Below are 57,671 nucleotides of genomic sequence, written 5' to 3'. Positions count from 1 at the left end.
ATCTATAAGAAGCAAATACGAAAAGCTTAATGAATGGAGTGATGAAGATGGAAGAATTTAAAAAAATAATATTTACCATTGAGCAAATTAAAGAAAATCGAATTGACTTGGTGAAACAAGATGTTACAAAATTTGAAAGCCAATTAAAAAAGATGGATGGATTATCAATTAAAGAACTACTTTATCTTCATTACGCCGTTGCATTATTTTATACAAAACAAAACAACTATTCATTAGCTTCACACCATTTTCAACAAGCGGTCAAATATCGTGGACAAGATCGTCAAACAAAACAACTATGGCTACAAGCTCATTTAGATTTTGTCCAGTTAGATGAACAATTCAAACAATATGCACAAGCACGAATGACACTTGCAAAGGTATTGCAATATATGGAAAAAAACCACCAACACGTGGTAGATATTGCTCGAATTTATCAAAAAATCGGCTGGTTGTTTTTTCAAGAAGAAGAATTACATCAAGCACATATGCAATTAGAAGAAGCGAAGAAATTATTTTTGCAATTCTATCGATTACCCGATCCAAATGTAATGAAAGTCAACGATCAATTAGCAGAGGTGTATCTTGCGCTCGAGCAACCAGAGTTAGCGGAGCAACTATTTGAAAATGTTATCCGTAAACATAAAGAAGATTTAACGAAGGTCGGGGAAGCCACCTTGTTATTGAAACTAGGAGAGCTTAATTTTCATACAGATTTGAAAACAGCGCGAAAAAATATTAGTGCTGCAAAAAATTTAGTTTCTGAGGATCACCCGCTTTATTTACGAGCATATATGTTACTTGCTGAAATTGAAGAAAATATCAAAGCTTTCCCACGAGCAATCAAATACTATCGAAAAGCTTTGAATATTGTTTTAAAAGCCTATCCGAAAGATCACTTTCTAATTGTGTTCATTTATTCGAAACTAGGAACGATAAGCTTAAAAATTGGTGAGAAGGAGCAAGCACAGACCTTTTTAGAATCTGGCTTACCATTAGCAAGTCAACATCCGAAGATTCGCATGCAATTTCTCTATGCACTAGGTAAATTGTATTCAGGGCAAAAGGAATATACAAAAGCTTTTGATATGTATACCGACTTTCTGCAAGGACTAGAAACAGAAGATAAGACCCGTACCTTAGCATATGCTAATACCTTACAAGCAATCGCTTATAATTACCTTGCACAAGATCAATTTGGTGACGCACTAGTAAGATATGCGGAAGCCTTACGAATTTATGATAAGCTGGGATCAAATTGTCGTGAAGAACGGGGATTATCAGCTATACGCCTAGCCTACTGTTATCAGACAACGGGAGATAATAAAGAGGCAGAGAAATATTACTTACAAGGTATACAACTTTTAGAAAAGGTAAACAACATTGGTTTAAAAGAAGAGGCTTATTTAGCAATCATTGCGTTTTATCAAGAGACGAAGCAACCTAAACAGCGACGTTTATATGAAAATAGATTAGTGAATTTGCAGAAAATCATGAACAAGTAACAGATACTTTAAAAGCTGTCTGATGAATAGGCAGTTTTTTTGCTGTAGCTTGTCATAAAAATACTTTACAATTCTTCACTTTCTATGTTAACCTATTTTTTGTATAAGTTAACAAAGGAGAGAGTGAAGTGCAATCAACGAAGTTAAGAGCTATTATTTTATCAAGTATTTTTGCAGCAATAACAGCTATTTTAGCACAAATCGAAATCCCGTTACCGCTTGTTCCGATTAGTGGTCAAACATTAGCAGTCGGTCTTACTGCTACAATTATTGGCAGTAGATTGGGAGCTGTAGCAATGGTTTGCTATATGATGCTAGGGGCAATCGGCTTACCAGTATTTGCAGGATTCGGTGGTGGCCCTCAAGTAATTGTTGGACCAACTGGTGGCTACATTATCGGATTTATTTTTGCCGCATTTGTAACAGGTAAGATACTAGAAAAAACAACATTTAATATTGCAATGGCTATGGTGGCTAATACGGTAGGTATGATTATTACATTAGCATTTGGTATGGTGCAATTGAAATTTGTTGCTGATTTATCTTGGTCTGCTGCCCTTGTAGGAGGGGTTTATCCATTTTTAGTAGTTGGCTTAATAAAAGCTTTTCTGGCCAGTTGGATTGGAATCATTGTGCGCAGACGCTTGCAACAAGCAAATTTGTTAAAAATAAGCACCAATGAACAAGAACAAGCAGCTTAAAACGATCACAAAAATAACCGAAGCAAAATAAATCCAAAAGATAACGAATTCTTCAGCTAGGACTCGATATCTTTTGGATTATTTTTTTAACTTTTTTATGATATGATTAGGAGTGTTAAAAAAATCTGACTAAACGAAAAGATTGCGTCATATATTAGAAGTGATGTACGAATGTTTTAAGTTGAGATTGAAAAGGGAGCGTTCATTCGTGTATACCGAAATAGATAAATTAAATATAAATTATAAACAAACTGGTGAAGGTCGACCTGTTGTGATGCTTCATGGTTGGGGTACAAATCTCGATTTATTTGAAGACTTACAGAATAGCTTAAGTACAAATTTCCAAGTAACTTCGATTGACTTTCCGGGGTTTGGTGGCAGTGATGAACCCCCAGAATCTTGGGATGTCGGACAATATACTGATTTTCTGGAAAAGTTATTAACGAAATTAGAAATCAAAAATCCAATTTTAATCGGACATTCTTTTGGTGGAAGAGTGTCTATTAAGTATGCGGATCGACACCAAAGTGGTGTACATAAAATCATTTTAATTGGTAGTGCTGGTGTAAAGCCAAAACGTAAATTGGATTATTATCTGAAAGTTTACAGTTACAAGACACTAAAAAATGTGCTAAGTTTACCCGTTTTAAAGCGATACAAAGAGGGTATTATTCAAAAATATCGTGGAAAAGCAGGTTCATCAGATTATCAAAATGCCTCGAGAGTGATGCAACAAACTCTAAGTAAAGTAGTTAATGAAGACCTGCAGCATCATATGCCAAACATTAAAGCACCTACCTTATTAATTTGGGGTGCTAATGATACGTCAACACCGGTAGAAGATGCAAAAATCATGGAAAAACTGATACCAAATGCCGGCTTAGCATTGATTGAAAATGCGGGGCATTATGTATTTTTGGAACAAAAACGCAGAGTGGCCGTGATTGTGGACACTTTTTTAGATGATGACAAAGGAGCAGTTGAATGATGCAAATCGTTTTTTCGATTATTAGTATATTATGGATAGCCTATCTTTTCTTCCGAGTGAAACAGGGACTCCATATGTTGCAATTAAATAGTTATTTTAATAACAGACTTATACGTTGGATGAAAGACCACTGGTTAAAAGTATTTCCATTCAATGAGTTGATAGCACTTGTAATAGCCATTTTTTATTATTTTAATCAAAACTGGACCGTTTTCCTTATCGTTTTATTAGGTTTGATTGTACCTAAAAACAAACAAGAGAAAAAGAAATTGGTCGTAACTGCACGTGTGAAACGATTGATCACGACGATCGCTATTATTTACCTTTTCTTAATCGCGACTAGTTTGCATTTTATTTGGAATGATTATCCGATCAGTTATGCTGTATTGGTTATAGTTCTTGGGTCGTTGCTGACTTATGGCATTATACTTCTTGCTAATCTTATTAATAAACCGATTGAAAATGGTATTAAAGAACACTATTATAAAGATGCAAAAAACATTATTTCAAGCGCCCAGAATACCACTACGATCGGTATTACCGGTAGCTTTGGAAAAACGAGTACTAAGTTTGTGCTTGATACCATTTTATCATCGCATTTTAATACATTGAAAACACCAAATAGCTTTAATACGAAAATCGGTGTAACGATAACAATTCGTAATTCACTCAAACCCTATCATGATGTGTTCATCGCAGAAATGGGTGCAAAAGAGCCAGGGAATATTCAAGAAATCTGTGAACTGGTTGGCCATAAATATGCGATTCTAACGGCGATTGGTGAGCAGCATTTAGAAACATTTAAAACGCTAGAGAACATCCAAAAAACGAAATATGAAATAGTGGAAACATTGCCTGAAGACGGTGTTGCCTTTTTAAACCGGGATGATGCGAACATTATGGCATATACGCCAAAAAATCAATGTAGAAAAGTCTATTTTGCTATTGATGATCAAGAGGCAGATTATGTCGCTTCTAATATTCGTTTCCATAATAAAGGAACAACATTTAGAGTCACCAATAAAGCTGAGACATTGGATGCTGATTTTGAAACTAAAATTTTAGGAAAACATAATGTTTATAATATTTTAGCGGCCATCAGTGTGGCCTGGGAAATGAATGTACCATTAAATAAACTTCAACAAGGTGTAAAGAAAATCCAGGCTGTCAAGCATCGAATGGAGATTAAAAAAGGTTTTGGCAATTTAACAGTGATTGATGATAGCTTTAACTCCAATCCAACCGGTTCCCGTATGGCATTGGAAGTACTTTCATCAATGGAAGGTTATAAAGTGCTGGTGACACCAGGTATGGTAGAATTAGGTGATAAGGAATACCAATATAACAAAGCATTTGGTGAATATGCAGCAGATGCATGTGACTACGTGATTTTAGTTGGAGAGAAGCAAACAAAACCGCTTCAAGATGGACTACGTGAAAAAGATTATCCAGAGGAACAATTATTTATTGCTAAAGATTTAAATCATGCGATTTCACAAATTCAGGCGTTAAACCGTCAAGATGCGATTATTTTGTTAGAGAATGATTTACCAGACACATATAATGAGTAAGACTAATAAAGCTTTTCCCAGTGTAAAACTGGTGTAGAGTATGGTTTTTTACGAGGAGGAATAGGCTGTGAAAACGAAAGTAGCCGTTATTTTTGGTGGCGTATCTGTTGAACATGAAGTATCTGTCATTTCTGCACTGCAAGCAATCAGTGCAATGGATGACTCGAAATATCAAGCAATACCTATTTATATAAGTAAATCGAAAGAATGGTATACCGGTGATGTTTTAACCGATATTGATAACTATAAAGACCTTGATCAATTATTTAAACAAGCAGAAAAAGTCGTGTTAGAACAGGAAAATGAAGATACCATCGTTTTAAAAAAGAAGGAACGAACACTTTTTTCAAAAGGTGTGCTAACTACAATAGATGTGGTTTTCCCAGTTATTCATGGTACAAATGGAGAAGATGGTTCTTTACAAGGTTATCTAGAATTATTAGGTCTGCCATACGTAGGATGCGATGTCGCCTCTTCGGCAGCTGGTATGGATAAAGTAATGATGAAACAAATCTTACGTGATGCCAATGTTCCAATTGTTGATTACGAGTGGTTTTATGCTAGTCAGTGGCACCAAGATCAGACAGCAATTAAACAATTAGCAGAATCAGTTGGCTATCCAGTAATCGTGAAACCTGCTAATTTAGGGTCAAGTGTCGGTATTTCGAAAGCGAAGAACGAAGAAGAGCTTGAAGAAGCAATTGAATTGGCTGTTTCCTATAGTTTTAAAGTCATTATTGAAAAAATGGTGACTGATTTAACAGAAGTAAATTGTTCCGTGATCGGCGACTATGAAGAAGTCGAGAGTTCGCTCTGTGAGCAGGTGTTAAGTTCTGACGAAATCTTATCCTATGCCGATAAGTATCAAAGTGGAGGTAAATCAGGAGATACGAAAGGAATGGAAAGCGTAAATCGCATTATTCCAGCAGAGATTTCTGATGAGGCTACTACCAAAGTAAAGGAATTAGCAGAGAAAACATTTCGACTGTTAAATGCAAGTGGTGTCTCACGTATTGACTTTTTATTAAATCCGGAAGGTGACGTTTTCGTAAACGAAATTAATACGATTCCAGGCTCACTATCCTTTTATTTATGGGAACCTACAGGTAAAGATTTTCAACAGCTAACCGACCAATTAATTCAATTAGCACTAAAACGAGAAAGAGAACGCCAATCGATTCAATTCTCGATCGATACGAATCTCTTTGCACTCCATAGTAAGGGTGGAGGAGCGAAAGGGAAATAGACGAGGCATTTATCTCAACTTTAAACACAAATTATACCTGATGTATTGTTGTGCAATTTCAAGGAACTTCGATAATTCGCTTCACGGGAATTGAGTTGCTGTTGGCGGGAATTATGGTTCGCTTCACGGGAATTATGCTGTTTTCCCGTGAAGACGAAGATAATTCCCGTCAAGAAGACGAGGATTCCTGTGAAGAAAGACTGAATTCCCGTTAAGCGCGCGTTAATTCCCGTGAAGAAAAAATACCATCGTCTCTGACAGAATATACGCATAAGTTATGTCCCTTATTATTCCTATTACGCATAAAATCCAAACGATTGTTCGAATATTACTCTCGAAATCGTTTGGATTTTTTAATGTTAAAATTTTTTGGTCCCAGCTTCGTAGTTTAAATATTAAATATTAGTATCGATAGATTTGCTGTAAATATGCGGAAGGAGATAGACCTGTGACTTTTTTAAAGACACGACTAAAGTAAAATGGATTGGAAAAGCCTAGCTGTTCACTTACCTCTGAAACATTCATGTTCTCTTTTCTAAAAAGTTGAATGGCTTTTTCTATCATTATTTCATTTTGATATTGTGTGACACTTTTTCCAGTATATTCTTTGAATAGAGTTGATAAATAAGCGTAGTTCATTCCTAAGCTATCCGCAATTTCTTGACTTGATACTTTTTTATTAGCTTCATCAATATAGCTAATCATCTTGACAACCATTCTATTCGGTTTTTTATCCGCATAAGATTCTAGATACTCTAAGTATAATTCTAAAAAGAATTGATGTAATTGCATACTTGTTAACATAGGACGAAGTGGATGAGAGGAATCGAATAATTCTAAAAGTTTATCGAGTTGAGATATAATATATTCTTTTTGGCTAACTGTTCCAAATTTCGGTAACGTAACTTTTGATTGGTATTCATCTTGATGAATCAATGAAGTTTTACCATATGGACTGTACTCTGCAGTATTGCTAGAAAGAGAATGATTAAAAAAATGAATATAGTACCACTCAGAACCAGGCTGGTAATAATCCTCTCCCCAATGATGGACATTTTTTCTGAGAAAAAGATAGGAGCCCTTTTCTAAAATATGCGATTTTCCATCTTCATTTATTTGAAGCCTTCCATTTATGACATATACAAAAACATTCAAATCCGGCATAATTCGATCTGGATGTTTTAAAATACCTTCACTGTCATCCATTTTTCCAATTTCATGGATTAATGCTATATTGCTGTTTATAATCTCAATATTATTATTCAATATTAATCCACCTTTGATGTAATAGTAATATAATTATAACATAACACAAAAAAAAGATATGTAATTTTACTTTTTTTGAATGTACAATTCATTGGAATTCTTTCATACTTGTATATGAATGGGACACGGAGGTGGAAAGTATGGGAAATATTCAACTGTTAGAAGGACTATTTCATGATTCACAGCAAAAAGGAAAAGATTATTTACTTTATTTAGATGTGGATCGCCTTGTTGCGCCATGCTATGAAGCAGTGGGTGTAGAAGCAAAAAAAGAGAGATATGGTGGTTGGGAATCAACGCCCATTGCAGGACACTCGATAGGTCATTGGTTATCGGCATCAGCCACTATGTATTCAGTAACAGGCGATACTACATTAAAGGAAAAACTGGAATATGCATTATCAGAATTAGAAAGTATTCAATCGATCGATCATGATGGTTATCTTAGTGGTTTTCCAAGGGATTGTTTTGATCAAGTCTTTACTGGCAATTTCGAAGTCAGCAATTTTAGTTTAGGCGGTTCTTGGGTACCATGGTATTCGATCCACAAAATTTACGCTGGTTTAATCGATGTATACCAAATTATCGGATCTGAAAAAGCGCTTGAAATAGTAATCCGGTTATCAGATTGGGCATATAAAGGTTTAAAGGACTTAACGGAAGAACAATTCCAAGAGATGTTAAGATGTGAACATGGTGGTATGAATGAGGTGTTTGCGGATTTATATCTCATTACAGAAGATAAGCGTTATCTAGAGTTGGCAGAGAAGTTTTATCATAATGCAGTATTAGACCCTTTAGCAAACAAACATGACGATTTAGAAGGAAAACATGCCAATACTCAAATTCCAAAAGTGATTGGGGTTGCCAAACTATATAACATTACAGGAAAAGAAAAGTATAAGCAAATCGCCACTTATTTCTGGGACCAAGTTGTACACTATCGAACATATGCGATCGGTGGAAATAGTATTAGGGAACACTTTGGTCCAGAAAATGCAGAAGAATTAGGTATTTTAACAACGGAAACTTGTAATACATATAACATGTTGAAGTTGACGGAACTTTTATTTGATTGGCAACCACACTCCTATTATTTTGATTACTATGAACGTGCTTTATATAATCATATTTTAGCCTCACAGGATCCTGATTCAGGAATGAAAACGTATTTTGTTTCAACGGAACCCGGACATTTTAAAGTCTATCATTCCCATGATCATTCATTTTGGTGCTGTACAGGGACTGGTATGGAAAATCCTGCACGCTATAATCGTCGAATAGTTGAAATGAAAGAAGATACATTATATGTTCATTTATTTATTTCAGCAAAAGCTTCCTTTTTTGATAATCGTATTAAAATAAAACAACTAACAGATTTTCCCTATCAGCATAGCAGTGCATTAATATTAGAAAAAGTATCAGATGATCTAAGGGAGATACGAATTCGAAAACCTAATTGGTTAAAGAATAATAGTCAGGTTTCAGTAAATGGTAAACCGCAAAACGTAGAAATCGAAAATGGCTATCTGGTATTAAAGCATGATTGGCAAAAAGGGGACGAAATCTCATTTGATTTATCGATGGAGTTATTTCGATATTATGCAAAAGATGATGACAAGAAACAGGTTATCATGTATGGACCTTTAGTGTTAGCAGGTGCACTGGGCCGAGAGAATTTTCCGAATACAGATATATTAGCTGATCACCAATCATTAAATAACCATCCATTAATTGAAGTGCCAACACTGGTAACAGAAGAAGATTTATCGAATTGGATTATGTTAAAAGATAAAGAACAGCTAATCTTTGAGACGAACGCTATCGGTCAACCTGGTAATCAGCAAGTAACCTTAAAGCCATTTTTCAATATCCATCATGAGCGCTACACGATTTATTGGAATATTATGAGTGAAACAAGATATCAACAAGTTGGTGATGAAGAGAAAAAGAGGCGAGCGAGAGAACAGAACGTTATAATAGATGAAGTAACACCACATGAACAACAGCCAGAAGTTGATCATCAATTGAAAGAAGTGAATTCGTTTTCTGGTTATAGCAATGATGTGCATAGTGGATGGCGGGATGCTCGTAATGGCGGTTATTTCAGTTACGTGATGAAAGTGAAATCAAACCATCCGATGTATTTATATGTTACCTATAATAAAAGTGATGCAACGATAGATGTAGATGGCATCAAGTTAGAAAGAGAATTTACGATTAGTGTGGATGATCACATTTTAGCGAAGGAACATTTTAATCAACCTAATATTGGTGAGCTCTACTCAAAAAGCTATCGTATTCCTACTCAACTTATAGAAGGTAAAGAAAAAGTAACTGTAAAATTCTCAGCAGATGAAAGAAAAATCGCTGGAGGAGTTTATCATCTAAGAGTCTTAAACGAGCCGAACTTATAATCTGTCGAAATTGAAAAATCCGAACGATTACAAATTCTATATGAGAATTTGTAGATCGTCCGGATTTCGTTTTAAAAAGCACTTCCCGAGCGTTTTATTGGGGGTGGGTTAGTGTAGTTTATTCTTTTGATTAACTATAGAAAGAAGCACCAACAATTATTAACAAGATGAAAAGTACAACGATTAAGGCAAACCCGCTGCCATAACCACCGCCACCATATCCGCTACCATATCCACCACATGGATTACAGCCACCGTAATAGCTCATTTAATCAACCTCCTTGTGTATTATCACTATATAATGTATGTAGGAGTTACGAATAAGTTAGGGTAAATGTCTAGTTTATATAAAAATGGGCGTGATTGATTTTTTGAAATTTCATTGTTAGATTTTTTAACAAGTTTAGTGTGGGGATGTTTTCCCTTTGTTATATTATATGTAACCTATTAATTAGTGAATGTGGAAAGTTCATTAATTGATAAAATGCATGTAAGCTAAATAATTAGTCCACTTTAGCCTGCTTATATGTATGATAGCTTGTTGCTCCCCTATCCATTTAAGGTGTCTGTTTTCACAAAACACAAAAAAGCCAACTTATCTAAAAGTTGGCTTTTTTGTGCGCGTGAGACATAACCAATTTTCTCACACTCAAACATGATCGATGCAATACGTAATGTTTCGTATTATAGGATTACTATGCAGTGTCTGATGTAGTAATTTTGACACAATATTTGTGCTTAGAAAACCGCTCCGGCTTGCCCACTTCGCTTTCCAGGGGGCGCATCTTCAGCTAACTTTGTAAAGAAGATCACTTTACAAAGTGGATCTTCAGATCGCGCTGATCCCCTAGGAGTCGAAGGAGGCCTGCGCTAATTTGATATTCTACAATGTTAGCAAGAGGTAGCATTTTGCCATTTTTCTCATGTGAAAAATTCGTTGTTAGGATTTACAGCTCAAAATGCTATTTGTCATAGTAGTTGTAGAACAAATATATAGCGCAGGCCGTCCACTTTCACTCCTGTGGGAATGTTTTACCTGAAGATCCACTTTTTCGAGCGTTCTTTGCTTGAAAAAGTTAGCTGAAGGGAAAACCCCACGGAAAGGAAAGTGGGCAGCCGGAGCGGGTATCTAGTAATTAAATATTTCAAAATTACCATTCAGCTTATTTCACAGTACCCTCCGATTATTCGACTATGCCTAGTTGTTTTAATCCGTTATATATTCCTGAGTCTTCTACTGAGGTTGTGCGGTGTTTTGCGTATTGAAACAATTCTGGGGTGGCATTTCCCATTGCGAAACTTTCACCTACATATTGAAGCATTTGCTTATCATTCATCCCATCACCAAAAGCAATGGCATTCTCAGAAGAAATGTTCAACTTATCAAGAATCGCCTTTATCGCAAATCCTTTATTGACATTCTCTCTGATTACATCATAGCAGTGCTCTAGTCCTGAGACATTCACTTGGGAAAAATATATATCCTCATTTTTAAGTTCATATAATATTGGTTCATTAGGCTTCACATTCATTAATGTAATACCCAAGATATCTTTACGGAACTTATTTTCGTAAGGTTGAAAGCTTTTTAGATTAAAGAAGTCAACAAAATTCTGAACGAAAGGATTCGAGACAGACGTAAGCAAATTTAATTTGTCTGTATATAAAATCATTTCGTGGTTGTTGGCTTTCGCTATCTCTAAATAGTGATCAATAACAGATGCTGATATAGGTTCGTCCACCAACGTTTTCTCTTCATATCTAGCATACGCACCATTGTAACCGATCAAAGAATTAATATTTAATTCCTCTGCAATATCATCAATCTCATGAAGCGGGCGACCAGTTGCTAAAAAAACTTCAATTCCTTTAGCTTGTGCCTGTTTTACCGCGCTTTTGGTTGAGTCTTCAATAGAATGATCACGTCTTAAAATCGTACCATCAATATCTAAAAATAATGCTTGATAATGAGTTTTCATTTATTTTAATTATCTCCTTATGAACAAGTGCATTTTTAAAAAGTAATATTCTTTAATTCCTCACCACTTGTTTCTTCATAACCTTTCATATATTTTATGCGACGTTGTGCTGCGGATTGATTTACTTGTTCATCTGCATGGTATGATGATCGAACAAGCGGTCCGGCTTCACAGTGTTTAAAACCTTTTGATAAAGCAATTTGTTTTAACTCATTAAATTCGTCTGGGTGATAATAACGTTCCACATTTAAATGTTGTTTGGTTGGTTGTAAATATTGACCGATTGTGACTATGTCTACATTGTTTGCGCGAAGGTCATCCATTGCTTCAACTAACTCTTCTTTCGTTTCACCTAGTCCGACCATAATACTCGACTTTGTGGGCGTATTAGGAGCGATTTCTTTTACTCTGCGCAATAATTCAAGGGAACGATCGTACATCGCAATGGCGCGAACTTTTTTCGTAAGTCTTCTCACAGTTTCGATATTATGATTAAAAATATCAGGGCCACTGTCCATCAAAGTATGTAAGCTTTCATAATCACCTTTCATATCAGAAGGCAAAATCTCGATTGTACACCCTGGAACTCTTTGGCGAATTTGTCGAACTGTTTCAGCAAAAACCGCTGCTCCACCATCATTTAAATCGTCTCGCGCAACTGCCGTCACAACCACGTGCTTTAAGCCCATGATCTCAACAGATTCTGCAACTCGTTGTGGTTCATCCCAGTCAAGTTCATTCGGAAGTCCCGTTTTCACAGCACAGAAACGACAACCTCTTGTACAAGTGTCACCTAAGATCATAAATGTAGCTGTTTTTCTTTCACTCCAACATTCGTGGATATTAGGACATTTTGCTTCTTCACAAACTGTGTTTAAACGTTTATCTCGCATCAAATGTTTTAGACGATTGTACGATTTGTTCGTGTTAATTTTAATTTTTAGCCATTCTGGTTTACGTAAATGTTCCTCTTTTTTTGCCATTGGTATCGTCTCCTATCTCGAAAAATTCCATTCCTTATTTAAATACTTATTGTGCATGACTTCATTAATTTCTAAATTTTGTTCTTCACTTAATTCAAGTGGTTGTAAATCAATGTCTAATCCTTTTTCAAACCCTTTTTTGAATGCGTTTTTTACTTCACTAATTGTAATATCACGGTCGGCTGCCTGTGCGATAGAAATGGCCTTGTCGCTAAATGCAGTCCTTGCTCTTTCTTTCACCTTTTCGTTCTTATAAATAAATAGGTCATATAGTTTGTGATCGTCAACAGCTAATGGAATAGATCCATGCTGGAGGATCACACCTTTTTTTCTTGTTTGGGCACTGCCTGCTGCTTTTTTATCATCGACAACAAGCTCATACCATGAAGGCTCTTCAAAACAAACGGCTGATTGACTTGTATTTAACTTCCCCTCAGGTATAGCAAAAGATGCATTAATACCTAAGGATTGAAAACCTTCTAATAATCCTCTTGATAAGACAAGATATGCTTCCTTAACCGAACGAGGCATTTTCGGATGATCTTCTGAAACGATCACGCTATATGTTAGTTCTTGATCATGCAAGACTGCACGGCCGCCAGTTAATCTTCTGACAAGTTCAATGTTGTTTTGTTTTACTGCTTCCATATTTATTTTATTTTTAGTTTTCTGAAAATATCCTACTGACAATCCTGCTGGCAACCATTCATAAAAGCGAATAACGGGCGGTATTTGTTGGTTGCTGTGCCAATTTAACAAGCATTCATCAACCGCCATATTATAGGCAGGAGTCTGTTTATCTGTGTCTAAAAAGTACCAAGTCTCTGTCATATAAAACTAGTCTCTCGAAAAAAGAGTACTATTCCTCCTTTAAAATGCAATTGAAATAAAATTCTAAAAATTCATGCAATTACTCTATTAATGGTACAACTTGGATATCTTTCTGTCAAAAAATTGGTGGGATTATTACTATTGCAAGATATGGTATAGTAGTACAAGGAAATCGGAATTTTTCAGTAGGGAGACAGTCAGCAAATGAGTGGATTTAATGAACAATTTTTGATATCGATTGTTATTATAGCAATCGGATATTTTTTAAAAAGAAATAATCTTGTAAAAGAAAAAGATGGTGAAGCAATTGCACGAATTGTGTTTAATTTAACACTGCCATGTTTAATTATTGTTACGTTTAGTGATATTGAATTTACCTCGTCCTTATTTTATTTAATTGTTATTGCATTTGTTTACGGAATAGTGAATGGCTTTATGGCAATATATATATTCAGGAATCATACAAAAGATATAAAGGGTACATTTGCGATGATGGTACCAGGGTTAAATATTGGCTTGTTTGCTTATCCATTAGTAGAAGGCTTATTTGGCTTTGAAGGACTAAAGTATTTTGGCATGTTTGATATTGGGAATGCCTTTATCGTATTTGGTCTAAGTTATATTATTGCAGGTATGTATGCTGGAAGTGGAGGGATGTTAGAAACGCGATCTATTATTGTGAAATTATCGAAGTCGATTCCCTTACAAACCTATTTGATAATGGGGCTGCTAAGCATAATCGGAATTAGTCTGCCAAACGTAATAGTGACAGTTTCAGAAACGATCTCTGTTGCGAATATGCCACTTTCTTTATTATTACTAGGTTTGTATTTGAATTTTTCTTTTGCCAAAGGGTATGGCATGCTTATCTTAAAATTTTTAGCTACAAAATATGGAATTGGATTAATTACAGGTGTTGCTTGTTATTTGTGGCTGCCTGTCGAAGATATGTTTAAATTCACTTTGTTGATCGGTTTTATTTTACCAACTCCTGCATCAGTTTTGCCGTATGCCATTATGTTTGGATATAATCAACGCTTGGTTGGAACAGCATCCAATCTAACAATGATCACGAGCTTTATTCTCATTTGGATCATTGTAAATATTGTTGTCTAGCAAACTATTTTTATTATAAGCATCTTTCAATTAGAATAAAGACATTCAAAAAAATTATGAGGTGATAAAATGGATCAACAGGTTATCTTTATAACAGGGGCGTCAAGAGGAATTGGGCGAAATATGGCAAACTATTTTGCCAAAAGAGGATACACAGTAATTGGTTCAGGAAGAAGCAAGAAGAATGTTGATGAAGTAAGAGAAGAGTTACTTCAATATCCAGGAGATCATCGCATGGTTACAATGGATGTGACAAATCTAGAGGAAGTGCAGTCTACCTTAAAATATGTAATAGATACGTACGGTAAAATCGATGTATGGGTGAATAATGCTGGGTCCTTTCAAGCGATTGGCAAGACATGGGAAGTGGCACCTGAATTATTTAAACAAGATATCGAAACAAATGTTATTGGAACTTATCAATGTGCCGCAAGTGTTATTCCGATGATGTTGTCACAAAATCACGGGAAAATAATCAACTTGGTTGGTGGAGGTACATTAGATGACTTCCCATATGGAAATGGGTATGGTACGTCAAAAACAGCTATTGCGAGATTCACTGAAAATCTTTCCGCTGAATTAAGCGAGGAACCAATCGAAGTATATGCACTTGATCCCGGTCTAAATGATACAGATATGACAAAATACCAAAGAACAAGTGATGTAGGGAAAAAATATTTAGCAAATATTGAAAAGTTGTTTGAAGACAATATTGATGTTTCACCAGATCAAGCTCCTAGTTGGGTAGAAAACATTGTAGAAGGCAAACTTAAGGCATTTCAAGGTAGAATCGTAACGGTATATGATATCTTGGAAGAATTAAATGAAAAAGCCTCTCAAACAACTAATCAAGATTACAGATTTTTAAGACTGCAAGATTTCTAAACAACTAGAATTGAGGTGTTTGTTATTTTTGACTTATCAGTAATGGAATGGATAATAATCGTGTTTTGTGGTTTTTTAATAGGTTTTGCTAAAGCCGGAGTAGCCAGTATGGGAATATTAGTGGTCACGATTTTTATGATGATCTTCCCAGCGCGCGAGTCTGTTGGGATCTTACTTCCTTTGTTGATTGTTGGGGATCTATTCGCTGTAACCTATTATCGTAGAAACGTTGTATGGCGCTATTTGTTTTCACTTGTTCCGTGGGTACTTATTGGTATTGTATTGGGGTATTTCGTCTTAGACTTTGTAACCAGTGAGCAACTGAAACCAATGGTAGGTATCTTAGTTCTAGCATTAATCATATTACATATTAGTCGAGAGAAATTAGGAGAAAAGTTTGTAGAAATGCTACCGGAATCTAAAGTTTTTACTATTAGCATGGGGGTTTTAGCAGGGTTTACTACAATGATAGGTAATGCAGCAGGTGGTGTAATGGCAATTTACTTGCTGGTGAAAGGATTACCAAAGAAAGAATTTGTAGGTACAGGTGCCTGGTTTTTCCTGTTTGTAAATGTCATTAAAATACCTTTCTATATTTCCTTGGGCATTATTACAATGGAATCTGTACAATTTAATCTATGGTTGATTCCTGCTATTCTTATTGGGGCATTGATTGGTGTAAAAGTTATAAAAATAATGCCACAAAATGTATTCCAAATATTGGTGTTAGTGTTTGCTGCATTAGGTGCGATTCGATTAATTATAGGTTAATAACTAAGTGTTAATTTTTTGAATTTTCTGAATAAACGATATTTTCGACAAATTTTGAAAGTAATATGTTATGATTATTTTATTATTTCACCTTAAATATAAATGGGGGTTTCGACATGGGTGATAAGCACATAGAAACATTACTTTTACATGGTGGTCAATCACCAGACCCAACCACAGGGTCAAGAGCAGTTCCAATATATCAAACCACATCCTATGTGTTTGAAGATACAGAGCATGCTGAGAAATTATTCTCTTTACAAGAAAATGGTAACATCTACAGTCGTTTAATGAATCCAACTCTAGATGTTTTCGAAAAAAGAATGGCGTTACTTGAAAGTGGAGTGGCTGCAGTAGCTACGGCATCAGGTATGGCAGGTATATCGATGTCTATTTTAAATATTGCTTCTGCTGGTGATGAAATTGTAGCAGCAACCAATATTTATGGTGGTACCTATAACTTATTTTCAATAACATTACCTCGTTATGGTATCAAGGTTCATTTTGTCGACCCAACAGATCCTGCAAATTTCAAAAAGGCAATTAACCATAAAACCAAAGCAGTATTTGCTGAAACGATCGGCAATCCTAGTCTACACGTACTCGACATACCTGCTGTGTCGAAAGTTGCACATGATGCAGGTGTCCCTTTGATCGTTGATAACACATTTGCAACTCCATATGTGTGTAGACCGATTGAACAAGGTGCAGATATCGTTGTTCATTCTGCTACAAAATGGATTGGCGGTCACGGGACTTCGATTGGTGGCATTGTGATCGACGGAGGTCACTTTGACTGGAATTCAAATAAATATCCTGGATTCATCGAACCTGACCGAAGTTACAATGGTATCGTTTATGCTAAAGATTTTGGTGATATCGCGTTTGCAACGAAATTAAGGGTGCAATTGCTGCGAGATTTAGGAGCATGTTTAAGTCCTTTTAATGCTTTTCAATTATTACAGGGTTTAGAAACACTGAACTTACGAGTACAACGCCATAACGATAATGCCTTAGCTTTAGCTAAAAAATTGGAGAGTCATCCAGCAGTGAGTTGGGTTACCTATCCAGGCTTATCGTCCCATCAGTCACATCAATACGCCAAACAAAATTTAGAAAATGGGTTTGGTTCTGTGGTTGTTTTCGGAATAAAAGGCGGAAGAGAAGCAGGTAGTAAACTCATAAATAACATGGAATTATGGTCACATCTTGCTAATGTTGGGGATGCGAAAAGTTTAATTATACATCCTGCAACGACGACTCACTTGCAACTATCAGGTGAAGAGTTGAAAGCGACAGGTGTATCAGAAGATATGGTTCGTCTATCTGTTGGCTTAGAGAATATTGATGACTTATTTGAAGATTTAGATCAATCGTTAAGAAAAGCGACAAATATGCAAGCGGCCACCGGATCAGAATCAGGACAAACTAACGATTCTGAAGATATTGTTAATCGATTGACGGAGGAAGTAATGAAAAGGTTACAAAATAAGCGGATATAACGGATACTACATACTGAATAAACATAAATGTAAGGTATGTTTATCATAATACAAAATTTTTTAGGGGGTATTTATAGTGAGAAAAAGCAAAATTTGGTTGTTCGCAATTATCTTTCTTTTAATAGGAATACTTGCGGCATGTGGCCAAGAAGAAGAAAATAGTTCTGAAGAAGGAAATGATGAAGAGACAACAAATGAATCGGCAGACTTAGAAGGAGTGCCTGAAGCGCTTCAAGCCGATGAACAACTTGAAATAATGGTTATCCGTAAAATTGGTGGAGATGATCATACCCAACAATTCCTAGCTGGTACGCAGCAAGAAGGTCAAGCCTTAGGAATGAAGGTGGATACTTTCTCAGCAAATGGAGATACAACAAGCTTTCATGACACAATTTCACAAGCGATTAATCAAGAGTACGATGGTTTAATTATTTCACATGGAGATGATGATACCACAGTAGAATTGATTCAAGAAGCACGTGATAAAGGTATCGAAGTTGTAGCGTTTGATACAAATCAAGGAGCATTGGAGATTGATGGAGTAACACTTACATCTCAAAATGACGAGGAACTAGCTACATTAGCTTTAGATAAGTTAGTAGAAGAACATCCTGAAGCAAATATTGGTTACCTTTGGGTCGATGGTTTCCCACCAATGGTCAGAAGAAATAATGTGTATGAAACAGTGTTAGAAGAAAATCCTGGTATTAATGAAGTGAAGCGATTTGGAGATGCTACGGATCCACAAACAAAAACACAAGAAGCGGTAGGAGCTTGGTTAACTGAATTACCAGAAGGTGAAATTGACGCAATCTTTGCAACATGGGATGCATTTGCTGTTGGAGCGACTCGTGCAATAACAGAAGCTGGACGAGAAGAAATTGATGTATATGGTATCGATGTTTCCAATGCAGATCTACAATTAATGCAAGAGGAAAACAGTCCATGGAAATACACAGCTGCAGTAGATCCAAAATTAATCGGAGAAGTTAATGTTCGATTATTAGCGAAAAAATTTGCCGGTGAAGAAACACCACAAGAAGCGTCACTTGAACCATCATTGATTTCACAAGAAGAATTAAATGCTTCAGGTGAAGAAGTAAATATGGAAACTTTAGCGGATGTTGTCGAAGGATGGGGAGAGTCAGATCAATTTAATGAAGATTGGATGACTACACTAAGAGAACATCATTCCAATTAAACAAAACAAGATAGAAAGCCAGCGGAATAAAAAACTGGCTTTCTATCTTCTACATAATATAACTATCCGTAAAAAGGCGGGTGATTACAATGACTCAATCCACATTGAAAATGAAAAATATTACAATAGATTTTCCTGGAGTTAGAGCTTTAGATGATGCACAATTTTCGATGAATACTGGTAAAGTACACGCATTGATAGGTGCGAATGGTGCAGGTAAGTCTACGTTGATGAAAGTATTATCTGGTGCGTATACCCACTATACTGGTGAGATTCTTCTAAATAATAAAAAAATAGAGATTCGCTCGCCACAGGATGCAAAAGATTTAGGTATTCAAATCGTTTATCAAGAAGTGGACACCGCATTAATCCCATATCTGACAGTAGGCGAGAATATTATGCTCAATAAAATGGTGAATGGAATGGGCAAGCGACAATTCATTCAATATTCTCAGATACATAAAGAAGCTTCTAAGTTATTAGAGGAATTAAATATTAATGTATCATCTAGACGTCTCGTACGCACGTTAACATTAGCTGAGAAACAAATGATATTAATCGCTCGAGCGATATCGAGAGATTGTCGATTTTTGATCTTAGATGAACCAACAGCGCCTTTAAGTAGTGCAGAAACAGAGCGCTTGTTTGAAATTGTTCGCCAACTACGAGCAAGTAATGTTGGCATCATTTTTATTTCACATCGACTCCAAGAACTATTTGAAATTTGTGATGAGATAACGGTAATGCGTAATGGGAAATTTATAAGTCATGATCGAATAGGCGAGGTTACGATCGATAGCATTGTAGAAAAAATGTTAGGAAAGCAAATGGAGGAACAATTTCCAACAGTGGAACGCGATATTAAAGATAAAATCTTCGAAGTAGAGCATTTGCGTGATGATGAAAAGGTAGAAGACGTTTCTTTTCATGTTTGCGCAGGTGAAGTAATCGGTTTAGCGGGCTTAGTTGGGGCAGGTAAGACGGAGATTTGCAAAGCATTATTTGGAGAGTCGTCTCATCTGGAGGGAACTGTCAAAATGCATGGGAGAGCATTGAAAATCCGTAACTCCAATCAGGCTGTCCATTATGGGTTAGCTCTTGTTCCAGAAGAACGACGAAAAGAAGGGATATTGGTAGGAGAAAATGTCAAAACCAATTTAACTTCGGCTAATTTATCATACTTTTCACACCGTTTTTCTTTTTTGAATTTTAGGAAAGAACGTAAAGTCTCTACTGAAATGGTAGAAAGGTTAGGAGTTAAAACACCATCAATTGAAACCAAGCTCGCTAATTTGTCCGGTGGAAACCAACAAAAAATAGCCATCGGAAAATGGTTGATTGCTGATGCTGATGTCTATATTTTTGATGAACCAACAAAAGGTGTAGACGTTGGATCAAAAAAAGATATCTTTACTTTGATTCTCGAATTGGCTAAAAGAGGAAAGGCGATTATATATGCCTCGAGTGAATTAACAGAAATCGTCGGCATTACAGATCGTTCTTATGTGATTTATGACGGGAAAGTTGTCAAAGAATTACAAACAGACAAAACGACAGAAGAACAATTATTATTTTATTCGACAGGGGGAAGAGACTAATGAGTGCAAGTTCCAATACGTCTAATTCATCAACTTCTCCAAAACAAAAAAAGCAGTCATTCGATTTTTTTCAGTTTCTTTATAAATATGGGACAATCATTACCATTATTTTATTAATTGTCATATTTTCGATTGCCAATCCTGCTTTTTTACAATGGAGTAATATAGAGAATATCTTACGATCGATATCCATTGTCACCATTATTGCGATCGGACTTACGATTTCCTTATCTGTGAATGGTTTTGATTTATCTATTGGGTCTGTAGCTTCCTTGGCGAATGCAGTCGTCATATCGATGTTTGTCTGGCACGGACAGTCAACATTGATTGCGATAATGGTAGCACTAGTGGCAGCCATTTTAGTAGGACTATTAAACTCCTTCTTAATTGTTAAAATGAGAATACCAGATATGCTTCTAACATTAGCAACCATGTTTGTCATTCAAGGGGTTGCATTAACTTACACGCGAAGTGCTACCATTTCCGAAAACATGATTATGCCTGACGGTAGCTATTCTGAAGGAACAATTACAGATGTGTTTGCTTTATTAGGTAAAGCACCTTATATCATTATTCTCATGCTAGTTATTGTATTAATTGTACACATATTTTTAACGTATACCAAGCACGGAAGGTACATGTATGTGATTGGTGGCAATGAAGAAGCTGCAAGGTTATCAGGTATTCCAGTAAATAAATATAAAGTACTTGCATATGTCTTATCTGCCTTATTGGCAGCAATAGGTGGAATCGTGCTTGCTTCACGAGTAATGCAGGCTGAGATTAATGCTGGTGAGAATTATTTGATGGATGCTGTAGCAGCGGCATTTATCGGTTTATCGGTTCTCGGTGCAGGTAAACCAAACGCATTTGGAACCTTTGTAGGTGCTGTATTAATTGGTATATTAGCAAATGGTTTGGTGATGATGTCTGTTCCGTATTATGCGATGGATATCGTTAAAGGTGGCGTGTTTGCTTTAGCATTAGCGATTACTTATTACAAATTAAAATAGGAGGTATAAAGGATGACAGATTTTTCAACCGAATATTTTACAATGAATGAAACTCAAGCAGTTGAATATGCAAAAGAGAAATTGGATTACTTCCACAGTGATGCAGAACTAACTTGTAAAGAAATTGGTGACGGAAATCTTAATTATGTATTTCGAATCGTGGATCAAAAAAATAAAGATTCGATTATATTAAAACAAGCTGGACCAGTAGCAAGGATTTCTGATGAATTTAAAGTCTCACCTGACCGTAATCGTATTGAAAGTGACATTTTAAAAATTCAATATGATTATGTACCAGAATATACACCGAAAACCTATCAATACGATCCGGTTATGAATTGTTTTGCGATGGAAGATTTATCAGAATACGAGATTATGCGATCTGCTTTAATCAAACATCAAACATTTCCACAATTTGCAGAACATATCACCACATTTATGGCAAAAACATTGTTGTTAACTTCAGATGTAGCAATGAACCATAAAGACAAAAAAGCGTTAGTGAAAAGTTTTATTAACCCGGAATTGTGTGAAATAACGGAAGACTTAGTCTATACCGAACCTTTTTATAATTGTGAACGTAATGAAGTCTTTCCGGCAACACGTTCTTTTATTGAAACAGAAATTTGGGGTGACAAACAGTTACAATTAGAAACCGCAAAATTAAAATTTGAATTTATGACAAATGCACAATCTCTTATACACGGCGACTTGCATACGGGTTCTGTCTTTATTAAACAGGATAGTACCAAAGTAATCGATCCCGAATTTGCTTTTTACGGACCAGCTGGCTATGACATTGGAAATGTCGTGGCAAATTTAATATTTGCCTATGCGAACGGACAAGCTACCATTACAGATGCTGAGGAACGTGAGCAATTTACAAACTATATTATCACCACAATCAGAGATGTGATTGATCTCTTTAAAGAGAAGTTCAAGAAACTCTGGCAAGAAACGGATAAGGAGTTTGTGGCGAATTACGATGGTTTCCAAACCTATTATCTAAACAGCATTTTACAAGATACGGCAGCGGTTGTTGGGTTAGAGCTGACACGTCGTATTATTGGACTTGCGAAAGTGGCAGATATTACCTCAATTGAACAAGAAGAAGCAAGAAAAACAGCAGAAATAAACTGTCTTACAGTAGCTAAGCAATTTATTCTAAATAGAGAAACCTTTAAAACTGGCGATAATTTTGTCTTTCAGGTAAAGAAAGCTTTTGATTAAAAGGAGGTGCCAACATGGCAGAACATGTTACGGTGATTGAATCGGTCAAATTGGATGATGCAAATGATGCCATTACCCTATTAGATCAAACAAAACTACCAAATAAAAAAGAGTTTTTACAACTTAAAACGGTAGATGATGTTTGGGATGCTATTTATCAATTAAAAGTAAGAGGCGCACCAGCAATTGGAATTGCGGCAGCATATGGGATTTACATTGTAACTAAAAATAGTAATGCTAGCGAATTTGAAGCATTTTACCAAGAATTCAAAAAGGCAAAGGAAAAATTAGCTTCTTCTCGTCCAACTGCAGTCAATCTATTTTGGGCATTGGACCGTATGGAAGCAAGACTTACTAAAGATACAGACAAAAGCCTTTCTGAAATTAAACAAGCTTTAAAACATGAAGCTGATTTGATAAAAAAAGAAGATCAAGAGGTATGTGAAGCAATTGGACGTCATGCCTTAGAAGTTTTAGAACCAGGCTGGGGGATATTGACTCACTGTAATGCGGGTACAATTGCTACAGCAAAATATGGAACAGCCTTAGCTCCTATCTATTTAGGTGAGGAAAAAGGTTACGATTTTAAAGTATTTGCTGATGAAACAAGACCGTTGTTGCAAGGAGCGCGTCTGACGGCATGGGAATTAAATGAAGCAGGAGTAGATGTTACATTGATATGTGACAATATGGCTTCGATTGTAATGAGTCAAAAGAAGATTCAAGCAGTCTTAGTTGGTTGTGATCGTGTGGCAGCAAACGGAGATGCAGCAAATAAAATCGGGACCTCAGGTGTAGCGATATTAGCCAAACACTATGGCATTCCGGTTTATGTCTGTGCCCCAATGTCAACGATTGACCTTAATACGGAAACTGGCAATGATATTGAAATAGAATTACGTCCAGAGGAAGAAATTAAAACAAAATGGTATAGTGAATCGATGGCACCAGAACAAGTGAAGACTTATAATCCAGCATTTGATGTAACAGACCATACATTAATAACTGGAATTATTACCGAAAAAGGTATTGTGTCCCCATCATATAAAGAAAACTTAGCTAAATTATTTGATTAATTGGAATCCATATTTAGGAAAGGGGGGATAGCTGTTGTATCAGAAAAAATATTATAGTGATTTTGAAGCTAAAAAATGGATGGTCGAAATAGGCAAACGTATTTATCAAAAGAACTTTGTGGCCGCCAATGACGGGAATATTTCGGTTCGAGTTGGTCCTGATACAATCTGGACAACACCAACTGGAGTAAGTAAAGGTTACTTGACGCCAGACATGATGGTAAAAATGCGTTTAGACGGTACAATCATTGCCGGAAATCGAAAGCCATCTTCCGAAGTGAAAATGCACTTGAGAGTTTACCGGGAAAGTGAAGATACAAATGCTGTGGTTCATGCCCATCCACCAATGGCGACATCCTATGCGATTGCAGGCATTGATCTTGAAAAACCTGTCTCTCCAGAAGCTGTTGTTTTGTTAGGTAGAGTTCCTGTTGCACCATATGCCACACCTAGTACGGAGGAAGTTCCTGACTCGATTACACCATTGATTAAGGATCATCATGCGGTTTTACTCGCAAACCATGGGGCTTTAACATGGGGGCGTGACTTATTTGAGGCTTATTATCGCATGGAGTCATTAGAGCATTACGCTTTAATGTTGACCTATTCGACGAACATCTTGAATAAAGCAAATGAATTAAACTGTAATCAAATATCAGATTTAATTGATATGCGAGATAAGATGGGAATAAAAACTGGTGGTGTACCGCCATGTAATGTTCCGGAACAAAGCTCGAACTCGGAAGCAAATAAATCAAAAGATCAGGTTCTTCAAGACATTGTCGAAAAAGTGACGAAACGAGTCATCGAACAACTTCAGAAAGGAGGCGCCTTGTAGTTGCAATTAAATGAAAAAGATATTCAAACAATTATTGATTCTGTATTAAAGAATGTGGAAGCAGCTGTAGATAATAGACAACCAACGCAAGCTAGTAGTCAAAGTTCTGAACAACAACCAATAAAGATGAAACAACTTTCAACTTCTGCATCTTCAAACACTTTTAATATGAGTAGTAATCAAGATGGTGTATTTGAACGAGTAACAGATGCAATCGAAGCTGCTTCAAAAGCTCAAGAAGCGTGGATGAAACAATATAAGCTAGAAGAGAAAGAAAATATTATAAATTCAATTCGCCAGGCAGTAGTTCAACAAGTGAATTACTTTGCGAAGTCTGCTTTAGAAGAGACCGGACTTGGGAATTACGAGGATAAGGTGTTGAAACTAACCCTCACGGTTGAAAAAACGCCAGGTACTGAGCTCTTACAAACAGAGACATTTTCTGGTGATGACGGCTTATCTTTTGTCGAACAAACACCATTTGGCGTGATTGGTGCAGTAACACCAGTTACCAACCCAATCGATACGATCGTGAATAATGGTATAGGCATGATCGCTGCCGGTAATGCGGTAGTGTTTAATGTACATCCATCTGCTAAAAAAACATCATGTGAGATGGTTCAACTTTTAAATCAAACGATTGTAAACGCTGGTGGACCAGAAAACCTTCTTACTATGGTGCAAGAGCCAACAATTGAAACCGTCCAGGAAATAGCTAACCATCCATCAGTGAAGCTATTAGTAGGTACAGGTGGACCAGGTATGGTGAAAAGTTTATTAAAATCAGGTAAAAAAGCAATTGGTGCAGGTGCTGGAAATCCACCTGTAATTGTTGATGAAACCGCCGATCTTAAGCAAGCAGCAAAGGATATTATAGAAGGAGCTTCTTTTGATAACAATCTGTTATGTATCGCAGAAAAAGAAGTTTTTGTATTAGATCAAGTTGCAGATGATTTAATTTTTGAGTTATTAAATCAGAAAGTTCATATGCTAGATCATCAACAATTAGAAAAAGTGATGAACCTTACCTTAAAAGAAAATAAAGAAGGCATACCAGGGGGCTGTTCGTACTTATCCAGAGACTATTTAGTTTCAAAAGATTGGGTTGGAAAAGATGCTACCCGTATTTTAGAGCAAATCGGAGTTTCTAATGTGCAAACTAAACTGCTAATCTGTGAGGTGGGTGCCGATCATCCATATGTACAGTTGGAACAATTAATGCCGATATTACCGATAGTGAGAGTAAAATCGATCGATGAAGCCATTGAGAAAGCAGTAGATGCTGAACATGGTAACCGCCATACAGCTGTGATGCATTCCAATCACATTAAAAATGTAACAAAATTTGCTAAAGCAATCGGTACAACCATTTTCGTTAATAATGGCTCTTCCCTATCTGGTGTAGGATACCGTGGAGAAGGCTTCACCACTATGACGATTGCAGGACCAACCGGTGAAGGGGTAACATCAGCAAGAACCTTTACAAGACAAAGACGGACCGTTATTGCAAATGGCGGTTTTAACATTAGAGGGTAGGTGAAGCTGATGGGTGAAGCAGTTGGACTATTAGAAGTGTTAGGCTTTAGTGTAGCAATGGCAGCGATGGATCAAGCATGTAAGACAGCCAACGTTGAAATTCAGGCAATGGATTGTAATAATCCAGCTACTGGTAATCATGCAAAGATTCCGGTTGTTGTACAAGTCAAATTTACTGGAAATGTTTCTGATGTAAAGGTTGCTTTAGAAACAGCGAGACATACAGCAAATCAATTTATTGAGGAACAAGATATTGTCACAAGCTTTATACCAAATCAGGCTCCAGGTCTTGAAAAATTATTAGGTATTGGCAAAGTAAAGCGTCCATAGCAGTTTAGTTAGGGGAATAATCATGAAGAAATCATTAGGATTAATAGAAGTGATAGGCACTGTAACAGCCACGATTGCTATCGATGCTATGAGTAAACATGCTTTTGTTGAAGTAACGAAGGTTGATCAAGCTGGATCAGGTTTGTTAACGATTATGATTGAAGGGGATTTAGCTTCTGTTCAAGCAGCTTTAGAAGTTGGTGCAGATCAAGCTTCCATGCACGGACAAGTAGTAGCGGTAAAAGTAATCCCTAAACCAGATCAACAATTATATGGTAAACTGATTCCGAACAAAGAAGGTGAATCTTCATGACACAGCATGAAGCAATCGGTATTATTGAAACAAAATATTTTCCTGTTGCGATGGAAATGTTGGATCAGGTGACAAAAGCTGCTGACGTAGAATTTCTGACCAGTCACAATCAATTGGGTGGTAAGTTAGTATCGCTTATTATTGGTGGTTCCATTTCTGATGTAACGTTAGCAATCGAAACTGCCAAACGAGTTGACCAAACAAAACCGGATCAACCATTAAAAAATGCAGTTGTCATTACTAATCCACATCCTGAAATTTTGAAATACGCAATTCCAAGCACTAAAAAAGCTGAAAAGCAACCAACAGCTAAGAAACAAGCAACTAGAAAAACGAGAACAACAAAAAAACAAGCAACAAAAACAATAGAGGAGGACGAAAATAATGAGTGATTCACTAGGAGTAATCGAAACGAGAGGTTTAACAGCATCAATTGAGGCAGCAGACGCAATGTTAAAGGCTGCAAATGTAGAAGTAGTTGGCAGTGAAAAGATTGGATCAGGTTTAGTATCTGTCATTATTAAGGGTGATGTTGGAGCAGTAAAAGCAGCAACAGAAGTAGGCGCAGAAGCAGCAGGACGAGTAGGAGAAGTAGTTGCAGTCCATGTCATCCCACGTCCACACAGTGATGTAAATAAATTATTAAATCTTACTAAATAAAAAAACGGAGGTATTCACATGAGTGATTCATTAGGAGTAATTGAAACTAGAGGACTAACAGCATCGATCGAGGCAGCAGACGCAATGTTAAAGGCTGCAAATGTAGAAGTGGTAGGCAGTGAAAAGATTGGATCAGGTCTAGTATCTGTCATTATTAAAGGTGATGTCGGCGCAGTAAAAGCAGCAACAGAAGTAGGTGCAGAAGCAGCAGGACGAGTAGGAGAAGTAGTAGCAGTCCATGTTATTCCGCGTCCGCACAGCGACATCAGTAAATTATTACCTCAATTCAAATAATAAAGGGCTGATCCGGCATGAATGAAGAGCGAAAATCAGCATTATATCTTGCTATTACGGAAGCAGTGATGGAAGAGATTAAAGCAAATCAAATTGAAGTGATAAACGATACTTCTTCACGTGTACCTGTTAGCATTTCAGCACGACACGTTCACTTAGAGAAAGAACATGCAGACATTTTGTTTGGGAAAGATTACACGTTTCAAAAATATCGTGATATATCTCAGCCAGGACAATATGCTTGTGTAGAACAAGTAACGATAGTTGGACCAAAGTCTGAGATAGCACGGGTACGTATTGTTGCACCACTTAGAAAACAGACACAAGTTGAGGTTTCAAGGACCGATAGCTTCAAATTGGGACTCAAGCCACCTGTTAGACATTCAGGGGATGTCTCAGGTTCTGCACCTATCTCTATTATTGGTCCCAAAGGTCGTATTGATTTAGATGAAGGTTGTATCATTGCCGATCGTCATATTCATATGTCACCACATGATGCAAAAGCATTCGGGGTAGAGAATCATCAACAAGTTCAGGTGCAAGTAGATGGAGAAAAAGCGGGCATTATGGGAAATGTAACGATCCGTGTCAGTGAGCGATATGCGCTCGACATGCATATCGACACGGATGATGCCAATGCCTTTGCTATTACGGGTAAGGAATACTTAAATATAATGAAGTAAGACCTATCCAACTTTGGAGGTTGAACAAATGGTAATAGGTAAAGTAATTAATCGTGTCATTTCAACACGAAAATATGATACATTACAAGGTTACAAACTATTAGTTATTGAGCCATATAATGGTGAGAATAAAGAATGGTTTGTAGCTGCAGATACGATCGGTGCAGGTGAAGGTGAACTCGTATTAGTAAGTTTTGGAAGTGCTGTTCAACATGCATTGCATCAACATGCACCGATTGATGCCGTTGTGGTAGGTATTGTTGATCAAGCACCAGATGGTCTATAAAATGAGACTGCAATCAGTGGGAGTTTTTGACTCCCACTGATTGTTAGCGAAACTTATCAGGATGTTACCGTCCGTTTATCCCCCACTTAGTTTCTTTGTTACGGACGGTTAGCTCCGTGATAAAAGGTAACATTAAACGAATAGGAGACCTGTGACATGAAACTAATCGTTATCGGTGGCGTAGCAGCAGGCATGTCTGCTGCTTCAAAACTGAAAAGAATTGATCAAAATGCTGAAATAACTGTTTATGAAAAGGGAGAATACGTTTCATATGGAGCGTGTGGTCTTCCTTATTATGTATCTGGTGAAAATGATGATCATACCAAAATGATTGCACGAACAAAACAACAGTTCGAGCAAAAGGGGATAAATGTCAACATTTTTCATGAAGTGGTAAAAGTGGCACCGGAAAGAAAACAAGTAATGGTGCGGAATGTAGATACAGGTCAAATGTTTTTGGACCATTATGATAAATTATTGATTGCGACAGGAACTTCTGCTATTGTGCCACCATTTGAGGGCTTAGACCTAGATAATATTCATATCTTAAAAACAATGGAAGATGGTCTAACTTTAAAAGAAAAAGCACACCAACCACATATCCAGAATGTCGTTATTGTTGGTGGAGGTTATATCGGAATGGAGCTTGCTGAAGCAATGCACGGCTTGGGAAAAAATGTGCGTGTTATCGAGCAAGCAGAAAAGATTTTATTACCGTTCGATCGAGAAATAACGGACATTGCATCAGAGCACCTGCAAGAAAATAATGTAGGTTTACATCTGAGTGAAAGAGTTGAATCATTTAAAGGTTATCAATCTGTTCAGCAAGTTGTAACTAGCAAGGGTACATATGAAGCAGATTTAGTGATTTTATCAATTGGTGTTAAACCTGCAACTAGATTTTTAGATGGAACTGGTATTCAATTAGCAGAAAACGGAGCGATCCGAATAGATCGAGAAATGCGTACCAACCTTGAAGATATCTATGCTGCTGGAGATTGCGCAGAAGTATATCATTACGTAAAACAAGAGAATACCTATTTACCATTAGGTACGAATGCAAATAAATGTGGTCGAATAGCTGGTGAAAATATCGCTGGTGCTCATCGTAAATATATCGGCACACTTGGTAGTGCAGCAGTGAAGATCATTGATTTGGAGCTAGCGCGTACAGGTCTTTCCGAAGCAGAAGCAAAAGACATGGCACTTGATTATACAGTCGAATTTGTTAAGGCAGCAAACCATCCGGGCTATTATCCAGGTCAAACGCCAATATGGATCAAGATCATCTGTGAGAGTAGAACAAGAAGAATTTTAGGTGCACAAGCAATTGGACAATCTGGCGTTGTATTAAGAATTGATATGCTTGCGATTGCGATCCAGAATAATATGCCAGCCGATGAATTGGGAATGACAGATCTATGTTATGCCCCACCTTTTGCAGGTGTGTGGGATGCAGTTCATATAGCTAGCAATGCTGTTAAATAAACAAAAGGCAATGGAGGTGAGCAAGATGAAAAAAATAACAACCTTACAATCAGCTGTCACTAGTATTAGTGATCAGTCGACATTGGCTTTAGGAGGAAATGTTTTACACCGTGCACCAATGGCTTTTGTTAGAGAACTGGCTCGCCAGCATAAATCCGGCTTGCGTCTAGTAAAAACAGCAGGTGCTCACGATATTGATTTATTATGTGCGGTTGATGCAGTGAAAGTGGTTGATGCAGGATTTGTTAGTTACGAAACGGTATATGGATTACCACCACATTACCGGAAGTCTGTGCAATCTGGAAAAGTCAAAACGAATGAACATGCTTGTTATACAGTTATAAGTGCCTTAAGGGCAGCATCCACAAATGTACCGTTTATGCCTGTCAATGGTTTGAAATTTGGAGACTTGATCGACCGTAATGATTATTTTGTAGTAGTAGAGGACCCATTTACAAAAGAGCCAGTTACTTTAGTACGTGCAATTGTTCCAGATGTAGCCATCATCCATGTACAAGAATCTGATGAAGATGGCAATGCCGTTATTTATGGGCCTAAATATGAGGATGTTTTGATGTCACGGGCCGCAAACAGAGTCATTATTACAACAGAGCAGGTTGTGTCCAAATATAAAATGAAACAACAGCGCGATCGTATTGCTATCCCTGGATTTCTAGTAGACGCTGTTGTACATGTACCAAAAGGTGCAAAACCGACATCCTGTCATCAGAAATATGATGTGGATGATCAAGCATTAAGAAAGTTTTTGTCTTTAAAGGAAAAACAAGAAATTGAAAGCTTTATTGAGGGTTATAATAATTTAGATTATGCTGCAGAAAGGGGGAGTATCCGTTGGTAAACAATTATCGGATCAGTGATTTAATGACTTGTGCGATTGCTGATATGCTCGAAGATGGTGAGACTGTATTTCATGGTGTTTCATCGCAAATGCCAATGGTGGCGATGCATTTAGCACGGCATTTACATGCACCAAATCTAGTCCATTTAAATATTCCAGGTGGAGTCAATCCTGACTCTATCAAAAAAGCCTCCTACTCCTCTGCTGGTGCTGATCTAGTAGAAGCTGGGGAATCTAATTTCGGATTAGATGAAATCTTTGATCTTTCCATGCGTGGAAAATTAGATGTCGCATTTTTAGGCGGGGTCCAATTTGATAGGCACGGGAATATCAACGCTTCCGTTATTGGAGACTATGATAAACCAAAAGTACGTTTGCCTGGTGGTGCTGGAAGTGCTGTGTTAATTCCGACCGCTAAAAAAGCAATCATTTGGCGTACCAAACATGACCCGCGAACTTTCCTAGAAAAAGTCGACTTCGTGACGACAAGGGGTAACCTCTGGAAAATCATTACGCCATTATGTGTATTTGTTTTTCAAAATGGCCAATTAGAATTAGATACGATACACCCACATACCACAATTGAAGAGGTGCAAGAACAGACTGGATTTCCACTTGTTTATGATGAAGTTCGGTATACAAAAAGCCCAACAAGAGAACAATTACAAATATTGCAAAGAATTGATCCAGATGATTTCCGATCAGCAGAAATATAATTGTCAGAATATATCGAAATTTGATTGATTTTATTTAAAAACTTCATTATAATCACGGTAGTTATGATAAAATTAGACCACTATCATAATGTTATGAAAAGGGGGAATATACAAAATGAGAAAGAATCTATTGTTTTTACTTGTAACAGCATTGTTAGCTTTCGTTTTAGTAGCATGTGGTACAGAAAGTGAAGATGAGTCAAGTAATGGAGAAAATGACGAAGGTAATGCAGAAAACAATGAATCTACAGAAGAGTCAAAATCAGTTGCAGTAGTATTAACAGATCAAATTGGAGTGAATCCATTTTTTCAACAAATTGCTGATGGAGCTGAACAAGCAGCAGAAGAAACAGGTTTGGAGATTAATGTGATAGAGTCTTCGGACCCTACAGAGACACAACAAAATTTAGAAGTGGCCGTTGCTGAAGGGTACGACTTGATTTTAACTGCGACTTTCGATGCGGTTGATCCATTAACTACAGTAGCAGAGGCTAATCCTGATCGAGATTTTGCTATTATTGATGCAATTGTAGACTTACCGAATGTTAAAAGTGCTGAATTTAAAGAATACGAGGCAAGCTTTTTACTAGGTGCTGCAGCGGGACTTGCGACAGAAACAGATACTGTTGGGATTATTCCTGCGCAAGATATCGCGTTATTAGATAAATATATCGTTGGTTTCCAAGAAGGTGTCGCACAAGTTAATGAAAATGCAGAAGTATTAGTTAACTATGTTGGTAGTTTTGAAGACCCTGCAAAAGCCAAAGAAATTGCCTTGCAACAAAACTCAAATGGTGCAGACTTTATAGCAGCAGCGGCAGCTGTTAGTGACTTGGGTGTTTTTGAAGCAGCAGCGGAGGCTGGATTCTATACGTCTGGTCAGGATATTGACCGTACTGTCGAAGATCCGGAGCACGTTGTTTTGTCACAACTTAAAAATACAGATGTAGTTGCATATGATTTTGTTAAAGAATATGGAAATGGTGAATTCTCTACTGGTGTCCAATCATTTGGTTTGGCTGAAGATGGTGTTGGGTTAACATATGTTACGGCTGACTCTGAATCGCCTCTAAATGATTTTATCGGCCAGGATACCATCGATCAAGTTATTGAAATTAAAGATCAAATTATATCAGGTGAGATTGAAGTAAAGAATCCTCTTGAGCAATAAGATGATAGGGCTGCTTCTACAAGCAGCCCATTGTTTTACATATGGGTAGTAAATATTTCGAAAATGACTTTATAATGCTTTGCAAAGAAGGTGAGGATTTGTTAGAACTTCGTGGGATTACCAAAAAATATGGAGACTTTACGGCTAATGATCAGATTGACTTTTCATTAAAAAAACAAGAGATACATGCGATTGTCGGTGAAAATGGTGCCGGAAAAACTACACTGATGAGAATGTTGTACGGCATGGAAGAACCAACAAGTGGCGACATATTTGTTCATGATAAAAAAAGAAAAATTCAAAGCCCCAATGATGCTATTGGATTAGGAATTGGAATGGTCCATCAACACTTTATGTTGTTTCCATCTTTCACAATTGCTGAAAATGTTGTTTTTCATCATGAGCCAAGAAAAAAATGGCGTTATGATCGAAAAAAAGCTAATCTGGAAGTCGAACAGTTAGCTAAGAAATTTGGCATGGAAATAAACCCTAATCAAAAAATATCAGATGCGCCTGTTGGTGTCCAACAACGGGTAGAAATTTTAAAAGTATTATACCAAGGTGCAGAGATTATTATTTTAGATGAACCTACTGCGGTTCTAACACCATTAGAAGTGAAGGATTTACTAAATAGTTTAAGAGAGTTAGTTAAATTGGGAAAAAGTATTATCCTGATTACCCACAAATTAAATGAAGTCATGGAAGTAGCCGATCGGATAACTGTACTAAGAGATGGAAAAGTAACTGGATCATTAAAAAAGGAATCAACAGATACAGAAGAATTGTCCCGGTTGATGGTAGGAAGATCGTTACAAAAGAAACAACTGCCTAAAGTTACAACTGGTAAAGCAGTATTAGACGTGAACCAAGTATATGTGAATGAATCGAAAAATAAATCCTCTATTGAAAACATTTCATTTCAAGTACATCAAGGAGAAATTGTAGGTGTTGCAGGAGTATCTGGTAATGGACAATCTGAGTTAATTCAAGCAATAACTGGTTTAGTAAAAACAAGTGCTGGAACGATTCGTATAAATGATCATGACGTCACCAATCAATCGGTTCGACAAATAAGAGATAGAGGATTATCTCATATTCCAGAGGACCGTTATTTGTGGGGAGCAGCTAAATCAGCTAGTATTCTCGATAATCTGATTATGACAGATTATCGAAAATCTCCTTTAGGTAAAAAAGGAATATTGAATAAAGAGAATATTCGATCATACGCAAATAATAGTATTAAGCGATTTGATGTGAAAGCATCATCTATTAATATTAGTGCACAATATTTATCTGGTGGTAATTTACAAAAATTAATTGCCGCACGAGAAATTCAAAAAGATACACCGTTTCTACTTGCAGCTGAGCCTACTCGCGGAGTTGATGTTGGTGCAATGGAGTTTATTCATGAGCAAATCATCGAGAAACGTAACAATGGTGATGCAGTATTACTTATTTCATCGGAATTATCAGAAATATTAGCATTATCTGATCGTGTCTTAGTAATGTTTGAAGGAAAAATGGTTGGTGAATTTGACAGAGAAAATGTAAGCGAAGAAAAACTGAGCTTACTGATGGCAGGTGGTACATATGAGTAAAATGAAAGGGCATATCTCAAATATTATACAACCTGTTTTCGCGATATTTGTAGGACTAGCTGTAGGAACGATTGCTATTCTATTAGCTGGGGAATCGGTTTTTTTAACGTACCGTGAAATGTGGGATGGTGCATTTGGAAGCTTATATTTCTTATCAAATACATTAGAACGTTCGATACCAATCATATTAGCAGGTTTAGGTGTCGCCTTTGCTTTTCGCGCTGGTTTTTTCAATTTAGGTGCTGAAGGGCAACTTATTATGGGAGCCGTCACTACAGCGATAGTAACTGTATATTTACCTTTTCAAGGATTTCTGAATTTAGTCATTTCAATTGGAGCGGGTATGCTGATTGCGGGTTTATTATCATTTTTTGCTGGGTGGATGGAACAAAAATTTCAAATTAATTTGCTTATTTCTACCTTGTTACTAAATTATATTGCGGTTCTTTTTGCTGGGTATTTAGTAAGTGAGCCATTCCGTGACACAACAAGTTCAGGTGGAGTGGCACAATCTGTTATGGTAGAAGATGCTAGTAAGCTTCCGAAATTACTAACAGGTATGAATGTACACTATGGTTTTGTGCTAGCGATTATTATCACGATATTGCTTGCTTTTATTATTAAGCGAACAACTTTTGGATACGAAGTAAGAATGTTAGGACAAAATATGTTCTTCGCGCAATATGGTGGTATTAATCGTAAGAAAGTAATGTTTATTAGTATGTTAATAAGTGGAATGTTAGCCGGGCTAGGTGGAAGTGTGGAAGTAATGGGAATGCATTATCGTTTTATAGAAGGGGCATTAACAACACCTCAATTTGCATGGACCGGACTTATGGCCGCCTTGTTAGCCAACTCAAATCCCGTTGGTACAGCTATCATTGCTATCTTTTTAGCTGCATTGGATACAGGTGCATTAGGGGTTGAAAGAAATACAGATGTGCCTAATGCGATATCTGATATTATTCAAGCAGTGCTTATCTTATTTATTTCTGCCAAGTTTACATTGGCATTTATCAAATCGAAAAGAAAGAGGGGGGCAAAATAAATGAGTAGTTTATTTGATTTATCTTTAATAGATTCTACACTTCGAATGATGGCCCCTCTTTTATTAGCAGGATTAGGTGGTGCAATATGTGCTCGGGTGGGCATTTTTAATGTTGGTCTGGATGGCTTAATGTTAATGGGTGCTTTTATAGGTGTAGCGGCTAACGCATTTACCAATAATATCTGGCTTTCCATTCTGATCGCAGTTGTTGGTACCATACTATTTTCTTTATTATTTGGGTATATGGTGATTCACCTGCAAGCAAATATGATTGTAACTGGAATAGCTATAAACTTTCTCTCAATTGGAGTAACAACTTTTGCATTAAGAACGATATTTGATGTGCAAGGCGCCTATTACAATAACGAAATGGTAGGTTTACCGACATGGAAAATTCCGGTTATTGATGATATACCACTACTAGGTAATCTTTTATCAGGTCAATCGCCCATCGTTTACTTGGGGATTTTAATTACGATAGCAATGTATATTTTCTTGAAAAAAAGTGTGCTTGGATCTCACTTTGATGCTGTAGGAATAAACCCTGTAGCAGCCAAAAGCCAAGGAATTAAGATCAAAAAAATTCAATATCAAGCAGTCATTATTTCTGGAATTCTATGTGCTCTAGGAGGAGTGCAACTTTCTTTAGGTCAAGTAACGATGTTTAGTGAAAATATGACAGGCGGTCGAGGTTTTATTGCATTAGTTGCTACGATGTTAGGTCAATCTAATCCAATCGGAGTGTTTTTATCAAGCGGTTTATTTGGATTCACTGAAGCTATTAGTATCAGATTTCAAGGGTTAAATATACCGACAAACTTTACCTTAATGCTTCCATATGTGATAACGATTTTAGCGATGTTTGTATTTAAAGATCGTACCCAATTAAATGCAATGAAAAATAGCCAAGGAAGTTCAAGATAAGAATAGGAGGGGAACAAGATGAAAAAAGCAGATCGTTTAAAAAAAGCGAAAGTACCACCGAGAAATGAAAAATATGGTGATCGTCTGCCACCTGGACAAACACTAACAAAGAAATTTCCGATTTTACATGAAGGTGAAGTGCCTGAATATGATCTTGATAAGTGGTCGTTAAAAGTTTTTGGTGAAGTAGAGCAAGAAGTAGTATTTAATTACGAAGATCTAATGAGGATGCCTCAAACAACGATTGTTCGTGATATCCATTGTGTAACACGATGGTCCAAGTTTGATAACAGTTTTACTGGTGTAAAATTCACTGACTTTTTGAAAGAAATTGGTGTGAAAGATACAGCGAAATATGTAATGGTTTATGGCGATTACGATTATGATAGTAATATTCCATTAGAAGATTTACTGAAAGATGATATATTAATTGCACATAGTTATGATGGTAAGCCACTGACACCACAACATGGGTATCCTTTCCGACTTATTGTGCCACATCTCTATTTTTGGAAGAGTGTTAAATGGATCCGTGGAATCGAATTTATGAAAGAAGATCGACAGGGTTTTTGGGAACGAAATGATTTTCATAATTATGGTGATCCATTTAAGGAAGAGCGATTTTCTGTCGAAGATGCCTATATGCCAGAAGATGAGTGGCAAAAAAAGGAGTTTGATTGATGTACTTATCTAACCTTAAAGTAGAAGCTGATCAATTGCCAAAGAAGGTCATTGTATGTGGAGATCCTGATCGTGCTACACTGATCGCTAAAAGCTTAGAAGAGAATAAATTGTTAGCTCAGAATCGGGAGTATTACACCTATGTAGGTTACTTTAATAATGAATATATTGCGGTTGTAAGTCATGGAGTAGGTGCTTCGGGTGCTGCTGTGTGTTTCGAACAGCTCATACAAGGCGGAGTAGAAGAAATTATACGTGTTGGTACGGCTGGTTCTTATCAAAAAGCAGTAAAGCCAGGGAGTCTCGTGATAAGCACTGCCTCAGTAAGAACAGATGGTTTTTCCAGTCAAATTGTGCCGGAGGGATTTCCGGCTATTGCAGATTTATCTGTTACCAATAAACTGTTAAAACAAACAGAAAAAGTAAACTTTCCAATCTTTTCAGGAATCACACTGACACTTGATGTATTTTATCAAGGCGTTGTACCTTTTCCACATCAACAATACCAAGAAGCCGGCGTCTTGGCAGTTGAAATGGAAATCGCTGCATTATATTCGATTGCGAGTATACGTCAAGTAAAAGCTGGGGCAATCGTTGCGATAGATGGATATGCAGATGCAGACCTAGCTGAAGATTACAATCCACACACAGATCAAATGAAACAAGCAATCGACCAAGCTGTTATCATTGCTCTAAACGCCTTAACAAATTAGCTAGAGGTTTAGACAACACAGTTTAATGCGTATTAGATAAATACTACGCAATAAACGGTGTGATTAGTTTGAAATAGTTTAGACTGGTTAACACCCGCTCCGGCTGCCCACTTCCCTTTCCGTGGATTTTTCCCTTCAGCTAACTTTTTCAAGCAAAGATCGCTTGTAAAAGTGGATCTTCAGGTAAAAAGTTACCACAGGAGTGAAAGTGGGCGGCCTGCGCTAATAAATTTGTTCTACAACTATTGTGACAGATAGCATTTTGAGCTGTTACTCCAATCAACGAATTTATCACATGAGAGAAATAACATAGTGCTACCTCATACTAGCTTTGTAGAATATCAAATTAGCGTAGGCGTCCGCTTCAACTCCTACGGGATGTTTTTCTCCGAAGATCCACTTTGGTAAGCGGTTTTTGCTTACCAAAGTTAGCTGAGGAGAAAAAACCGTGGAAAGGGAAGCGGACAAGCCGAAGCGGTTTCTTAGCACACAAATCATGTCATAATGACTACATTTTTTATTGCATAGCATTCTTTTTATGTGTACAAATTCACTGCGGTGGTTTGGTTTAGTGCGTTTTCTAGGTCTTCTAATAAATCTTCTACGTCTTCAATACCAACTGAAAGTCGGAATAAACGATCACTGATCCCTCTCACTTCTCTTTCTTCTACTGGCATAGCAGCATGTGACATTGTCGCCGGATAAGATAAAATCGACTCTACTGCCCCTAAACTAACAGCAATTACCGGCAAAGTGATGTCATTTGCAAATTGTTGAACATCTATACCCTTCTTTAATTCAAAAGACAAAACAGCTCCTGGACTCGTGGATTGGGAAGCATGGACATCTGCTCCTGGATGACTCGCTAATCCTGGATAATAAATATTTTCGATTGCAGGATGGTCTGATAAATGTTCAGCAATTTGCTGGGCAGACCTAGTACTTTTGCTGAAACGGGGTTCCAACGTTTTCATTCCTTGTATCAATTGATAACAATCTTGCACACTCAACACAGCACCATACGTATTTTGCACAAATGATAGCTTTTCTGCTAAACTGTTGTCTTTTGTTACCGCTAATCCTGCTACAATGTCACTATGACCTGAAAGAAATTTAGTTGCGCTATGTAACACAATATCTACTCCTAAGTCTAATGGTTGCTGGTGTAATGGCGTCATAAAGGTATTATCTAGATAAGTATAGCAGTTGTTTTCCTTGGCTAACGCCACAATAGCTCTAATATCTGTAATTTGTAATAGAGGATTAGCGGGCGTTTCCATATAGATAACCCGAGTGTTACTCTGAATAGCTCGTGCTACTTCATCAATATCCGTCATATCGACAAAGGTATGACTAATTGAAAACTGACTTAATAATTGTGTTACAAATCGAAAGGTACCGCCGTAAACATCTTTTGAAATGACGATATGTTCATTTGAATGTAACAACATAAAGGCAGATGAGATGGCAGCCATACCAGATGAAAAGGCAAAACCGTCTGTTCCATTTTCTAAAGAAGCGATTGTTTTTTCCAATTGGGTTCTGGTAGGATTCCCTGATCTTGTGTAATCATAAGGTCCTAATTCATTCAGTTGTTTTTGATGAAATGTCGATGACAAGTATATCGGTGTGTTAACCGCACCAGTAGCTTCTTCATGGTAACCTTGATGTTGGCCGCCGTGTGCTAGTGTTGTTTGTTTTTTATAAGTCATTTTTACTTCCTCCTAATGCTTGCTGAATATCTTGTTTAAGTTCTTCCACATGTTCAATCCCGACAGAGAAGCGTAATAATCTGTCACAAATTCCTCGTCTTTCTCGCTCTTCTTTTGGGATGTCTCCATGTGTTTGAGTAGCTGGGTAAGTAATAAAACTTTCGACCCCGCCTAAACTTTCAGCAAAAGAGATAATTTTTAAGTTTTCTAGGAAATTCGGTATGATATCAGCTCTCGAAACACGGAAGCTAATCATTGCTCCTTTTCCCGGGTAGAGAACATCTTTAATATCAGAAATGCTTAATAAAAACGCTGCTAGATGTTTGGCATTCTCTTGTTGTTTTTCCATTCTTAAAGATAAAGTTTTCATACCTCTAATTAGCAACATGGAATCGAGTGGTGAAAGTACAGCACCAATGGCATTATGTAGATAGAATAATTTGTCAGCTAATGATTGATTGTTGACAACAACTAGTCCTGCTAATACATCATTATGTCCACCTAGGTACTTGGTTGCAGAATGGACAACTATGTCGGCTCCCTCTGTTAACGGTTGTTGTAGATACGGTGTATAAAAGGTGTTGTCTACGATTAATAATAAGTCATGTTTTTTGGCAAAAGATGCTATTTCTCCTATATTAATTTCTAGCAGTAAGGGATTTGTTGGTGTTTCGATAAATATTGCTTTTGTGTTGCTCGTTAAATGATTCTCAAAATGATCTGTTTCTGCATATATTGGTTTTATCTGATAAGATTGCTCATAGTGTTGAAAAAGTCGGTACGTTCCACCATATATATCTTCTGAGACTAATATTTCATCATTTTTCTGAAATAATGAAAATACAAGGTGAATCGCCGCCATTCCAGATGAGCACGCAAATCCTTGGATTCCTTGCTCTAATTTAGCAATTGCTTCTTCGACAATTTCTCTAGTCGGATTAGCGGTTCGACTGTAATCATATCCCGTAGATTGACCAAGTGTTGGATGCTGATAGGCTGTCGATAAATAAATGGGTGCTTCAACAGCTCCAGTTCGTTTGTCTTTCCGATTACCAATTTGCGCAAGTATCGTTTCGATATATTCCATTCTCAATCCGTCCTTTCCATCCAAATAAAAAAGACCTTCGATAAGTAGAAGGCCTCTGGTTAAGGATACTATCTTCTTATCTTTTCTGGATTTAGCACCATACAATCGCTTGCTGGTTGCTGAGGTGTCAACGGGCCAGTCCCTAAACCTCTCTTGATAAGGATTTACAATATATTTGGAAAATTCATACATTAATCATACAATAAAAAGGAAAATATTACAATAATAAATATTAAAAAAATAATAAATGACAGCCTATTGACTTTTTTTTCATAATCAATTATAGTATGTACATTGTTACTGAAATGGTAAAAAATGAAAAATAAAATAAACTTATCCAGAGAGAAGGAGGGAACTGGCCCAATGAATTCTCAGCAACAGGCAAATGCACTGTGCTACATCCAGCAAGGAATACTTGGCAGATAAGAGAACGAACTTCTACTTTTATCTGCAAAAGTAGAAGTTTTTTTGTGCAGAATTGAAACAAATCTGATAAAAAAAAGCAGGATAATGTGACAGTACTGTTGTGGTAATTATGAAATATTATATGTTCTTTGCAATCGCTTCGGCTACCACAGGAGTGAAAGCGGCCGCCTACGCTTGATGGCTTTATTCAATATCACCTACGTATTTCTTTAGATTACTTATTATTATCAACAAAAATAAGCACATATTTGTAACAATCCAAAGTGTTAGCAATTGCAATTGTTGTAAAGTCTTACTGAGCGTAGGCGGCCACTTCGACTCCAATGGGATTGTTTTCCCTGAAAAGTTAGCTGAAGGGAAAACCCCATGGAAAGCGAAGTGGGCAAGCCGAAGCGGTTACTAAGCACGTATAGCATTTTCAAAGTACCCACTAGAATTATGTAGAACTTTCCTTCTTTTGTTCAATAATTATGTTAATTATTTATAAGATAGAGAAGGTTCTGAATTATAGATTATTTTAAGTATAATAAATATAAATTTTTTAAACTTTAAATCCAAGTTATCCTATTGAATTTATTTATTTAAACGCTGAAGCGGGAGAGTTGGTAGTTGTCGATGTTGACAGTGATTGCTTTAGTAGCTGCCTGTATGTTTGCATTTAATATAGGTGCAAGTGGTTCTGCTGCTAGTATGAGTATCGTTTATGGAAGTCAAGTCATTAAAAAAAGAATATATGCACTTCTAATTGCTGGAATAGGCGCTGTGATCGGTGCTGTATTAGGTGGGCAATTTGTTACCAATACGTTAGGGAAAGGAATCATTCCAGAACAGATATTGGATGTAAAAGTAGCCTGTATTATTTTAATTGTTGCTGCTTTTACGATAATGATCACAAATTATATTGGAATTCCGTTATCCACGAGCGAGGTTACGGTAGGGGCTATTATTGGTGTAGGGTTAAGTTACCAACAATTAAACATTTACACTATACTGTGGATTATATCTTTTTGGGTGATCGTACCGGTTGTCGCATTTTTGGTTACATTTTTGTTAGAGAAACTGAGACTTCGTTTTAAGGATCGTGTTCATTTTCGTCCATCTGCCAAAGTATTGGCATCTATATTACTTCTAACGGGCATAATCGAAGCGATGGCAGCTGGTATGAATAATGTTGCTAATGCTTTAGGTCCATTAGTCGGTGCAGGAATTGTTTCTATGGAATTTGGTTTACCTTTCATGGCTATCATTGTTGCGTTTGGTAGTATTTTCTTTGGTGGAAGAGTCTTAGAAACAAATGCTAAAAAAATTACGTCACTTTCATTAGGGAATGGGATTGTCATATCTAGTGCTACAGGAAGTTTAGTTGTAGGAGCGTCACTGTTAGGAGTTCCAATACCTATGACACAAATTACAACTTCAGCTATTGTTGGTATCAGTGCAAGTAACGATATAACTTTAGTTTGGAAACAAAAAATTATTCATAAGATAGCAAAAGTTTGGGTGACTTCACCGATTGTCTCCTTAATATTTGCATTTTCCTTAACAGAGGTACTAATTCAATACTCATTTGATCAAGTTGTATTACTTACCCTAGCTATTGTAGCTACGTATATATTAGTAAGGTTTAGAGAGCAACCAACAAAAGTCACATTAAGAAAAGGATGGGAGCATCATGGGAAAAGTCTATATAGTGGGAGCAGGTCCAGGAGATGAAGAATTAATTACATTAAAAGGAGTAAGGGCAATTAAGGAAGCAGATGTTATTCTATATGACCGATTAGTAAATATATCATTACTTGAATATGCCAAAGAAAGCGCAGTACGGATCTTTTGTGGGAAAGAGCCAAACAAACATGGAGTGATTCAAGATTATATTAATGAACAGTTAGTTTATTATGCTAATAAAGGAAAAGTCGTAACTCGTTTAAAAGGAGGAGATCCTTTTATCTTTGGAAGAGGTGGAGAAGAAGCGTTATATTTGGAAGAAAGAGAGATCAATTATGAAGTTGTACCGGGAATAACATCAGGAATTAGTGCCGCGGCTTATGCTGGTATTCCTCTTACTCATCGTCATGTCAGTGGTTCCGTAAGTTTTATTAATGGTGCTAACCCACAATCAAAAACGTTGGATGAATGGCGTCACATTGCTTTTGGTACAGAAACGTTATGCTTTTATATGGGTATTAAAAATTTTCCTGTTATTTGTGAGAAGTTAGAGGAAGCGGGTTTACCAAGTACTACACCAGTTGCGATCATTCACTGGGGTACATTAACTCACCAAAAAACAGTTGTTGCAGATTTACAAACCATTGTAGAAAGATTAGATGAGGTAAGTAATCCTTCGATGATTGTGATTGGAGAAGTAGTGAAATTACATGAAAAGATCAAATGGTTTAAAGAACAGTGTGAAACTATTTCTTTATAAGGAATAAAAGATGACTAGTTTAAATTAAAACTAGTCATCTTTTATTACATTTAAAATTTGTTGTTGATCCTTTTCCCAGTCCCAATTTGGATTAATACGTTCTAAAAATTCCTCTAACTGGTTATCGGTTAAGTCTTTTTTTCCATTGGAATTATTTAAATAGGATTTCAATTCCCATTCTCCGCCTTTTTTATTTTCGATCGTTGTCCATTTAACGGTGAAGACATAATCATTTCCATTAATATCAGCATGGATTAACAAAATATCCTTGTGTAAGATGAAATTGCTAAGTTGCATCAGCAACACCTCCTGTGACTAGTATAGCATATTATGAAAAGGATTACATCGATTGATAGGGAGTTGGACATTCATCATTTCGGTGTATCTGAATATAAAGAAAATAGAGGAGGTATATATATGGCTGTTATTAAAGCAAATGAAGCGGATGTGAGATTGTTAGCACGTTTAATGCGAGCAGAAGCGGAAGGTGATGGACAATTAGGTATGTTGATGGTCGGAAATGTAGGTGTAAATCGTGTAAAGGCGCGTTGTTTAGATTTTGAAGATATTAATACGATAAATCGCATGGTATATCAGAGTCCAGGAGGGTTTGAAGCAACCCAAAAAGGTTATTTTTATCAACGGGCGCGAGAGAAAGAAATAAGACTTGCTCGTAAATCAATTGGAGGGGAACGTAATCATCCAGCTAGTTATGCACTTTGGTTTTTCCGACCGGAAGGAAGTTGTCCTGAGCAGTGGTTTGGTCAATGGAACACGGGCCGATTTAAAAGCCACTGCTTCTACACCCCAACAGAATCCGAATGCCAAAGCGTATTTGAAACATTCTAATAAAGAGAGACTTGTGATCAGCGGGAGTATTACAAATGAAGAATTATAGGACATAACCTTGAAGTAATTTTGAAATGATGTATGAGTGTAGTATCCGCTCCGGCTTGGCCACTCCCCTTTCCATGGGGTTTTTCCTTCAGCTAACTTTTCCAAGCAAAAACCGCATGGAAAAGTGGATCTTCAGGAAAAACAAGTCCCATTGGAGTTGTAGTGGCCGCCTACGCTCAATGAGATTCTACAATTTTTGCAAATGCTGTTATTTTGGATTATTTCTAAAATATTTACCACAAAAGATTGTGATTATAGCAAAAATGCACTCTCTTGCTTTAGTTGTAGAGCATAAAAAAAGCGCAGGCGTCCGTTTCCACTCCTGCGGGAAGTTTTTATCCGAAGATCCACTTTTTAAGCGAACTGTGCTTAAAAAGTTAGCTGAGGAGAAAAACCCGCGGAAAGGGAAACGGACAAGCCGGAGCGGTTGCAAAGCGCATGAAATATCTCATAATTACCACTACAATTGTGTCGAATAATCCTGCTTTTGCTCATCTTTTTGAAGTAGTATTTTGTATGAGTTTGCGGGTTATTTCTCGGGTTCTTTTTTGAGTTGGACTTTTGGGAAGAACCAGAGTAACACAAAGGTGAGTGAACCGATAATAAATAAACCTGTATAGACCGTATGCAGTGCAAAGGTAAGGCCATCTTGCATAGAAGCTAGCGTTTCAGCTGGTATTGTTTCTCGCATACCCTCGTCCAATAAAACATCCGTACTTGCAATTTCAATGTCTTCTCCTTTTTGCTGATAATAACTTTGCAACTGCATATTAAGTAGACCACCCAAAAAAGCGGCACCCACAGCACTACCAATGATACGCATAAACATATTAAGTGAAGTAGCTACTCCACGTTCATGCCAAGTCACCGTATTTTGAATCGCAACAATAAAAGTGGTCGAAGAAAGCCCCATTCCGATACCAACCACACATGAGCTAATACCTGCGTAAATCGGTCCTTTATCAGCGTCAAGCATAAAAAATAAAAGAGTCCCAACAAATAGTGCAAAGCCACCTGCGAACGCAGTCCACTGAAAACCTATTCTTAAAACAAGATGACCTGCTAAGGTTGCTGAAATCGGCCAGCCAATCGAAAGTGTGCTCAAGGTAAAACCAGCCACTATTGCGGATTCTCCCATAACAGCTTGTACATAGGTTGGGAGGAAGCTTGACAATCCTAAAATGATCATTCCGGAGAGCAATGTTGCTAGATTAGCAATCACAATAAGTTTATTGCTCCATAAATAAAGTGGCATCATAGGTGATGGCGCTCGCTTCTCCTGCCATAAAAAGATACCAATGCCAATAAAGAAAAGCAGTAATAGACTAATTGATTCGATAGAGAGCCATGCCCAATTGGTCCCTGCTTGTACAAAAACGACGATTAACGCTGAAATCGCAATAAAAAATAAACTAGATCCAAGGTAGTCGATTGATTTTTGTTCTTTGTCGACTTTTTCATGAAAATATAGGATGACACCAATCAGTCCTATTATACCAATGGGAATATTCATCCAAAATATCCAAGCCCAATCGATAAATTGAACGATTATACCACCTAATAAAGGGCCTATTACAGATGAAATTCCCCAGACGCTTGCCAGGTAACCTTGTACTTTAGCGCGTTCCTCGACTGTGTACATGTCACCAACTATAGTTGTTACGATAGGTTGTATGGCGCCAGCACCAAGACCTTGAATAAGTCGAAATACAATAAGTAATCCCATTGTTGGTGCGATACCACACAAAACCGAGCCTATTAGAAATATGATGACACCAATAATAAAAACCGGTTTTCTGCCGAATAGATCAGCTAACTTACCGTAAACCATAGTGGTTACCGCTTGCATTAATAGGAAACTTGAAAACACCCAACTATATAAAGAAAATCCACCTAAGTCCGCTACAATATTAGGCATGGCAGTTGCGACAATAGTGCCTTCAATAGCTGCCATAAACATCGATAATACAAGTGCTACTAATACGAGGGGACGGTTGGTTTTTTGATCTACCATTTTATATTCAGCCCTTTACCTTAAATTGTTATTATTGTATCAGAAAATAAGGAGAATGTATTGAAATGCAAATTTGTAAAGCCGAACTACCTTTTTGTGGTAAAATAAAGAAAGCGATATCATGAGGAGGTAATAGTATGCTAGAAAGTCGATTAGATAAATTATTAAAGAATTTTCTTGAAAAGGGTCCATCAGGTGTAGCATTGTCTGTAAAAAAGGATAATCAAACTTTATATGAAAATTATTTTGGCTATGCAGATCTTCATAAGAAAAAAACAATAACGGATAAAACGATTTATCGAATTTATTCGATGTCAAAGGTAGTCACTTGTGTAGCGGGCTTACAATTATTAGAACAAGGTGAATTTCTATTGACGGATCCTTTATCTGATTACTTACCAGAATTCAAGGATATGAAAGTATTAGAAAATGGGAAGTTGATAGAGGCAGATCGAGATATTTTAATCAAGGACCTTTTTACGATGACATCAGGGATTACATATGGTGGGGAAGCAACAGAAGTGGAAAGGATGACTAGTAAAGTAATGGCTGAGGTGAGAGATAAAAAAGAATCTGAACAGAGATCGAAACTAAGAGAGTTGACCATCGCCTTAGCAAATAATCCATTGGAATTTCATCCTGGTTCACACTGGAAATATGGTCTAAGTCATGATGTGATCGGAGCATTAATAGAGGAAGTAACAGGTATGTCATTCGGCACTTATTTAGACGAGCATATTTTTCAACCACTTAAAATGAATGATACATTTTTTAAGATTCCTGTCGCTAAAAAAAATCGTCTAGCAGCTTTATATGATCGAAAAGAAACAGGAGAGTTAGTGGAAAATACTTGGTTAGATAGTGATGCAGAGCCTATTGCTGTATTTGAAAGTGGTGGGGCAGGTTTGCATGCAACGCTTGAGGATTACCAAAAGTTTGCCCATTGTCTTGCAAAAGGTGGAACCATTGAGGGGGTTACGATACTTAGTAAAAACACTATCGAGTTAATGGCTCAGAACCATTTACCTGACGATATGTTGCCTGAGTTAGGATGGAATTATGATAATGGCTACGGGTACGGTTTAGGTGTGAGAGTCATGACCGATCAAACAAAAGGTGGCAGTAACAGTACCTTAGGAGAATTCGGTTGGTCTGGTTTAGCAGGTACCTATGTCTTTATCGATCCTCATAAACAATTGTCCGCTGTTTATATGCAACAAATGTTACCGAATTTTGAATTTTATCATCAACCGAGAATACGAAATGTTATATACGGAGGAATAAGCGAAGGGGGAAAATAGTATGGCTCTAATAAAATGTGACTTTTTTTCTGAAGTTTTAACCATTAGTACATCGATGACTGTAATTTTACCTGAAGAAACATCGACACAGATCGGACTAAAAAACAATCGTAACGAAGGCAAAATCCCTACGCTATATTTATTGCATGGCTTTAGCGACGACCATACGATCTGGTCAAGAAGAACGTCGATCGAAAGATATGCGGCAGAGTATGGGATTGCAGTCGTTATGCCGCAAGTCGATCATAGTTTCTATGCTGATATGGAATACGGCAAGCAGTATTGGACTTTTATTTCGGAAGAACTACCTAAAATTGCAAGGTCCTTTTTTCCGCTTTCAGCTAAAAGAGAAGACAATTTTGTTGCAGGCCTATCTATGGGAGGCTATGGTGCTTTTAAATGGGCATTAAGGAAACCACAGGATTTCGCTGCAGCTGCAAGTCTATCTGGTGTCTTAGATATTGCCAATCATGTGAATTCCGTTCATCAGGAAGAAAGTCCAATTAGTTCTGCGTTATTTCATGTGTACGGTGACTCAACATTAAAAAATTCAGAAGAAGATTTATTTTATTTAATTAGGCAGTTACAAAAATCTGGAGAACCGATTCCAATGCTGTTTCAAGCATGCGGAACAGAAGACTTTCTATGGGAAGACAATAAAAAATTTCACCAATTTGCCCAAGAAACCAACTTGCCTTTAACGCACACTTTTACAAATGGAACACATGAGTGGGGCTATTGGGACGAGAAAATTCAAGAAGTACTTGCGTGGCTTCCAATCAGCAGAAGCTAAAAATAAGAAAGAGGACAAATACAAATTCTATCGTTGTGTTTGTCCTCTTCTCTCTTATTCACTTACTATATCGGAAACAATCTGGTAGGATTTCTTTCTTGCCTCATGGTCATAAATTTGTGAATTAATGATGACTTCGTCTGCTTCTGTTTCTTCAATAAAAGCCGCCAGTTTTTCGCGGACAGCATCTTTATCTCCTATAATAGTCGTTTTACTATTTACAGATTTCTCTACAGAAGCTTTTTCGTAAATAGACCATTCGTTATCAATATCATCGATTGGTGGCTGCAGTTCGGATGGTGCACCACGAATTAATGACAAGAATTGTTGTTGCTGTGAGGTGGCTAACCATTTTGCTTTTTCTGTTGATTCAGCGGCAATAATATTGACCCCAACCATCGCAAGCGGTTTGCTAAGTTGATTGGATGGTGTAAAACGTTCCCGGTAAATTCTTAGTGCTGGTAATGTATAATCTGGTGAAAAGTGACTAGCGAAGGCAAAAGGTAAACCTTTCTCCGCAGCTAAGCGTGCACTGAAATCACTAGAACCTAGCAACCATAATGGCACATTTGCTCCATTACCAGGTACGGCTTTTACTCTAGCAGTTCCCTCAAAATAGGATTCTAACTCTTCGACCTGATTAGGAAAATCATCTGGACTGCTATTTAATGTTCGTCTTAATGCAAATGCTGTTGCTTGGTCACTTCCGGGTGCACGTCCTAAACCAAGATCAATACGATCCGGATAAAGTGCATCCAATGTCCCAAATTGTTCTGCGATAACTAAGGGAGCATGGTTTGGTAACATAATACCTCCAGCACCAACTCGTATTTTTTCTGTATGACTGGCGATATGACTTATCACAAGCGATGTTGCAGAACTCGCAATCCCGGGCATATTGTGATGTTCAGCTAACCAATAGCGATGGTATCCGAGATTCTCTCCATACTGAGCTAGATCTGCACTATTTTGAAACGATAAGGAAGCACTTTTTCCAGCTAAGACAGGTGCTAAATCTAATATTGAAAATTTTACATTTGAAAATGGCTTCGACATAAAATCACTCCTTTATTTACTTGAGCATGTAAAAAATGATACGCTTCAAGATAAGAAAGGTCTACTAATTTGCTTAAGAGGAGGTATACTATGCAGTTAAAACGAATATATGAGGACGTTAGCAATAAAGATGGTTGTAGGATTTTGGTTGACCGTGTGTGGCCGAGAGGTGTCTCAAAAGAGAAGGCACAATTAGATGTTTGGTTAAAGGAGATTGGTCCATCCTCAAAGTTAAGAAAATGGTTTGGCCATGATCCAGATAAATTTCAGAGCTTTAAGCAAGCGTATGTAGAAGAATTACAGACAGATTCAGAAAAAAAAGAAGCTTTAGAACAGCTGAAGGACTATTATCAAAAGCACAATGGAGATATTACGTTAGTATTTGCAACGAAAGAGTTAAAGTATAACCATGTAGTTATCTTAAAGGAATTATTGACTAAATAAAAAACGCTTATGCCTGAGCATAAGCGTTTTTCTATAAAGAGCTAAATTAGTTTTTTTCTACGTTAGCTGCTTGTGGTCCACGGTTACCTTCTTCGATGTCGAAAGTTACGCTTTGACCTTCTTCAAGTGTTTTAAAGCCTTCGCCTTGGATAGCAGAGAAGTGAACGAATACATCGTCTTGTCCTTCAACTTCGATAAATCCAAAACCTTTGTCTGCGTTAAACCATTTTACTGTACCTTGTACCATAATTCTTTTCCTCCTAGTGTGAACCGATCACACAAATGTATTACTATTCTTGCTCTTGCCTCAAAACGAAAACTTAACGTTACGATACTTGAAGGTGTCATCGAACAAAATAGCTAAATTCATTATAGCAAGTGAATAACAAAATTGCAAGAGCAGGTACAAAAAAAGTTCATTAAATTGTTGTATTTCATCTATCTATCTCAGCGGATTTCTTTCTCAAGAATACTATTGGAGAACTACTTGAATGCAGCTATATTTGGTAATGGGACGGTAACGAATTATTGTAATGTAGAATGATTTTCGTGCTGGATGGCATCCGTGTTTTTTCCACCGGGTGGTACGATTGGATATACGTTAACTTCTTCTTCGATAACGAAATCTAATAATCCTGGCTGATCGTTAGCAAAAGCTTTTCGGATAATGTTTACTGCTTCTTCATAATTGGTAGCACGAAAACCACTGATACCAAAACTTTCAGCAACTGAAAGAAAATCTGGTGATGTTATTTTGACTTGCGAATATTTGTTTTTGTAAAATAGCTGTTGCCATTGTCTAACCATTCCTAGATAACCGTTACGTAATATAATTACTTTTACATTTAAATTATTTTTAGCAACATGATATAACTCTTGAATATTCATCTGAATACTGCCGTCTCCTGTAAAACAAACGACCGGCTGATTATTACCACTAACAGCTGCTCCAATTGCTGCTGGTAAACCATAACCCATTGTCCCAAATCCACCAGAGGTTAAAAGTTGACGAGGTCGATCAAATGGGTAATGAAGTGCAGTCCACATTTGGTGCTGTCCAACATCTGTTGCAACTACTGTATTTTCAGGAGAAAAACGATGAACTTCACGAATGATGGCATCTGGTTTGAGCAAACTGGTAGATTTCGAAAATTGAGGAGAAGTTTTCTTCCATTTGATTACTTGATTTCCCCAATGATTCGCACAAAAACCATCTAATCTATCCACAATCATTGTTAAAACATCTTGAATGTCCCCAATAACAGGTAAGTCCACAGCTACATTTTTATTAACTTCAGCCGGATCAATCTCGATCTGTATTTTGATTGAATCAGGAGAAAAGCCTTTTGTTTTACCAGTAATTCGATCACTAAAGCGGACACCTAGACAAATAAGTAAGTCACATTGATGCACTGCTCGATTCGCAGCGTATGTCCCATGCATACCTAGCATGCCTAAGTGCAACGGATCCTCAACACCTATCGCACCTAACCCCATTAATGTACTTGTAAAAGGTATTTGTGTTTTTTTAATAAAAGCATTTACAATGCTGCTAGCACCAGAATGGATAACTCCTCCTCCAATTAGGAGGATTGGTTGCTTAGCATGCTGTATTTGGTTGACGATGTGATCCAATTGTTTCATTGAAATGTTTGAGTCCATCTTTTCTATAGATGTAAGTTGTTTTGGGTGTAGTTGGTTATTATTTGCTTCTATAAATAGATTACTGGAGAATTCAATAATAATGACACCTTTACGACCACTTAAGGCTAACTTGTTTGCTTCTTTAATAATGCTAGTAATATTTTCGTGATGTTTAAGATGAAAATAATGCTTGCAAATAGGTTTTGTAATAGTTTCAACATCTAAGCATTCATCTGTGTATTGATTTTTTTGGACGAAGACAAGCAGTGGTATTCCATCTATCTGAGCGGTTGCAATACCTGTTACAGCATTCGTAATTCCGAAATCAGTAGTGACAAAAGCTACACCTGTCTTTCCAGTAGCACGAGCATATCCATCTGCAGCATGAATGATAGATTGTTCATGTGTTAGTTGTTGATGATGAAAACCTTGATCTCTGTTTAGAAAAATCGATTGGTAAACAGAACCAAACACTGTGGCACAATTTGCTTTTTTAAATGAGTCAATAAATAGCTGACCACATTGGTTTTGAAAAGTAGGCTGTACAAGTTGCACAATAGATCGTCCCCTTTGTTATGTACATTTTTATTTTATTGTAAAGAGATTGAATGATTGCAGTAGTGATGTTTATCACGTAAGACTAGACTCTGTGTATAAACTTAAAAATAACTTGCGTGTTATTCGGATTTTTAGTATTATGAAATGATGGAAAAAACGAGCTATTTGGAAAAGAGGGATTTTACATGAAAAGCTCCATTTATTCGTTAACATTCGATCAATTACAAGATTGGCTTGTAACACACGGACAAAAAAAGTTCCGCGCTAAGCAAGTTTGGGATTGGTTATATAAGAAAAGAGTAGACACATTTGAAGAAATGTATAATTTAAATAAAGATTGCCAACTAGTATTAGAAGAGAATTTTCATTTAGGATCATTAACAGAAGAAATAAAACAAGAATCTAAAGATGGTACGATAAAGTTTCTATTTAAGTTAACAGATGGGAACTTAATTGAGACAGTCTTAATGAAATTTAGTTATGGTTATTCTGTTTGTGTGACCACTCAAGTTGGATGTAATATAGGTTGTTCGTTCTGCGCTAGTGGTTTGCTTACCAAAAATAGAGATCTAGATGCAGGGGAAATTGTCGAGCAAATTATCAATGTTCAGAAACATCTTGATACAAAAGGTAAAGAAGAACGTGTCAGTCATATTGTTGTGATGGGTATAGGAGAACCGTTTGATAACTATGATAATACGATGGATTTCCTGAGAGTTGTCAATGATCAGAATGGTTTAGCGATTGGCGCACGTCATATAACCGTTTCTACAAGCGGATTAGCAAAACGAATTTATGATTTTGCAGATGAGAATTTACAAGTGAACTTAGCATTATCGTTGCATGCTCCAAATAATGAATTGCGTACGAGAATCATGAAAATTAATAAGGCTTTCCCATTGGAAAAATTGATGCCAGCCATTGATTATTATTTAGAAAAAACAAATCGTCGAATCACCTTTGAATATATTCTATTGAAAGATGTAAATGATCACAAGGAAGAAGCAAAACAACTTGTGTCCTTATTAAAAAATAAGAGACATTTATCCTATGTGAATTTGATACCTTACAATCCAGTTGATGAACATAATCAATATGATCGAAGTGAGAAAAAAGCAATATTAGACTTTTATCAAGTTCTCTTGGAAAATGGTATCAATTGTGGTGTTAGAGTTGAACACGGAACAGATATAGATGCTGCTTGTGGACAACTTCGAAGTAAACAAATAAAAAAAGATAAACAAAACGCTTAAAAAAATAAATGCAAAAGCAACTTATCATTATAAAAATCCAAACGATTCGAATAGGTCGTTTGGATTTTTATGCGTATTTAGGAAGATACTGCGTAATAATAGGTGTGGTCATTTTGACAGTAATTATGAGCGTACCAACCGCTACGGCTTGCCCACTTCGCTTTCCAGGGGGCGCGTCTTCAGCTAACTTTGTAAAGAAGATCACTTTACAAAGTGGATCTTCAGATCGCGCTGATCCCCTAGGAGTCGAAGTGGACGCCTGCGCTAATTTGATATTCTGCAACGCTAGCATCAGGAAGCTTAGTGGTATTTTTATCCTTTGAAAAAATCATTATTTGGAGTGAAAGCTCAGAATGATATCTGTCACAGTAATTGTAGAACAAGTATATTAGCGCAGGCCGTCCACTTTCACTCCTGTGGGAATGTTTTACCTGAAGATCCACTTTTTCAAGCGATTTGTGCTTGGAAAAGTTAGCTGAGGGGAAAACCCCACGGAAAGGGAAGTGGGCAGCCGGAGCGGGTATCTAGTAATTAATACATTTCAAAATTACCACTTCATTTATTGCACAGTATCCTTTTACTGCGTGACAAAGTACATTCTATATTACGTGTTTAAGGTTAAGAAATTATTTCTGACCAGCCTCTTTGTCTAACTCTGTAAGTTTTAATAAAAAGGGAGGAGATTAAGAAGTTTTCAGCAATATTATAAGATCGATTTCGGGTACCGATAGTATTGAATGGCATGATGTCTTCTTGACAAAATTAAGACTATTCTTTACACTATCAGAAAGTAAAGTCGATTATCTAAATACATTATATACATAACGATGAAGAGGAATAGTAGTAAAAAGTACAGGTAAAGAGAGGTGACGGTTGGTGAGAGTCACTCCTATACATTACGAACTCGCCTTAGATGTTACAGAAGTGAAATAAAGTAGCTTTTGTCGTTTTCCGCGTTAAGGAAATGAAGTGAGTGTTAGTCTGATAACACTAATGTTGGGTGGTACCGCGGGAATCTCTCTCGTCCCATTATGGGATTAGGGGGATTTTTTTGCGTTCAAGAACATATGTTTTGTTTTATATAATATAAAGCTTATTTATTGGTTTGAAGGAGGATGTCAGAAATGTCGTTTGATCATATTAAAATAGAGGGAAAGTGGCGCAATTACTGGATAGAAAATAAAACATTTAAAACAAATGCTCAATCTGATAAGGATAAATTTTACGCTTTAGATATGTTTCCTTATCCATCGGGTGCTGGTTTACATGTTGGACACCCTGAAGGTTATACCGCAACAGATATCTTATCAAGAATGAAAAGAATGCAAGGTTATGAAGTATTACATCCAATTGGTTGGGATGCCTTTGGCTTACCTGCTGAACAGTATGCTTTAGATACTGGAAATGATCCAGCAGCATTCACTGAAAAAAATATCAATACTTTTCGACGTCAGATTCAAGACTTAGGTTTCTCTTATGACTGGGACCGTGAAGTTAATACAACGGATCCTAATTATTACAAATGGACGCAATGGATATTCTTAAAGTTATATGAGAAGGGTTTAGCTTATATTGATGAAGTGCCTGTTAACTGGTGCCCTGCTTTAGGAACTGTTTTAGCCAATGAAGAAGTTATAGATGGTAAAAGTGAAAGAGGTGGACATCCAGTTGAAAGAAAACCAATGAAACAATGGATGTTAAAAATCACAGCTTATGCAGATCGTCTATTAGAAGACTTAAATGAGCTAGATTGGCCAGAGAGCATTAAGGATATGCAACGTAATTGGATTGGACGATCAGAAGGTGCAGAAGTAACATTTACGATTGAAAACCATCCAGACTCTTTCACGGTATTTACTACTAGACCTGACACACTTTTTGGGGCGACATATGCAGTTTTAGCTCCGGAACATCCGTTAGTAGAAAAAGTTGTTACCAATGAACAACAACAAATAGTGGAAGACTATATTGATAATGTAAAAACAAAGAGTGATCTAGAAAGAACCGATTTAGCTAAGGATAAATCAGGTGTCTTCACTGGTGCATATGCCATTAATCCTATTAATGGGAAAAAACTGCCTATTTGGGTAGCGGACTATGTGTTAATGACTTATGGATCAGGTGCCATTATGGCAGTACCTGCGCATGATGAGCGAGATTATGAATTTGCTCAAAAGTTTCAATTAGAGATTATTCCTGTTTTAGAAGGTGGAAATGTAGAAACAGAAGCTTTTACAGGTGATGGTCCCCATATTAATTCAGACTTCTTGGACGGATTAAACAAAGAAGACGGTATTGCAAAAGCGATTGAATGGCTTGAGTCAAATGGAGTTGGAGAACGTAAAGTAACCTATCGACTACGCGACTGGTTATTTAGTCGTCAACGATATTGGGGTGAACCAATCCCAGTTATTCATTGGGAAGATGGTTCAATGTCTGCTGTACCTGAAAGTGATTTACCAATCGTTCTTCCGAAAACAGATGAGATTAAGCCTTCAGGAACAGGCGAATCACCATTAGCTAATATTGAGGATTGGGTAAAAGTAACCGATCCAAAGACTGGAATGACAGGACGCCGTGAAACCAACACCATGCCACAGTGGGCAGGCAGTTGCTGGTATTTCTTGCGATATGTCGATCCGGATAACTCGGAAAAATTAGCTGATTTTGATACATTGAAAGAATGGTTACCGATTGATGTTTATATTGGCGGCGCCGAACACGCGGTTTTACACTTGCTATATGCTAGATTTTGGCATAAGTTTTTGTATGATATTGGTGTAGTGCCAACAAAGGAACCGTTCCAAAAATTGTATAACCAAGGGATGATCCTTGGTGAAAATAATGAAAAAATGAGTAAATCAAAAGGTAATGTAGTAAATCCAGATGAAATTGTAGAAACTCATGGTGCAGATACTCTACGTTTGTATGAAATGTTTATGGGACCATTAGATGCTTCTATAGCATGGTCGACAAACGGATTGGATGGAGCAAGAAGATTTTTGGACCGAGTATGGAGATTGCTTGTAACAGATGAAAATCAAATAGCAGAGAAAGTGACTGAGCAGGATCGATCAGAAGACCTTGAAAAAGTCTATCATGAAACTGTAAAAGTAGTAACACAAAATTTTGAAGATTTACGTTTTAATACAGGTATTTCTCAAATGATGGTATTTATTAATGAGGCATATAAAGCAAATGAGATCCCCAAAAACTATGTAGAAGGTTTTGTGAAGTTATTGTCTCCAGTAGCTCCTCATTTAACAGAAGAGATTTGGCAGTTGTTGGGTCATGATGAGACGCTATCTTATGAACCTTGGCCTATTTACGATGAAGCAAAATTAGTACAAAACGAAGTAGAAATTGTTATTCAAATTATGGGTAAAGTTCGTGCGAAAATGATGATCGATAAAAATGCTTCTAAAGAAGAAATAGAGAATAAGGCGTTGGAGTTAGAAGCTATTCAAGAGCGTGTAGAAGGAAAAACGGTTCGTAAAGTAATAGTTGTCCCAGGAAAACTAGTGAATATCGTAGCGAACTAAAACTAAACGAAGCCACCTGAAAGTAGGGTGGCTTTTCTTTATTAAGTATGCTACTTCGTGCATAAAATAAATGAGTTTGTAGAATAATACTAATTAAATTACAATTTACTCTTGACTTTTTATAAAAATGTCTGTAATATATGAAAAGTTGACTCGTTAAACGAGTTGAAATGTTATTGACAGTGAATAGTGAGTTTGTTATAATTTATTTGTCGCTTTAAACATTGATCTTTGAAAACTGAACAAAACAACCAGTATGATAGAAACATGAAACAAGCCAGTTTGATAAACTGTGCGCAAGACAACTTTATTGAGAGTTTGATCTTGGCTCAGGACGAACGCTGGCGGCGTGCCTAATACATGCAAGTCGAGCGCGGGAAGCGAACGGAATCCTTCGGGAGGAAGTTCGTGGAACGAGCGGCGGACGGGTGAGTAACACGTGGGCAACCTACCTGTAAGACTGGGATAACCCCGGGAAACCGGGGCTAATACCGGATAATAC

At 36.9% G+C, this 57,671-nt stretch carries 53 protein-coding genes, 1 rRNA gene, 1 pseudogene, 2 riboswitches and 1 other annotated feature (1 of these 58 running past the window's edge); of the genes and pseudogenes, 43 read left to right on the top strand and 12 right to left on the bottom strand.

Annotation, left to right across the window (positions count from 1 at the left end; translation table 11 throughout):
* The 6 genes from narI to BN3107_RS12625 form a co-directional block, all read left to right on the top strand.
* A protein-coding gene (gene narI, locus BN3107_RS12650) for a respiratory nitrate reductase subunit gamma (protein ID WP_058308018.1) crosses the window boundary here: on the top strand, positions 1-30 show its 3' portion. Its footprint begins 660 nt before the window's first position; only the last 30 of its 690 coding nucleotides appear in the window; its start codon lies beyond the left edge, outside the window; it ends in the stop codon at positions 28-30.
* Between the two features lie 17 nt (positions 31-47).
* A complete protein-coding gene (locus BN3107_RS12645; RefSeq protein WP_058308017.1) occupies positions 48-1,505 on the top strand; it encodes a tetratricopeptide repeat protein in 1,458 nt (485 codons plus the stop codon).
* A 128-nt stretch (positions 1,506-1,633) separates the two neighbouring features.
* The gene (locus tag BN3107_RS12640; protein WP_058308016.1) at positions 1,634-2,206 is read left to right on the top strand and encodes a biotin transporter BioY; all 573 of its coding nucleotides are present in this window, start codon (positions 1,634-1,636) and stop codon (positions 2,204-2,206) included.
* Between the two features lie 208 nt (positions 2,207-2,414).
* Positions 2,415-3,194 carry an alpha/beta fold hydrolase gene (locus BN3107_RS12635; protein ID WP_058308015.1) on the top strand — a complete coding sequence of 260 codons (780 nt, stop codon included), beginning with the start codon at positions 2,415-2,417 and terminating at the stop codon, positions 3,192-3,194.
* On the top strand, positions 3,191-4,765 hold the full coding sequence (locus tag BN3107_RS12630; protein ID WP_058308014.1) for a UDP-N-acetylmuramoyl-tripeptide--D-alanyl-D-alanine ligase: 1,575 nt from the start codon (positions 3,191-3,193) through the stop codon (positions 4,763-4,765). The genes BN3107_RS12635 and BN3107_RS12630 overlap by 4 nt, the downstream gene beginning before the upstream one ends.
* Before the next feature lie 67 nt (positions 4,766-4,832).
* Positions 4,833-6,011 (top strand): D-alanine--D-alanine ligase family protein, encoded by a 1,179-nt coding sequence (locus BN3107_RS12625; RefSeq protein WP_058308013.1) that lies wholly within the window; start codon positions 4,833-4,835, stop codon positions 6,009-6,011.
* A gap of 402 nt (positions 6,012-6,413) precedes the next feature.
* Here BN3107_RS12625 and BN3107_RS12620 read toward each other — a convergent pair whose 3' ends face one another.
* Positions 6,414-7,277: an AraC family transcriptional regulator gene (locus BN3107_RS12620; RefSeq protein ID WP_058308012.1), complete on the bottom strand. Its 864-nt coding sequence runs from the start codon at positions 7,275-7,277 to the stop codon at positions 6,414-6,416.
* A 140-nt stretch (positions 7,278-7,417) separates the two neighbouring features.
* Here BN3107_RS12620 and BN3107_RS12615 point away from each other — a divergent pair, with 140 nt between their 5' ends.
* A complete protein-coding gene (locus tag BN3107_RS12615) occupies positions 7,418-9,694 on the top strand; it encodes a glycoside hydrolase family 127 protein (RefSeq protein WP_058308011.1) in 2,277 nt (758 codons plus the stop codon).
* A gap of 130 nt (positions 9,695-9,824) precedes the next feature.
* On the opposite strand, the gene BN3107_RS19435 is transcribed toward BN3107_RS12615, so the two are convergent.
* The 4 genes from BN3107_RS19435 to BN3107_RS12600 form a co-directional block, all read right to left on the bottom strand.
* Positions 9,825-9,962 (bottom strand): YjcZ family sporulation protein, encoded by a 138-nt coding sequence (locus tag BN3107_RS19435; protein ID WP_073203246.1) that lies wholly within the window; start codon positions 9,960-9,962, stop codon positions 9,825-9,827.
* Positions 9,963-10,878: 916 nt separating this feature from the next.
* Positions 10,879-11,673: a Cof-type HAD-IIB family hydrolase gene (locus tag BN3107_RS12610; protein ID WP_058308010.1), complete on the bottom strand. Its 795-nt coding sequence runs from the start codon at positions 11,671-11,673 to the stop codon at positions 10,879-10,881.
* Positions 11,674-11,708: 35 nt separating this feature from the next.
* Entirely contained in the window at positions 11,709-12,656 is a 948-nt protein-coding gene (gene lipA / locus BN3107_RS12605) for a lipoyl synthase (RefSeq protein ID WP_058308009.1), read from the bottom strand.
* Between the two features lie 12 nt (positions 12,657-12,668).
* A complete protein-coding gene (locus BN3107_RS12600) occupies positions 12,669-13,487 on the bottom strand; it encodes a lipoate--protein ligase family protein (RefSeq protein ID WP_058308008.1) in 819 nt (272 codons plus the stop codon).
* A gap of 204 nt (positions 13,488-13,691) precedes the next feature.
* On the opposite strand from BN3107_RS12600, the gene BN3107_RS12595 reads away from it, so the two are divergent.
* The 27 genes and pseudogenes from BN3107_RS12595 to BN3107_RS12465 all read left to right on the top strand — a co-directional run bounded on the left by BN3107_RS12595 (position 13,692) and on the right by BN3107_RS12465 (position 38,017).
* Positions 13,692-14,603, top strand: a complete 912-nt coding sequence (locus BN3107_RS12595) for an AEC family transporter (protein WP_058308007.1) — start codon at positions 13,692-13,694, stop codon at positions 14,601-14,603.
* A gap of 69 nt (positions 14,604-14,672) precedes the next feature.
* Complete coding sequence (locus BN3107_RS12590; RefSeq protein WP_058308006.1) at positions 14,673-15,488, top strand: SDR family NAD(P)-dependent oxidoreductase; 816 nt, start codon at positions 14,673-14,675, stop codon at positions 15,486-15,488.
* Between the two features lie 42 nt (positions 15,489-15,530).
* Positions 15,531-16,259, top strand: coding sequence for a sulfite exporter TauE/SafE family protein (locus tag BN3107_RS12585; protein WP_077065120.1), 729 nt, complete (start codon positions 15,531-15,533; stop codon positions 16,257-16,259).
* Between the two features lie 116 nt (positions 16,260-16,375).
* A pseudogene (locus tag BN3107_RS12580) lies at positions 16,376-17,642 on the top strand (O-acetylhomoserine aminocarboxypropyltransferase/cysteine synthase family protein); the annotation flags it as partial.
* Between the two features lie 195 nt (positions 17,643-17,837).
* Complete coding sequence (locus BN3107_RS12575) at positions 17,838-18,962, top strand: sugar ABC transporter substrate-binding protein (protein WP_058308005.1); 1,125 nt, start codon at positions 17,838-17,840, stop codon at positions 18,960-18,962.
* An 89-nt stretch (positions 18,963-19,051) separates the two neighbouring features.
* On the top strand, positions 19,052-20,560 hold the full coding sequence (locus tag BN3107_RS12570; protein ID WP_058308004.1) for a sugar ABC transporter ATP-binding protein: 1,509 nt from the start codon (positions 19,052-19,054) through the stop codon (positions 20,558-20,560).
* Positions 20,560-21,573: an ABC transporter permease gene (locus tag BN3107_RS12565; RefSeq protein ID WP_058308003.1), complete on the top strand. Its 1,014-nt coding sequence runs from the start codon at positions 20,560-20,562 to the stop codon at positions 21,571-21,573. The genes BN3107_RS12570 and BN3107_RS12565 overlap by 1 nt, the downstream gene beginning before the upstream one ends.
* Positions 21,574-21,585: 12 nt before the next feature.
* Positions 21,586-22,803, top strand: coding sequence for an S-methyl-5-thioribose kinase (gene mtnK / locus BN3107_RS12560; RefSeq protein WP_058308002.1), 1,218 nt, complete (start codon positions 21,586-21,588; stop codon positions 22,801-22,803).
* Positions 22,804-22,817: 14 nt separating this feature from the next.
* On the top strand, positions 22,818-23,879 hold the full coding sequence (gene mtnA, locus BN3107_RS12555; protein ID WP_058308001.1) for an S-methyl-5-thioribose-1-phosphate isomerase: 1,062 nt from the start codon (positions 22,818-22,820) through the stop codon (positions 23,877-23,879).
* A 34-nt stretch (positions 23,880-23,913) separates the two neighbouring features.
* A complete protein-coding gene (locus BN3107_RS12550) occupies positions 23,914-24,717 on the top strand; it encodes a class II aldolase/adducin family protein (protein ID WP_392389061.1) in 804 nt (267 codons plus the stop codon).
* Complete coding sequence (locus BN3107_RS12545) at positions 24,718-26,253, top strand: aldehyde dehydrogenase family protein (RefSeq protein WP_077065119.1); 1,536 nt, start codon at positions 24,718-24,720, stop codon at positions 26,251-26,253.
* 9 nt (positions 26,254-26,262) lie between these two features.
* The gene (locus BN3107_RS12540; protein WP_058308000.1) at positions 26,263-26,583 is read left to right on the top strand and encodes a BMC domain-containing protein; all 321 of its coding nucleotides are present in this window, start codon (positions 26,263-26,265) and stop codon (positions 26,581-26,583) included.
* Between the two features lie 22 nt (positions 26,584-26,605).
* Positions 26,606-26,896 (top strand): BMC domain-containing protein, encoded by a 291-nt coding sequence (locus BN3107_RS12535; protein ID WP_058307999.1) that lies wholly within the window; start codon positions 26,606-26,608, stop codon positions 26,894-26,896.
* Positions 26,893-27,288 carry a BMC domain-containing protein gene (locus BN3107_RS12530; RefSeq protein WP_058307998.1) on the top strand — a complete coding sequence of 132 codons (396 nt, stop codon included), beginning with the start codon at positions 26,893-26,895 and terminating at the stop codon, positions 27,286-27,288. The genes BN3107_RS12535 and BN3107_RS12530 overlap by 4 nt, the downstream gene beginning before the upstream one ends.
* Positions 27,281-27,556 (top strand): BMC domain-containing protein, encoded by a 276-nt coding sequence (locus tag BN3107_RS12525; RefSeq protein WP_058307997.1) that lies wholly within the window; start codon positions 27,281-27,283, stop codon positions 27,554-27,556. Before BN3107_RS12530 ends, BN3107_RS12525 begins: the two co-directional genes overlap by 8 nt.
* An 18-nt stretch (positions 27,557-27,574) precedes the next feature.
* Positions 27,575-27,850: a BMC domain-containing protein gene (locus BN3107_RS12520; RefSeq protein ID WP_058307996.1), complete on the top strand. Its 276-nt coding sequence runs from the start codon at positions 27,575-27,577 to the stop codon at positions 27,848-27,850.
* A gap of 17 nt (positions 27,851-27,867) precedes the next feature.
* Positions 27,868-28,533: a phosphate propanoyltransferase gene (pduL, locus tag BN3107_RS12515; RefSeq protein ID WP_082631298.1), complete on the top strand. Its 666-nt coding sequence runs from the start codon at positions 27,868-27,870 to the stop codon at positions 28,531-28,533.
* A 28-nt stretch (positions 28,534-28,561) separates the two neighbouring features.
* A complete protein-coding gene (locus BN3107_RS12510) occupies positions 28,562-28,819 on the top strand; it encodes a EutN/CcmL family microcompartment protein (RefSeq protein WP_058307995.1) in 258 nt (85 codons plus the stop codon).
* A gap of 156 nt (positions 28,820-28,975) precedes the next feature.
* On the top strand, positions 28,976-30,307 hold the full coding sequence (locus BN3107_RS12505; RefSeq protein ID WP_058307994.1) for a CoA-disulfide reductase: 1,332 nt from the start codon (positions 28,976-28,978) through the stop codon (positions 30,305-30,307).
* 25 nt (positions 30,308-30,332) lie between these two features.
* A complete protein-coding gene (locus BN3107_RS12500; protein ID WP_058307993.1) occupies positions 30,333-31,166 on the top strand; it encodes a CoA transferase subunit A in 834 nt (277 codons plus the stop codon).
* Complete coding sequence (locus tag BN3107_RS12495; protein ID WP_197412038.1) at positions 31,160-31,882, top strand: CoA-transferase subunit beta; 723 nt, start codon at positions 31,160-31,162, stop codon at positions 31,880-31,882. The genes BN3107_RS12500 and BN3107_RS12495 overlap by 7 nt, the downstream gene beginning before the upstream one ends.
* A 115-nt stretch (positions 31,883-31,997) precedes the next feature.
* Positions 31,998-33,053, top strand: a complete 1,056-nt coding sequence (locus BN3107_RS12490) for a BMP family lipoprotein (RefSeq protein ID WP_058307992.1) — start codon at positions 31,998-32,000, stop codon at positions 33,051-33,053.
* A gap of 74 nt (positions 33,054-33,127) precedes the next feature.
* Positions 33,128-34,651: an ABC transporter ATP-binding protein gene (locus BN3107_RS12485; protein ID WP_058309230.1), complete on the top strand. Its 1,524-nt coding sequence runs from the start codon at positions 33,128-33,130 to the stop codon at positions 34,649-34,651.
* Complete coding sequence (locus BN3107_RS12480) at positions 34,644-35,699, top strand: ABC transporter permease (protein ID WP_058307991.1); 1,056 nt, start codon at positions 34,644-34,646, stop codon at positions 35,697-35,699. Before BN3107_RS12485 ends, BN3107_RS12480 begins: the two co-directional genes overlap by 8 nt.
* The gene (locus BN3107_RS12475; RefSeq protein ID WP_058307990.1) at positions 35,700-36,623 is read left to right on the top strand and encodes an ABC transporter permease; all 924 of its coding nucleotides are present in this window, start codon (positions 35,700-35,702) and stop codon (positions 36,621-36,623) included.
* A gap of 18 nt (positions 36,624-36,641) precedes the next feature.
* Positions 36,642-37,304, top strand: coding sequence for a sulfite oxidase-like oxidoreductase (locus tag BN3107_RS12470; RefSeq protein ID WP_058307989.1), 663 nt, complete (start codon positions 36,642-36,644; stop codon positions 37,302-37,304).
* Positions 37,304-38,017 (top strand): nucleoside phosphorylase, encoded by a 714-nt coding sequence (locus BN3107_RS12465; protein WP_058307988.1) that lies wholly within the window; start codon positions 37,304-37,306, stop codon positions 38,015-38,017. Before BN3107_RS12470 ends, BN3107_RS12465 begins: the two co-directional genes overlap by 1 nt.
* Before the next feature lie 536 nt (positions 38,018-38,553).
* Here the strand turns inward: BN3107_RS12465 and BN3107_RS12460 are convergent.
* Complete coding sequence (locus BN3107_RS12460; RefSeq protein WP_058307987.1) at positions 38,554-39,729, bottom strand: aminotransferase class I/II-fold pyridoxal phosphate-dependent enzyme; 1,176 nt, start codon at positions 39,727-39,729, stop codon at positions 38,554-38,556.
* Positions 39,719-40,816, bottom strand: a complete 1,098-nt coding sequence (locus BN3107_RS12455; RefSeq protein WP_058307986.1) for a methionine biosynthesis PLP-dependent protein — start codon at positions 40,814-40,816, stop codon at positions 39,719-39,721. The genes BN3107_RS12460 and BN3107_RS12455 overlap by 11 nt, the downstream gene beginning before the upstream one ends.
* Positions 40,817-40,889: 73 nt before the next feature.
* Positions 40,890-40,979, bottom strand: a riboswitch (SAM riboswitch).
* Between the two features lie 167 nt (positions 40,980-41,146).
* Positions 41,147-41,245, top strand: a riboswitch (SAM riboswitch).
* 612 nt (positions 41,246-41,857) lie between these two features.
* On the opposite strand from BN3107_RS12455, the gene BN3107_RS12450 reads away from it, so the two are divergent.
* Complete coding sequence (locus BN3107_RS12450) at positions 41,858-42,955, top strand: inorganic phosphate transporter (protein WP_058309229.1); 1,098 nt, start codon at positions 41,858-41,860, stop codon at positions 42,953-42,955.
* On the top strand, positions 42,915-43,667 hold the full coding sequence (gene cobA / locus BN3107_RS12445) for a uroporphyrinogen-III C-methyltransferase (protein ID WP_058307985.1): 753 nt from the start codon (positions 42,915-42,917) through the stop codon (positions 43,665-43,667). The genes BN3107_RS12450 and cobA overlap by 41 nt, the downstream gene beginning before the upstream one ends.
* A 30-nt stretch (positions 43,668-43,697) precedes the next feature.
* Here cobA and BN3107_RS12440 read toward each other — a convergent pair whose 3' ends face one another.
* Complete coding sequence (locus BN3107_RS12440) at positions 43,698-43,964, bottom strand: hypothetical protein (protein ID WP_058307984.1); 267 nt, start codon at positions 43,962-43,964, stop codon at positions 43,698-43,700.
* A gap of 120 nt (positions 43,965-44,084) precedes the next feature.
* Here BN3107_RS12440 and BN3107_RS12435 point away from each other — a divergent pair, with 120 nt between their 5' ends.
* The gene (locus BN3107_RS12435) at positions 44,085-44,516 is read left to right on the top strand and encodes a cell wall hydrolase (protein ID WP_058307983.1); all 432 of its coding nucleotides are present in this window, start codon (positions 44,085-44,087) and stop codon (positions 44,514-44,516) included.
* 577 nt (positions 44,517-45,093) lie between these two features.
* Here BN3107_RS12435 and BN3107_RS12430 read toward each other — a convergent pair.
* On the bottom strand, positions 45,094-46,578 hold the full coding sequence (locus BN3107_RS12430; RefSeq protein ID WP_058307982.1) for an MDR family MFS transporter: 1,485 nt from the start codon (positions 46,576-46,578) through the stop codon (positions 45,094-45,096).
* A 137-nt stretch (positions 46,579-46,715) separates the two neighbouring features.
* Between BN3107_RS12430 and BN3107_RS12425 the strand changes: the two genes are divergently transcribed.
* On the top strand, positions 46,716-47,879 hold the full coding sequence (locus BN3107_RS12425; RefSeq protein ID WP_058307981.1) for a serine hydrolase domain-containing protein: 1,164 nt from the start codon (positions 46,716-46,718) through the stop codon (positions 47,877-47,879).
* 1 nt (position 47,880) lies between these two features.
* A complete protein-coding gene (locus BN3107_RS12420) occupies positions 47,881-48,672 on the top strand; it encodes an alpha/beta hydrolase (protein ID WP_058307980.1) in 792 nt (263 codons plus the stop codon).
* A gap of 54 nt (positions 48,673-48,726) precedes the next feature.
* Here the strand turns inward: BN3107_RS12420 and BN3107_RS12415 are convergent, their stop codons facing one another.
* Positions 48,727-49,728 (bottom strand): LLM class flavin-dependent oxidoreductase, encoded by a 1,002-nt coding sequence (locus BN3107_RS12415; RefSeq protein ID WP_058307979.1) that lies wholly within the window; start codon positions 49,726-49,728, stop codon positions 48,727-48,729.
* A 90-nt stretch (positions 49,729-49,818) separates the two neighbouring features.
* Between BN3107_RS12415 and BN3107_RS12410 the strand changes: the two genes are divergently transcribed.
* Complete coding sequence (locus tag BN3107_RS12410) at positions 49,819-50,172, top strand: DUF488 domain-containing protein (RefSeq protein WP_058307978.1); 354 nt, start codon at positions 49,819-49,821, stop codon at positions 50,170-50,172.
* Positions 50,173-50,218: 46 nt separating this feature from the next.
* On the opposite strand, the gene BN3107_RS12405 is transcribed toward BN3107_RS12410, so the two are convergent.
* Together BN3107_RS12405 and ilvB are read right to left on the bottom strand one after the other, a co-directional pair.
* Positions 50,219-50,419, bottom strand: a complete 201-nt coding sequence (locus BN3107_RS12405; protein ID WP_035726336.1) for a cold-shock protein — start codon at positions 50,417-50,419, stop codon at positions 50,219-50,221.
* Between the two features lie 278 nt (positions 50,420-50,697).
* Positions 50,698-52,371, bottom strand: a complete 1,674-nt coding sequence (gene ilvB / locus BN3107_RS12400) for a biosynthetic-type acetolactate synthase large subunit (protein WP_058307977.1) — start codon at positions 52,369-52,371, stop codon at positions 50,698-50,700.
* Between the two features lie 188 nt (positions 52,372-52,559).
* Between ilvB and rlmN the strand changes: the two genes are divergently transcribed.
* From rlmN to BN3107_RS12380, 3 genes are all read left to right on the top strand, one after another.
* On the top strand, positions 52,560-53,627 hold the full coding sequence (gene rlmN / locus BN3107_RS12395) for a 23S rRNA (adenine(2503)-C(2))-methyltransferase RlmN (RefSeq protein WP_058307976.1): 1,068 nt from the start codon (positions 52,560-52,562) through the stop codon (positions 53,625-53,627).
* Positions 53,628-54,445: 818 nt separating this feature from the next.
* Positions 54,446-54,659: a binding site (T-box leader), on the top strand.
* A gap of 92 nt (positions 54,660-54,751) precedes the next feature.
* Positions 54,752-57,169 (top strand): leucine--tRNA ligase, encoded by a 2,418-nt coding sequence (gene leuS / locus BN3107_RS12385; protein WP_058307974.1) that lies wholly within the window; start codon positions 54,752-54,754, stop codon positions 57,167-57,169.
* 306 nt (positions 57,170-57,475) lie between these two features.
* A 16S ribosomal RNA gene (locus BN3107_RS12380) occupies positions 57,476-57,671 on the top strand; the annotation flags it as partial.

It is taken from the genome of Gracilibacillus massiliensis, from assembly GCF_001458115.1.
GTDB lineage: Bacteria > Bacillota > Bacilli > Bacillales > Amphibacillaceae > Gracilibacillus > Gracilibacillus massiliensis.
The sequence above is the reverse complement of the archived record's forward strand: the minus strand, read 5'-3'. Positions and strand labels throughout refer to the sequence as shown.

What these genes read in the sequence shown, in the direction of transcription:
- BN3107_RS12645 (WP_058308017.1), top strand. Translation starts at nt 48, where the DNA reads ATGGAAGAATTTAAAAAAATAATATTTACCATTGAGCAAATTAAAGAA.
- BN3107_RS12630 (WP_058308014.1), top strand. Translation starts at nt 3,191, where the DNA reads ATGATGCAAATCGTTTTTTCGATTATTAGTATATTATGGATAGCCTAT.
- BN3107_RS12615 (WP_058308011.1), top strand. Translation starts at nt 7,418, where the DNA reads ATGGGAAATATTCAACTGTTAGAAGGACTATTTCATGATTCACAGCAA.
- BN3107_RS19435 (WP_073203246.1), bottom strand. Translation starts at nt 9,962, where the DNA reads ATGAGCTATTACGGTGGCTGTAATCCATGTGGTGGATATGGTAGCGGA.
- BN3107_RS12610 (WP_058308010.1), bottom strand. Translation starts at nt 11,673, where the DNA reads ATGAAAACTCATTATCAAGCATTATTTTTAGATATTGATGGTACGATT.
- lipA (WP_058308009.1), bottom strand. Translation starts at nt 12,656, where the DNA reads ATGGCAAAAAAAGAGGAACATTTACGTAAACCAGAATGGCTAAAAATT.
- BN3107_RS12600 (WP_058308008.1), bottom strand. Translation starts at nt 13,487, where the DNA reads ATGACAGAGACTTGGTACTTTTTAGACACAGATAAACAGACTCCTGCC.
- BN3107_RS12595 (WP_058308007.1), top strand. Translation starts at nt 13,692, where the DNA reads ATGAGTGGATTTAATGAACAATTTTTGATATCGATTGTTATTATAGCA.
- BN3107_RS12590 (WP_058308006.1), top strand. Translation starts at nt 14,673, where the DNA reads ATGGATCAACAGGTTATCTTTATAACAGGGGCGTCAAGAGGAATTGGG.
- BN3107_RS12585 (WP_077065120.1), top strand. Translation starts at nt 15,531, where the DNA reads ATGGAATGGATAATAATCGTGTTTTGTGGTTTTTTAATAGGTTTTGCT.
- BN3107_RS12570 (WP_058308004.1), top strand. Translation starts at nt 19,052, where the DNA reads ATGACTCAATCCACATTGAAAATGAAAAATATTACAATAGATTTTCCT.
- BN3107_RS12565 (WP_058308003.1), top strand. Translation starts at nt 20,560, where the DNA reads ATGAGTGCAAGTTCCAATACGTCTAATTCATCAACTTCTCCAAAACAA.
- mtnK (WP_058308002.1), top strand. Translation starts at nt 21,586, where the DNA reads ATGACAGATTTTTCAACCGAATATTTTACAATGAATGAAACTCAAGCA.
- mtnA (WP_058308001.1), top strand. Translation starts at nt 22,818, where the DNA reads ATGGCAGAACATGTTACGGTGATTGAATCGGTCAAATTGGATGATGCA.
- BN3107_RS12540 (WP_058308000.1), top strand. Translation starts at nt 26,263, where the DNA reads ATGGGTGAAGCAGTTGGACTATTAGAAGTGTTAGGCTTTAGTGTAGCA.
- BN3107_RS12535 (WP_058307999.1), top strand. Translation starts at nt 26,606, where the DNA reads ATGAAGAAATCATTAGGATTAATAGAAGTGATAGGCACTGTAACAGCC.
- BN3107_RS12530 (WP_058307998.1), top strand. Translation starts at nt 26,893, where the DNA reads ATGACACAGCATGAAGCAATCGGTATTATTGAAACAAAATATTTTCCT.
- BN3107_RS12525 (WP_058307997.1), top strand. Translation starts at nt 27,281, where the DNA reads ATGAGTGATTCACTAGGAGTAATCGAAACGAGAGGTTTAACAGCATCA.
- BN3107_RS12520 (WP_058307996.1), top strand. Translation starts at nt 27,575, where the DNA reads ATGAGTGATTCATTAGGAGTAATTGAAACTAGAGGACTAACAGCATCG.
- pduL (WP_082631298.1), top strand. Translation starts at nt 27,868, where the DNA reads ATGAATGAAGAGCGAAAATCAGCATTATATCTTGCTATTACGGAAGCA.
- BN3107_RS12510 (WP_058307995.1), top strand. Translation starts at nt 28,562, where the DNA reads ATGGTAATAGGTAAAGTAATTAATCGTGTCATTTCAACACGAAAATAT.
- BN3107_RS12505 (WP_058307994.1), top strand. Translation starts at nt 28,976, where the DNA reads ATGAAACTAATCGTTATCGGTGGCGTAGCAGCAGGCATGTCTGCTGCT.
- BN3107_RS12500 (WP_058307993.1), top strand. Translation starts at nt 30,333, where the DNA reads ATGAAAAAAATAACAACCTTACAATCAGCTGTCACTAGTATTAGTGAT.
- BN3107_RS12490 (WP_058307992.1), top strand. Translation starts at nt 31,998, where the DNA reads ATGAGAAAGAATCTATTGTTTTTACTTGTAACAGCATTGTTAGCTTTC.
- BN3107_RS12485 (WP_058309230.1), top strand. Translation starts at nt 33,128, where the DNA reads ATGCTTTGCAAAGAAGGTGAGGATTTGTTAGAACTTCGTGGGATTACC.
- BN3107_RS12480 (WP_058307991.1), top strand. Translation starts at nt 34,644, where the DNA reads ATGAGTAAAATGAAAGGGCATATCTCAAATATTATACAACCTGTTTTC.
- BN3107_RS12475 (WP_058307990.1), top strand. Translation starts at nt 35,700, where the DNA reads ATGAGTAGTTTATTTGATTTATCTTTAATAGATTCTACACTTCGAATG.
- BN3107_RS12470 (WP_058307989.1), top strand. Translation starts at nt 36,642, where the DNA reads ATGAAAAAAGCAGATCGTTTAAAAAAAGCGAAAGTACCACCGAGAAAT.
- BN3107_RS12465 (WP_058307988.1), top strand. Translation starts at nt 37,304, where the DNA reads ATGTACTTATCTAACCTTAAAGTAGAAGCTGATCAATTGCCAAAGAAG.
- BN3107_RS12460 (WP_058307987.1), bottom strand. Translation starts at nt 39,729, where the DNA reads ATGACTTATAAAAAACAAACAACACTAGCACACGGCGGCCAACATCAA.
- BN3107_RS12455 (WP_058307986.1), bottom strand. Translation starts at nt 40,816, where the DNA reads ATGGAATATATCGAAACGATACTTGCGCAAATTGGTAATCGGAAAGAC.
- BN3107_RS12450 (WP_058309229.1), top strand. Translation starts at nt 41,858, where the DNA reads ATGTTGACAGTGATTGCTTTAGTAGCTGCCTGTATGTTTGCATTTAAT.
- cobA (WP_058307985.1), top strand. Translation starts at nt 42,915, where the DNA reads ATGGGAAAAGTCTATATAGTGGGAGCAGGTCCAGGAGATGAAGAATTA.
- BN3107_RS12440 (WP_058307984.1), bottom strand. Translation starts at nt 43,964, where the DNA reads ATGCAACTTAGCAATTTCATCTTACACAAGGATATTTTGTTAATCCAT.
- BN3107_RS12435 (WP_058307983.1), top strand. Translation starts at nt 44,085, where the DNA reads ATGGCTGTTATTAAAGCAAATGAAGCGGATGTGAGATTGTTAGCACGT.
- BN3107_RS12430 (WP_058307982.1), bottom strand. Translation starts at nt 46,578, where the DNA reads ATGGTAGATCAAAAAACCAACCGTCCCCTCGTATTAGTAGCACTTGTA.
- BN3107_RS12425 (WP_058307981.1), top strand. Translation starts at nt 46,716, where the DNA reads ATGCTAGAAAGTCGATTAGATAAATTATTAAAGAATTTTCTTGAAAAG.
- BN3107_RS12420 (WP_058307980.1), top strand. Translation starts at nt 47,881, where the DNA reads ATGGCTCTAATAAAATGTGACTTTTTTTCTGAAGTTTTAACCATTAGT.
- BN3107_RS12415 (WP_058307979.1), bottom strand. Translation starts at nt 49,728, where the DNA reads ATGTCGAAGCCATTTTCAAATGTAAAATTTTCAATATTAGATTTAGCA.
- BN3107_RS12410 (WP_058307978.1), top strand. Translation starts at nt 49,819, where the DNA reads ATGCAGTTAAAACGAATATATGAGGACGTTAGCAATAAAGATGGTTGT.
- BN3107_RS12405 (WP_035726336.1), bottom strand. Translation starts at nt 50,419, where the DNA reads ATGGTACAAGGTACAGTAAAATGGTTTAACGCAGACAAAGGTTTTGGA.
- rlmN (WP_058307976.1), top strand. Translation starts at nt 52,560, where the DNA reads ATGAAAAGCTCCATTTATTCGTTAACATTCGATCAATTACAAGATTGG.
- leuS (WP_058307974.1), top strand. Translation starts at nt 54,752, where the DNA reads ATGTCGTTTGATCATATTAAAATAGAGGGAAAGTGGCGCAATTACTGG.